66 protein-coding genes and 1 pseudogene are annotated in these 55,147 nt (G+C 65.0%); 60 read left to right on the top strand and 7 right to left on the bottom strand.

The window, feature by feature from the left end; all coding sequences use genetic code 11:
- Positions 1-675 (bottom strand): annotated as a pseudogene (locus ABFX56_RS10040) (hypothetical protein); the annotation flags it as partial.
- A 283-nt stretch (positions 676-958) separates the two neighbouring features.
- Between ABFX56_RS10040 and ABFX56_RS10045 the strand changes: the two are divergent.
- The 14 genes from ABFX56_RS10045 (at position 959) to ABFX56_RS10110 (ending at position 14,517) form a co-directional block, all read left to right on the top strand.
- Entirely contained in the window at positions 959-2,617 is a 1,659-nt protein-coding gene (locus ABFX56_RS10045; RefSeq protein WP_346233191.1) for a GspE/PulE family protein, read from the top strand.
- Positions 2,618-2,675: 58 nt separating this feature from the next.
- Positions 2,676-4,550, top strand: coding sequence for a type IV pilus twitching motility protein PilT (locus ABFX56_RS10050; protein WP_346233192.1), 1,875 nt, complete (start codon positions 2,676-2,678; stop codon positions 4,548-4,550).
- Positions 4,550-5,779 carry a type II secretion system F family protein gene (locus ABFX56_RS10055; protein ID WP_346233193.1) on the top strand — a complete coding sequence of 410 codons (1,230 nt, stop codon included), beginning with the start codon at positions 4,550-4,552 and terminating at the stop codon, positions 5,777-5,779. The genes ABFX56_RS10050 and ABFX56_RS10055 overlap by 1 nt, the downstream gene beginning before the upstream one ends.
- A gap of 149 nt (positions 5,780-5,928) precedes the next feature.
- Positions 5,929-6,408, top strand: coding sequence for a type II secretion system protein (locus ABFX56_RS10060; protein ID WP_346233194.1), 480 nt, complete (start codon positions 5,929-5,931; stop codon positions 6,406-6,408).
- Positions 6,409-6,548: 140 nt separating this feature from the next.
- Positions 6,549-6,968 (top strand): hypothetical protein, encoded by a 420-nt coding sequence (locus tag ABFX56_RS10065; RefSeq protein ID WP_346233195.1) that lies wholly within the window; start codon positions 6,549-6,551, stop codon positions 6,966-6,968.
- A 1-nt stretch (position 6,969) separates the two neighbouring features.
- Positions 6,970-7,566, top strand: coding sequence for a PilW family protein (locus ABFX56_RS10070; RefSeq protein ID WP_346233196.1), 597 nt, complete (start codon positions 6,970-6,972; stop codon positions 7,564-7,566).
- Between the two features lie 467 nt (positions 7,567-8,033).
- The gene (locus ABFX56_RS10075) at positions 8,034-9,029 is read left to right on the top strand and encodes a hypothetical protein (protein ID WP_346233197.1); all 996 of its coding nucleotides are present in this window, start codon (positions 8,034-8,036) and stop codon (positions 9,027-9,029) included.
- Positions 9,029-9,856: a prepilin peptidase gene (locus ABFX56_RS10080; protein ID WP_346233198.1), complete on the top strand. Its 828-nt coding sequence runs from the start codon at positions 9,029-9,031 to the stop codon at positions 9,854-9,856. The genes ABFX56_RS10075 and ABFX56_RS10080 overlap by 1 nt, the downstream gene beginning before the upstream one ends.
- Positions 9,857-9,874: 18 nt before the next feature.
- Positions 9,875-10,921 carry a type IV pilus assembly protein PilM gene (gene pilM / locus ABFX56_RS10085; RefSeq protein ID WP_346233199.1) on the top strand — a complete coding sequence of 349 codons (1,047 nt, stop codon included), beginning with the start codon at positions 9,875-9,877 and terminating at the stop codon, positions 10,919-10,921.
- Complete coding sequence (locus ABFX56_RS10090; protein WP_346233200.1) at positions 10,918-11,661, top strand: hypothetical protein; 744 nt, start codon at positions 10,918-10,920, stop codon at positions 11,659-11,661. The genes pilM and ABFX56_RS10090 overlap by 4 nt, the downstream gene beginning before the upstream one ends.
- 2 nt (positions 11,662-11,663) lie before the next feature.
- Positions 11,664-12,341, top strand: a complete 678-nt coding sequence (locus ABFX56_RS10095) for a hypothetical protein (protein WP_346233201.1) — start codon at positions 11,664-11,666, stop codon at positions 12,339-12,341.
- Between the two features lie 80 nt (positions 12,342-12,421).
- Positions 12,422-13,399 carry a hypothetical protein gene (locus tag ABFX56_RS10100; protein WP_346233202.1) on the top strand — a complete coding sequence of 326 codons (978 nt, stop codon included), beginning with the start codon at positions 12,422-12,424 and terminating at the stop codon, positions 13,397-13,399.
- Positions 13,368-13,832: a DUF6121 family protein gene (locus ABFX56_RS10105; RefSeq protein WP_346233203.1), complete on the top strand. Its 465-nt coding sequence runs from the start codon at positions 13,368-13,370 to the stop codon at positions 13,830-13,832. The genes ABFX56_RS10100 and ABFX56_RS10105 overlap by 32 nt, the downstream gene beginning before the upstream one ends.
- 187 nt (positions 13,833-14,019) lie before the next feature.
- Positions 14,020-14,517, top strand: coding sequence for a hypothetical protein (locus ABFX56_RS10110; protein ID WP_346233204.1), 498 nt, complete (start codon positions 14,020-14,022; stop codon positions 14,515-14,517).
- A 74-nt stretch (positions 14,518-14,591) separates the two neighbouring features.
- Here ABFX56_RS10110 and ABFX56_RS10115 read toward each other — a convergent pair whose 3' ends face one another.
- Positions 14,592-15,248 (bottom strand): response regulator transcription factor, encoded by a 657-nt coding sequence (locus ABFX56_RS10115; RefSeq protein ID WP_346233205.1) that lies wholly within the window; start codon positions 15,246-15,248, stop codon positions 14,592-14,594.
- A complete protein-coding gene (locus tag ABFX56_RS10120) occupies positions 15,245-16,774 on the bottom strand; it encodes a sensor histidine kinase (protein WP_346233206.1) in 1,530 nt (509 codons plus the stop codon). Before ABFX56_RS10120 ends, ABFX56_RS10115 begins: the two co-directional genes overlap by 4 nt.
- Before the next feature lie 440 nt (positions 16,775-17,214).
- Here ABFX56_RS10120 and rpsL point away from each other — a divergent pair, with 440 nt between their 5' ends.
- The 4 genes from rpsL (at position 17,215) to tuf (ending at position 21,599) form a co-directional block, all read left to right on the top strand.
- The gene (gene rpsL / locus ABFX56_RS10125; RefSeq protein ID WP_346233207.1) at positions 17,215-17,589 is read left to right on the top strand and encodes a 30S ribosomal protein S12; all 375 of its coding nucleotides are present in this window, start codon (positions 17,215-17,217) and stop codon (positions 17,587-17,589) included.
- Positions 17,589-18,059, top strand: coding sequence for a 30S ribosomal protein S7 (rpsG, locus tag ABFX56_RS10130; protein WP_346233208.1), 471 nt, complete (start codon positions 17,589-17,591; stop codon positions 18,057-18,059). Before rpsL ends, rpsG begins: the two co-directional genes overlap by 1 nt.
- Before the next feature lie 126 nt (positions 18,060-18,185).
- Entirely contained in the window at positions 18,186-20,300 is a 2,115-nt protein-coding gene (gene fusA, locus ABFX56_RS10135) for an elongation factor G (protein ID WP_346233209.1), read from the top strand.
- A gap of 105 nt (positions 20,301-20,405) precedes the next feature.
- A complete protein-coding gene (gene tuf / locus ABFX56_RS10140; protein WP_346233210.1) occupies positions 20,406-21,599 on the top strand; it encodes an elongation factor Tu in 1,194 nt (397 codons plus the stop codon).
- A gap of 249 nt (positions 21,600-21,848) precedes the next feature.
- On the opposite strand, the gene ABFX56_RS10145 is transcribed toward tuf, so the two are convergent.
- A complete protein-coding gene (locus ABFX56_RS10145) occupies positions 21,849-22,082 on the bottom strand; it encodes a hypothetical protein (protein ID WP_346233211.1) in 234 nt (77 codons plus the stop codon).
- A 63-nt stretch (positions 22,083-22,145) separates the two neighbouring features.
- Between ABFX56_RS10145 and ABFX56_RS10150 the strand changes: the two genes are divergently transcribed.
- From ABFX56_RS10150 to rplQ, 30 genes are all read left to right on the top strand, one after another.
- Positions 22,146-22,784 (top strand): hypothetical protein, encoded by a 639-nt coding sequence (locus ABFX56_RS10150; RefSeq protein WP_346233212.1) that lies wholly within the window; start codon positions 22,146-22,148, stop codon positions 22,782-22,784.
- Positions 22,785-23,312: 528 nt separating this feature from the next.
- Entirely contained in the window at positions 23,313-23,621 is a 309-nt protein-coding gene (gene rpsJ, locus ABFX56_RS10155) for a 30S ribosomal protein S10 (RefSeq protein ID WP_147783478.1), read from the top strand.
- A gap of 25 nt (positions 23,622-23,646) precedes the next feature.
- Positions 23,647-24,309 (top strand): 50S ribosomal protein L3, encoded by a 663-nt coding sequence (gene rplC, locus ABFX56_RS10160; protein WP_346233213.1) that lies wholly within the window; start codon positions 23,647-23,649, stop codon positions 24,307-24,309.
- Between the two features lie 3 nt (positions 24,310-24,312).
- The gene (gene rplD, locus ABFX56_RS10165) at positions 24,313-25,083 is read left to right on the top strand and encodes a 50S ribosomal protein L4 (protein WP_346233214.1); all 771 of its coding nucleotides are present in this window, start codon (positions 24,313-24,315) and stop codon (positions 25,081-25,083) included.
- Entirely contained in the window at positions 25,080-25,379 is a 300-nt protein-coding gene (rplW, locus tag ABFX56_RS10170; RefSeq protein WP_346233215.1) for a 50S ribosomal protein L23, read from the top strand. Before rplD ends, rplW begins: the two co-directional genes overlap by 4 nt.
- A gap of 17 nt (positions 25,380-25,396) precedes the next feature.
- Positions 25,397-26,236: a 50S ribosomal protein L2 gene (rplB, locus tag ABFX56_RS10175; RefSeq protein WP_346233216.1), complete on the top strand. Its 840-nt coding sequence runs from the start codon at positions 25,397-25,399 to the stop codon at positions 26,234-26,236.
- A gap of 15 nt (positions 26,237-26,251) precedes the next feature.
- On the top strand, positions 26,252-26,533 hold the full coding sequence (rpsS, locus tag ABFX56_RS10180) for a 30S ribosomal protein S19 (RefSeq protein WP_346233217.1): 282 nt from the start codon (positions 26,252-26,254) through the stop codon (positions 26,531-26,533).
- Between the two features lie 24 nt (positions 26,534-26,557).
- Complete coding sequence (gene rplV / locus ABFX56_RS10185) at positions 26,558-26,986, top strand: 50S ribosomal protein L22 (RefSeq protein WP_346233218.1); 429 nt, start codon at positions 26,558-26,560, stop codon at positions 26,984-26,986.
- A complete protein-coding gene (rpsC, locus tag ABFX56_RS10190) occupies positions 26,986-27,792 on the top strand; it encodes a 30S ribosomal protein S3 (RefSeq protein WP_346233219.1) in 807 nt (268 codons plus the stop codon). Before rplV ends, rpsC begins: the two co-directional genes overlap by 1 nt.
- A 2-nt stretch (positions 27,793-27,794) precedes the next feature.
- A complete protein-coding gene (gene rplP / locus ABFX56_RS10195; RefSeq protein WP_346233220.1) occupies positions 27,795-28,214 on the top strand; it encodes a 50S ribosomal protein L16 in 420 nt (139 codons plus the stop codon).
- Positions 28,214-28,549: a 50S ribosomal protein L29 gene (gene rpmC, locus ABFX56_RS10200; protein ID WP_346233221.1), complete on the top strand. Its 336-nt coding sequence runs from the start codon at positions 28,214-28,216 to the stop codon at positions 28,547-28,549. The genes rplP and rpmC overlap by 1 nt, the downstream gene beginning before the upstream one ends.
- A complete protein-coding gene (gene rpsQ / locus ABFX56_RS10205; protein WP_346233222.1) occupies positions 28,549-28,902 on the top strand; it encodes a 30S ribosomal protein S17 in 354 nt (117 codons plus the stop codon). The genes rpmC and rpsQ overlap by 1 nt, the downstream gene beginning before the upstream one ends.
- Positions 28,903-28,905: 3 nt before the next feature.
- Positions 28,906-29,274 (top strand): 50S ribosomal protein L14, encoded by a 369-nt coding sequence (gene rplN / locus ABFX56_RS10210; RefSeq protein ID WP_346233223.1) that lies wholly within the window; start codon positions 28,906-28,908, stop codon positions 29,272-29,274.
- 3 nt (positions 29,275-29,277) lie between these two features.
- Entirely contained in the window at positions 29,278-29,628 is a 351-nt protein-coding gene (gene rplX, locus ABFX56_RS10215) for a 50S ribosomal protein L24 (protein ID WP_346233224.1), read from the top strand.
- A complete protein-coding gene (gene rplE, locus ABFX56_RS10220; protein ID WP_346233225.1) occupies positions 29,628-30,215 on the top strand; it encodes a 50S ribosomal protein L5 in 588 nt (195 codons plus the stop codon). The genes rplX and rplE overlap by 1 nt, the downstream gene beginning before the upstream one ends.
- An 82-nt stretch (positions 30,216-30,297) precedes the next feature.
- Positions 30,298-30,696 carry a 30S ribosomal protein S8 gene (gene rpsH / locus ABFX56_RS10225; RefSeq protein ID WP_346233226.1) on the top strand — a complete coding sequence of 133 codons (399 nt, stop codon included), beginning with the start codon at positions 30,298-30,300 and terminating at the stop codon, positions 30,694-30,696.
- Between the two features lie 6 nt (positions 30,697-30,702).
- Positions 30,703-31,239: a 50S ribosomal protein L6 gene (gene rplF / locus ABFX56_RS10230; protein WP_346233227.1), complete on the top strand. Its 537-nt coding sequence runs from the start codon at positions 30,703-30,705 to the stop codon at positions 31,237-31,239.
- Between the two features lie 2 nt (positions 31,240-31,241).
- Entirely contained in the window at positions 31,242-31,613 is a 372-nt protein-coding gene (rplR, locus tag ABFX56_RS10235; protein WP_346233228.1) for a 50S ribosomal protein L18, read from the top strand.
- Positions 31,610-32,308, top strand: coding sequence for a 30S ribosomal protein S5 (gene rpsE, locus ABFX56_RS10240; protein WP_346233229.1), 699 nt, complete (start codon positions 31,610-31,612; stop codon positions 32,306-32,308). The genes rplR and rpsE overlap by 4 nt, the downstream gene beginning before the upstream one ends.
- Positions 32,308-32,493: a 50S ribosomal protein L30 gene (gene rpmD / locus ABFX56_RS10245; RefSeq protein ID WP_346233230.1), complete on the top strand. Its 186-nt coding sequence runs from the start codon at positions 32,308-32,310 to the stop codon at positions 32,491-32,493. Before rpsE ends, rpmD begins: the two co-directional genes overlap by 1 nt.
- Entirely contained in the window at positions 32,493-33,188 is a 696-nt protein-coding gene (gene rplO / locus ABFX56_RS10250; RefSeq protein WP_346233231.1) for a 50S ribosomal protein L15, read from the top strand. The genes rpmD and rplO overlap by 1 nt, the downstream gene beginning before the upstream one ends.
- A gap of 58 nt (positions 33,189-33,246) precedes the next feature.
- Entirely contained in the window at positions 33,247-34,572 is a 1,326-nt protein-coding gene (secY, locus tag ABFX56_RS10255; RefSeq protein ID WP_346233232.1) for a preprotein translocase subunit SecY, read from the top strand.
- Positions 34,569-35,186: an adenylate kinase gene (locus tag ABFX56_RS10260; RefSeq protein ID WP_346233233.1), complete on the top strand. Its 618-nt coding sequence runs from the start codon at positions 34,569-34,571 to the stop codon at positions 35,184-35,186. The genes secY and ABFX56_RS10260 overlap by 4 nt, the downstream gene beginning before the upstream one ends.
- 12 nt (positions 35,187-35,198) lie before the next feature.
- Positions 35,199-36,035, top strand: coding sequence for a type I methionyl aminopeptidase (gene map, locus ABFX56_RS10265; RefSeq protein WP_346233234.1), 837 nt, complete (start codon positions 35,199-35,201; stop codon positions 36,033-36,035).
- A gap of 339 nt (positions 36,036-36,374) precedes the next feature.
- Positions 36,375-36,596, top strand: a complete 222-nt coding sequence (gene infA / locus ABFX56_RS10270; protein WP_055811571.1) for a translation initiation factor IF-1 — start codon at positions 36,375-36,377, stop codon at positions 36,594-36,596.
- 76 nt (positions 36,597-36,672) lie between these two features.
- Positions 36,673-36,786, top strand: coding sequence for a 50S ribosomal protein L36 (rpmJ, locus tag ABFX56_RS10275; protein ID WP_011186712.1), 114 nt, complete (start codon positions 36,673-36,675; stop codon positions 36,784-36,786).
- A gap of 192 nt (positions 36,787-36,978) precedes the next feature.
- A complete protein-coding gene (gene rpsM / locus ABFX56_RS10280; RefSeq protein ID WP_346233235.1) occupies positions 36,979-37,359 on the top strand; it encodes a 30S ribosomal protein S13 in 381 nt (126 codons plus the stop codon).
- Between the two features lie 78 nt (positions 37,360-37,437).
- Positions 37,438-37,836 (top strand): 30S ribosomal protein S11, encoded by a 399-nt coding sequence (gene rpsK / locus ABFX56_RS10285; RefSeq protein WP_346233236.1) that lies wholly within the window; start codon positions 37,438-37,440, stop codon positions 37,834-37,836.
- Positions 37,837-38,086: 250 nt separating this feature from the next.
- Positions 38,087-39,076 (top strand): DNA-directed RNA polymerase subunit alpha, encoded by a 990-nt coding sequence (locus ABFX56_RS10290; protein ID WP_346233237.1) that lies wholly within the window; start codon positions 38,087-38,089, stop codon positions 39,074-39,076.
- A gap of 52 nt (positions 39,077-39,128) precedes the next feature.
- The gene (gene rplQ / locus ABFX56_RS10295) at positions 39,129-39,737 is read left to right on the top strand and encodes a 50S ribosomal protein L17 (RefSeq protein WP_346233238.1); all 609 of its coding nucleotides are present in this window, start codon (positions 39,129-39,131) and stop codon (positions 39,735-39,737) included.
- A 173-nt stretch (positions 39,738-39,910) separates the two neighbouring features.
- Here rplQ and ABFX56_RS10300 read toward each other — a convergent pair whose 3' ends face one another.
- Positions 39,911-41,776, bottom strand: a complete 1,866-nt coding sequence (locus ABFX56_RS10300; RefSeq protein ID WP_346233239.1) for an acyltransferase family protein — start codon at positions 41,774-41,776, stop codon at positions 39,911-39,913.
- 110 nt (positions 41,777-41,886) lie between these two features.
- On the opposite strand from ABFX56_RS10300, the gene truA reads away from it, so the two are divergent.
- The 4 genes from truA to glmM all read left to right on the top strand — a co-directional run bounded on the left by truA (position 41,887) and on the right by glmM (position 45,271).
- Positions 41,887-42,762, top strand: a complete 876-nt coding sequence (truA, locus tag ABFX56_RS10305; protein ID WP_346233240.1) for a tRNA pseudouridine(38-40) synthase TruA — start codon at positions 41,887-41,889, stop codon at positions 42,760-42,762.
- Positions 42,763-42,928: 166 nt separating this feature from the next.
- Positions 42,929-43,375 carry a 50S ribosomal protein L13 gene (gene rplM / locus ABFX56_RS10310; RefSeq protein ID WP_346233241.1) on the top strand — a complete coding sequence of 149 codons (447 nt, stop codon included), beginning with the start codon at positions 42,929-42,931 and terminating at the stop codon, positions 43,373-43,375.
- A 27-nt stretch (positions 43,376-43,402) separates the two neighbouring features.
- On the top strand, positions 43,403-43,888 hold the full coding sequence (gene rpsI / locus ABFX56_RS10315; RefSeq protein WP_346233242.1) for a 30S ribosomal protein S9: 486 nt from the start codon (positions 43,403-43,405) through the stop codon (positions 43,886-43,888).
- A 21-nt stretch (positions 43,889-43,909) separates the two neighbouring features.
- Complete coding sequence (glmM, locus tag ABFX56_RS10320) at positions 43,910-45,271, top strand: phosphoglucosamine mutase (RefSeq protein WP_346233243.1); 1,362 nt, start codon at positions 43,910-43,912, stop codon at positions 45,269-45,271.
- A 191-nt stretch (positions 45,272-45,462) separates the two neighbouring features.
- On the opposite strand, the gene coaA is transcribed toward glmM, so the two are convergent.
- A complete protein-coding gene (gene coaA, locus ABFX56_RS10325) occupies positions 45,463-46,419 on the bottom strand; it encodes a type I pantothenate kinase (RefSeq protein WP_346233244.1) in 957 nt (318 codons plus the stop codon).
- Between the two features lie 69 nt (positions 46,420-46,488).
- On the opposite strand from coaA, the gene glmS reads away from it, so the two are divergent.
- The 7 genes from glmS (at position 46,489) to ABFX56_RS10360 (ending at position 53,356) form a co-directional block, all read left to right on the top strand.
- Positions 46,489-48,342 (top strand): glutamine--fructose-6-phosphate transaminase (isomerizing), encoded by a 1,854-nt coding sequence (gene glmS / locus ABFX56_RS10330; protein ID WP_346233245.1) that lies wholly within the window; start codon positions 46,489-46,491, stop codon positions 48,340-48,342.
- Positions 48,343-48,391: 49 nt separating this feature from the next.
- Positions 48,392-48,766 carry a holo-ACP synthase gene (locus ABFX56_RS10335; RefSeq protein WP_346233246.1) on the top strand — a complete coding sequence of 125 codons (375 nt, stop codon included), beginning with the start codon at positions 48,392-48,394 and terminating at the stop codon, positions 48,764-48,766.
- Between the two features lie 28 nt (positions 48,767-48,794).
- Positions 48,795-49,931 carry an alanine racemase gene (gene alr, locus ABFX56_RS10340; RefSeq protein WP_346233247.1) on the top strand — a complete coding sequence of 379 codons (1,137 nt, stop codon included), beginning with the start codon at positions 48,795-48,797 and terminating at the stop codon, positions 49,929-49,931.
- The gene (tsaE, locus tag ABFX56_RS10345; protein WP_346233248.1) at positions 49,931-50,413 is read left to right on the top strand and encodes a tRNA (adenosine(37)-N6)-threonylcarbamoyltransferase complex ATPase subunit type 1 TsaE; all 483 of its coding nucleotides are present in this window, start codon (positions 49,931-49,933) and stop codon (positions 50,411-50,413) included. The genes alr and tsaE overlap by 1 nt, the downstream gene beginning before the upstream one ends.
- Before the next feature lie 129 nt (positions 50,414-50,542).
- Positions 50,543-51,178 carry a tRNA (adenosine(37)-N6)-threonylcarbamoyltransferase complex dimerization subunit type 1 TsaB gene (gene tsaB / locus ABFX56_RS10350; RefSeq protein ID WP_346233249.1) on the top strand — a complete coding sequence of 212 codons (636 nt, stop codon included), beginning with the start codon at positions 50,543-50,545 and terminating at the stop codon, positions 51,176-51,178.
- Complete coding sequence (tsaD, locus tag ABFX56_RS10355) at positions 51,175-52,734, top strand: tRNA (adenosine(37)-N6)-threonylcarbamoyltransferase complex transferase subunit TsaD (protein WP_346233250.1); 1,560 nt, start codon at positions 51,175-51,177, stop codon at positions 52,732-52,734. Before tsaB ends, tsaD begins: the two co-directional genes overlap by 4 nt.
- A gap of 37 nt (positions 52,735-52,771) precedes the next feature.
- The gene (locus ABFX56_RS10360; RefSeq protein ID WP_346233251.1) at positions 52,772-53,356 is read left to right on the top strand and encodes a hypothetical protein; all 585 of its coding nucleotides are present in this window, start codon (positions 52,772-52,774) and stop codon (positions 53,354-53,356) included.
- Positions 53,357-53,364: 8 nt separating this feature from the next.
- Here the strand turns inward: ABFX56_RS10360 and ABFX56_RS10365 are convergent, their stop codons facing one another.
- Positions 53,365-54,552 (bottom strand): THUMP-like domain-containing protein, encoded by a 1,188-nt coding sequence (locus ABFX56_RS10365; RefSeq protein WP_346233252.1) that lies wholly within the window; start codon positions 54,550-54,552, stop codon positions 53,365-53,367.
- 249 nt (positions 54,553-54,801) lie between these two features.
- Here ABFX56_RS10365 and groES point away from each other — a divergent pair, with 249 nt between their 5' ends.
- Positions 54,802-55,098 (top strand): co-chaperone GroES, encoded by a 297-nt coding sequence (gene groES / locus ABFX56_RS10370; RefSeq protein WP_346233253.1) that lies wholly within the window; start codon positions 54,802-54,804, stop codon positions 55,096-55,098.
- Positions 55,099-55,147: the final 49 nt, after the last annotated feature.

The raw sequence follows: 55,147 nt of genomic DNA on the forward strand, positions 1-55,147 counted from the left end.
CATCCCATTGCCCAGTTTGCGCAGTTTCAGACTGCGCTGCTGGAACAGTTCCGCCTCCCGGGCAGGGATACCCTCCTCATCGATCAGATCCCGACAGATGCGGGCTTCCTTGAACAGTTGATCCGCCGATAAGTGCGCCTGCTGGACGATCAACTGTTCGGCGGTAGCCCGCAGCACTTCGGCACTGACCTGATCGGTGGGGATGCCCAGGCCGCGGCGCACCGCATCGGCCTGCTCGGCCGAGAGCACCCCGGTCGTCAGGGCGGTGCTGATCGGGGCCTCCCAGGGCAGGACCACCGGTTCCCCGCCGATATTCTCGATACCCTCATCTAGTAACGATTGGGCTGCTTCGGCCTCGCTGCTGATCTTCCCCAACGTGACCAGCTGGCTGGCCTCACGTCCGGTCGCGCCAGTGATCGACTGCAGCATCGCCTCCGGGCTGCGGAACCCTTCCCGGGCGGCCAGACCGGCATGACCCAACTCCCGGCGAGACCGACGCGCCAACTCCCCGGCAGCGGCAGTCTTAATCGCATCCAGCTGCCGTTGATGCGCCGACGCGGTCTTCTGCAACTCGACCAACTGGCCGTCGGTGAGGGTCTGGTAGTCGGTACCGCAGGCGCCGAAACCGGCTACCGTGCGGGCGGTAGTCATGAACGGGCCTGCGATGTTTTTCATAACACTAATCTTCGCACCATAGAACACTTGTTTCCATGGTTTGTGAAGATCAGTGGACAACTCGTTCTCCACCAGGCTGTGGAGGAGTGGGCAACCGGGACGTGTGATTTCGACGGGGCTTGCCGTGTACCCCGGCGCGGTACCCCCAACTTGCGGGACTATCGCCCACGCCCTATCGGCGGAAGTATGAAGAGACTCGGTGAGGTATTCATCGTGAACCCGAACAGCCGACGCGTGCCTCCCTAGGGTGCGCCCGGCGAATGTAGTGACAAAGGAGGGTTCTGTGGCGTCGTTAACCGACATCCTGATCCTGCGTGGAGTTTTGCCGATCGAGGCTCTCGATACGGCCGATAAAGAAGGCGACGAGGCATCCGTGCGCCGTCTCGTCGATGAGGGGGTGGTCACGGAACTGCAGTTCGCGGCAGCCCGCGCGGCGCAGTCCGAGGTGCCGTTCGTCGAACTGGTCGACTATCCGATCGATCCGCTGGCCATCGCGCGCGTGCCCGCGGCGATCTGCCGCCGCTATGGCATCCTGCCGGTGGCCATCGCCGACGGCCGCCTGGTGCTGGCCATGGTCGACCCGCGTAACGTGTTCGCTCTGGACGACGTGTCCGCCGCGGCGCGGATGGAGCTTACGCCGGTCGTGGCGGAACGCTCCGACCTGCTCGCCGCGATCGACCGGTACCACCGCGCCGACGGCGAGCTCAACGACCTCACCACGGTGCTGGAGGAGGAGAGCGTCCAGAGCGCCGAGGAGGACACCTCCGAGGCCGCCGACGACGCGGCGCCGATCGTGCGCTTCGTGAACCTGCTGGTCAGCCAGGCCATCCAGGACCGCGCCTCCGACATACACATCGAGCCGGCCGAACACGACGTGCGCGTCCGGTACCGCATCGACGGTGTGCTGCATGAGATGCAGCGCGCGCCGAAGAACATCCAAAACGGCGTCATCTCCCGGCTCAAGATCATGAGCGACATCGACATCGCCGAGCGGCGCAAGCCGCAGGACGGCCGGATGTCGGTCAAGCACGCCGGGCGCAAGATCGACCTGCGCGTGGCCACGCTGCCCACGGTGTGGGGCGAGAAAGTGGTCATGCGCATCCTGGACAACGCCGCGTCCAACATGGAACTCAGCGACCTGCACATGCTCGACCGCAACCTCGCGGCGTTCCGCGGGTCGTTCACCAAGCCGTACGGGATGATCCTGGTCACCGGGCCGACCGGCTCCGGCAAGTCCACCACCCTGTACACCACGCTGCACACGGTAGCCAAGCCCGAGATCAACGTGATCACGGTCGAGGACCCGGTGGAGTACCGGATGCCGGACATCAACCAGGTGCAGGTGAACGTGAAGGCAGGGCTCACCTTCGCCAGCGCGCTGCGATCCATTCTGCGAAGCGACCCGGATGTGGTGCTGCTGGGCGAGATCCGCGACCACGAAACTGCCCAGATCGCCATCGAGGCCTCGCTCACCGGCCACCTCGTGCTCTCCACGCTGCACACCAACGACGCGCCGAGCGCGATCACCCGGCTCACCGAGATGGAGATCGAGCCGTTTCTGGTTGGCTCTGCCCTGGACTGCGTGGTGGCGCAGCGGCTGGCGCGGCGGCTGTGCGACCGGTGCCGCGAGGCGTACCAGCCCGACCCGGAGCACCTGGCGGCACTACATTTTGCCGTTGACCCCCACCTGCCGCTGCCGACGCTGTACCGGCCGGTGGGCTGCTCCACCTGCTCCAAGACCGGCTTCCACGGCCGCATCGCGGTGCACGAGGTGATGCGCGTCACCGAGGAGATCGAGCGCCTCACCGTGGCCCGCGCCTCCAGCGCCGAGATCGGCCGCACCGCCAGGGAGCAGGGGATGCTGACCCTGCGCGAGGACGGCTGGTCGAAGGTGCAGCTCGGGCTCACTTCGATCGACGAGATCTTGCGGGTCGTCGCATGATGGCCTGAGCGCGGGGGCGCACCTTCACCACTTTCCATGCACAACGAGGGGATATCGCATGACTGATCCAAACCACGCCACTCCGCCGGCCACCTACGGCCTGCGCCGCTCGCGCATCCGAGCGATGGCGGATGATGCGGGGGCCGTCGCACCCGAACAGTCTGCGCCCCCGCGCGCCGCCTCGCCGCACGCGGCGGCGTTCGCACCGTACACGATCGCCCCGGAGTATGGCGGACCCTCGCCGGTGCCGCCGGTGGCTGCTCCCTATCCGGTGCCGGTGGTGCCACGGGTCGAGCCGCCGGTCGCTGCACCCTATCCCGCGTCGGTCGCACCGCCGGTCGTCCCGCCAGCAACGCCGCCGGTCGTGCCGGTGCCGACGGTCGCCGCGCCGCAGTACAGCGCGCCTGCGTTCCCGGCCCCGATGTCCTCCCACGCCGCACCGCCACCCGCGGAGCCCCCGGCCCGCAGCAGCGTCCCGATGCCCGAGGCCGGGCAGAGCTGGGAGGCGCTGCTGGCGAGCATGCAGGGTGCCGAATCCGACCGGGATGCACTGCCGCCTGTGGCACCGCCGGCCGCAACGCCAGCACCCGCGCCCACCAGATCCCACTCGACCCCGGTGTTCGACGTGTCGCCGTCCGCGCTCGCGTCGGCCCCGCCGCCTACGGTCGAGCCCGACCTGGAGTGGCTGCACGAGCCGGTGCCCACCGAGACCGGCTCATGGTCTCTGGACGATGTCGCCTTCGACGCCGAGGAGTCCGCTCCGCAGGCCGACCTCGGCTCTGCCGACCGCGACCTGGTTGCTGCGCTGCAGGAGGTGCTGTTCGCGCGCGCCTCCGACCTGCACGTCACTGTCAACGCCGCGCCGACCATCCGGGTCGACGGGGGGCTGCGTCCGATCGCCGGCACCCAGGTCTGGGGCCGCAGCAAGGTCACGTCCGCGCTGCAGAGCATCCTCACCGACACGCAGAAGGAGACCTTCGAGACCGAGCTCGAACTCGACTTCGCCTACACAATCTCCAGCAACGCCCGATTCCGGGTGAACATGTACCAGCAGCGCGGCTCGATCGGCGCCGCGTTCCGACTCATCCCCACCGAAATCAAAACGTTGAAGGAGCTCGGCATCCCCGAGACGGTGTCTCGGTTCGCTACTCTGGCTCGCGGCTTGGTGCTGGTGACCGGCCCGACCGGTTCCGGCAAGTCGACCACGCTGGCCGCCCTGGTGGACCTGGTGAACCGCACCCGTGCCGACCACATCGTCACGGTGGAGGACCCGATCGAGTTCCTGCACCAGAACCACAAGTCGCTGGTGAACCAGCGCGAGGTGGGCCCGGACACGCACAGTTTCGCGGCCGCGCTCAAGCACGTGCTGCGGCAAGACCCGGATGTCATCCTGATCGGCGAGTTGCGGGACCTGGAGACCATCTCGGTCGCCCTGACCGCCGCCGAGACTGGCCACCTCGTCTTCGCCACCTTGCACACGCAGGATGCCGCCCAGACGATCGACCGCGTCATCGACGTGTTTCCGCCGCACCAGCAGGGCCAGATCCGCACCCAGCTGGCGGCGACGCTGCAGGGCGTTGTCTGTCAGACGCTGGTGAAGATGGCGAGTGGCAAGGGCCGCGTGGTGGCCACCGAGGTGCTGGTGACCACCCCCGCGATCGGCAACTTGATCCGCGAGGGCAAGACCTACCAGATCACCTCGGCGCTGCAGGCCGGCCGTGAGTTGGGCATGTACACAATGGACCAGCACCTGGCCGAACTCGTGGACGCTGGCAAGATCACCCACGCCGCCGCAACCGCCAAGGCGCACGACCTCGACAGCCTCAAGCGCCTGATCCACCGTGCCGACCCCGGACTCACGGACGTGTCCCGGCAGATGTCTGTTAGCAGTATCGACTTCGACGGCGACGCGCAGGACCTGGGAGCGTACTGATGCCCCCCACCGTGCAGACCTTCGCCTACAAGGGGCGAGACACCGCCGGCAAGCTCGTTAAGGGGCGCGTGGATGCGGCAACGGAGGGCGCGGTCGCTTCTCGACTGCGCACCATGGGGGTGGCGCCGATCTCCATTGCGGAAGCCAAGGGCACCGGTCTGAATACCGAAATCAATCTCGCCATCCTTAAAAAAAGTGTGAAGCTTAAGGACCTTGCGATCATGAGCCGACAAATGTCGACGATGATCAGCTCGGGGCTATCTTTGTTGCGCACTTTGACTATTCTCACCGACCAGTCAGAGAACAAGACACTTGCCGAGGTGCTTGCCTCACTCACGAAGGACGTCGAGGCAGGCTTGTCTCTCTCTGACGGTATGACGAAACATGCAACGGTATTTCCGCCTATTATGATCAACCTCGTAAGGGCAGGAGAGACTGGAGGCTTCCTCGATGGTGCCCTCGACACCGTGGCGAAGAACTTTGAGTCCGAAGTGAAGCTCCGCGGGACGATCAAGTCGGCGATGGCGTATCCCGTCATCGTACTGATCATGGCGGTAGTCGCAGTGGTCGCCATGCTGTTGTTCATCGTGCCGATCTTCAAGAAAATGTTTGAAGGTTTCGGCGCCGCGCTTCCACTTCCAACGCAACTGCTAGTCTGGCTCTCCAGCATCATGACCTGGCTTGCGCCCCTGCTACTCGTGATAGTTGTCGTCTTTGCATTCTGGTGGAGGAAGAATAAGAACACCGGTCGCGTTCGCAAAGTGGTTGATCCAATCAAGCTGAAGCTGCCCGTGTTCGGCATGTTGTTCAAGAAGATCGCGATCGCTCGGTTCAGTCGGAACTTCTCGAGCATGCTAAGTGCAGGTGTACCAATCCTTCATGTTTTGCAGATCGTTGGCGAGACATCCGGCAACTGGGTGATGGAGCAGGCGCTACAGAAGGTGGCGGATTCGGTGCGCAAAGGTAAGTCAATCGCAGAGCCGCTCTCCGAGGAGCCGGTCTTCCCCTCGATGGTGACTCAGATGATCGCCGTAGGGGAGGATGCTGGGGCGCTCGAAACCATGCTGTCAAAAATAGCGGACTTCTATGACGACGAGGTGCAGTCCACTACCGAGCAACTCACTGCGATGATCGAGCCGCTTATGATTGCTTTCCTCGGTATCGTCATCGGCGGCATGATTGTCGCGCTCTACCTACCAATTTTCAACATCTTCACGCTCATCAAGTAGCGATTGTCCCCCCTTTTGGGGCCACGAAAATCCCTCATGTGCCCCCTTTGTGGGATTACAGCGGAAACGCTTTACCGGGAGCATTACTTCAGGGGGTCAGAGATTTTCTGGGGGCCCTGTCCACAAAACCCGAAGACAGGAAGAATCACATGTTTCTACGTATAAACAAGGCGCTGAACGATAGGCGCGCCGGCCTCGAGCACGAAAAGGGCTTCACCCTCATCGAACTGCTTGTTGTCGTCATCATTATCGGCATCCTGGCCGCGATTGCCATTCCCGTATTTATCGGTGTGCAAAATAGCGCGAAGGACAGCGGAGTCAAGTCCGACGTCGCGAACGCGAAAATCGCGGTTGTCGCTTATCAGACTGACAACAACGGCACCTTGCCCACCGGCCTTACTGGTCTGGATTCGTATGGATACACGGTACCTAGCGATGCAGCGGGCACGGGCGACGCGGCGAACTACAAGACGTTGCCGGTACTTACCCCGGGGGCTACTGCTGGTGCCTTCTGCATCGCTGCGGTTAGCGCCAACGACGTGAATTTCGCAGCTGATGACTCGACCGGAGTAACCGGCGGTACGTGCAGTGCCGCTGGAGTGCTCGTCCCAACTACCCCGGCACCGTAACTCAGCGCTATCGGAGGTGGGGCGTCGCTCATCGTGGCGCCCCACCTCTGTGGCAGTTGGCGTCTGCCGCGCACTGACGTCGCGGCATGCATGCGACGAGAGCTACACCACCCGAAATATCCGAATAAGGGAGGTATGTTATGTTGAGCATTCGGTCTCGGTCGCACCTTGCCTCCAAGACGGATCCTGGCTTCGGCATAATCGAGGTCGTCGTATCGATGTTCCTCCTCGGCCTGCTTGCCGCGGCGTTCTTGCCGCTACTCGTCCAGGGCCTTCAGAAATCCGCGACAAACGCGACTCTCGTTACTGCCACACAACTTGCCAACGACCAGATCGAACTCGCCCGTTCGGCAACGAAATGCACCGAGCTGACCTCGTCTACAACTACGAGCGTCGACCCGAGGAACGTGTCTTTGCTTGTGGTCCGCACCGTTGGCACATCCTGTTCCCCCGTTGCCGAGAACCCGGTCAACGTTCCGGTCGACGTCACTGTAACTCGCACCGACACCGGCGATGTGCTCGCCACCGCGCATACCTTTGTCTTTATCGCGGAGCCGTGACATGAACGACGACATGGGCGAAGATTCCGAAAAGGGCTTCACGCTCATCGAACTTCTCGTTTATATGTTGCTTACAGGTCTGGTCCTAGCGATCGTAGGCGCGATGATGATCAACACGATGAGAACTTCGAATACCGTGAGCAGCGTCACCGACGCTTCCAGCGCGGGCCAGCTGGTCGCACATTCAGTGGAGAAGGGCATCCGCAATTCGTCCGACTTCCTTCTCACTTCGCCCACCGGCAATGATCAATTACTACTGGCACGGACGGCGTTGGGCGGCGATCCGATTCAGTGGATGTGCGCTGCTTGGTATTACTCTCCGGTGGACGGCGGCAGTATTCGTTACAAGGTTTCCACTTCTGCAATCGTCGTCGCAACCGCGTCCGATACGGCAAGCTGGACACTCTTGGACCAAGGAATCGTGCCAAAGATCACTGCTGGTACTCCGCCGGTGCCAGTTGGCATCTTCAAGAAGGCTGCCGACGAGCGGTTAGTTCTATCCTTTAGCGGCCTAGCGGGCGATCACCCGCCGGTAGATGTTACGAGTTCGGCGGTCAGTCGGGCTGGAGCGACAGGAGAACCGATATGTTACCCCTAGTGCGAGTCGCCCGAATTGGGCACAAGGACGAGAGTGGCTCGGCACTGGTGGCCGTCCTCGGTGTCATGGTCGTCGGGCTAATCCTGACAGCACTCATAGCATCATCGGTCGTGAGCGCGTTCGGAGATACGACCGCTGCACGGGCTGGTGTCCAGTCCCACGCATCTTCCGATGCCGGAATCGCTGCGGCCCGTACTGCACTCTTCACTCCTGGCAGCTGCGCTTCCCAACCTGTGCCCGGAGTGTACACATCGACAGTTGAACCGAAGTTTACGGTAAAGGTGGAGTACAACACGGCGTCTGGCTGGCAAGCCGGCTGTCCGCCACTGTCGGCTACCCGGATCCGCCTGACGTCCGTCGGGACTGCTCAGTCCAAGGGCGTCGCCGGTGTCTCGTCACAGGACCAAAGCAAGGTTGAATCAATCTTTCAGTACCTCACACCGGGGCCACCACCCAGCGGTGTTGGCATGTTTCTGTTCGGCGGCGGCGAGTTCGAAGCCAACGCGAACTTGGACCTCTCAGAAGCCGGTGCCACTGGGCTGATCACTAAGAATGGTGACCTCGTGTGCAGCAACAACAACACCGTCTTCAACGCTAGCATCCTGATCAACGGCAACCTCGACTTCGGGTCAAGCAACAAATGCAGTGTCACCGGGGACGCATGGGTTTCTGGGGCTGCGAAGCTCGGATCGAAGGGGACTATCGGAGGCAACCTCACCGCCGCATCCGTCACCGCGAACAACGTTGACACCCAAGTAGGCGGTGACTACACAACCGGTGGCACTCCTCCTGATTCACCTGACTGGGTCAATGTCACATACCAGCCGACCGACTGGAAGGATCAGGACGGTCACGTGTTCGAGGAGAGAACCGCCACCACTCCCGCCGATTGCATATTGCCAAACGGCAATCTGGGCGGCACGATGCTTGGCCAGCCGGTCATCCTCAACATGCTTGCTTGCCCCGGCGGCCCGACGGCGCTCACCCAAAACCCCACCGTGACGCTGACGAGCGACGTGGTGATCTTCGCCAACGCGTTTCTTTGGCCGAGCATCAATGGGATCACGTTCAAGTCGTCGTCCGCTGCAGCGTATCGGCTCTGGCTCATAACCCCTGATGATGGTCCGGCAGGCGACAATAAGCCCACCTGCAACAATCCGGCGAACTCCTACTACGACCCCAGCAAGCCGATACAGGACACCTTCAGCACCAAGAACAACATCACCATTCAGACCCCGATCATGGCGATGGCATATACCCCCTGCTCTTTTGACGGCAAGAACGGGTTCACCTGGAACGGGCAGATCTACGCCGGGGAGCTGAGTTACGCCAAGAACAACCCGACCTTCACTTTCGAACCGGTCGGGATCGCCGGCGTAGACCTGACCACGGGCGATGAGGACCTTGCCGACATCACCAAGCCGCAACCAGGCGCGGTTATCTCCATGCGGGACGTGAACTAGTGCCAGCAATCCTTGCCGGGGGCTTCGGTCTGCTGATCGGTTCCTTCCTCAACGTGGTCGCGTATCGCGTACCGTTGCGGCGGTCGATTGTGTCGCCTCCGAGCGCGTGCCCGACCTGTGGAACCGCGATAAAAGGGTACGACAACATTCCGGTGCTGTCGTGGTTGATGCTGCGCGGCAGGTGCCGGAACTGCGCGTCGCCGATCTCCGTGCGGTACCCGATTGTGGAGTTGGGGACCGGGTTGTTGTTCGCGGCGGTTGCGTTGTGGTTTGGGGTCTCGACAAGCTCGACCACCGCAGCAAGCTCAACTGGCGGGGTGGCCGCCTGGGTGCTCGGTCTGATCGCGTTCCTGTATCTGGCGGCCATTTCCGTGGTACTCGCACTTATCGATCTGGACACGCACACGCTGCCGAACAGGATCGTGCTACCCAGCTACATCGTCGGCGTCGCGCTGCTTGGGATGTCGAGCGTTTTGGCTGGTGACTATGGCCAGCTGCTGCGGGCGGGGATCGGGATGGCGGCATTGTGGCTCGCCTATCTGGCGATGGCGTTCGCGTACCCCGGTGGCATGGGCTTCGGCGACGTGAAACTCGCCGGAGTGCTCGGGCTGTACCTCGCGTGGCTCGGATGGGGGACTCTCATTGTCGGAGCGTTCGCGGCATTCTTATTGGGCGGGCTGTTCGCGGTGGGGTTGCTGATCGCCCGCAAGGCCGGGCGCAAGTCCGGCATCCCGTTCGGGCCCTGGATGCTGCTGGGCTGCTGGGTGGGGACATTTTTCGGCGACAGCATCGCCAGGGGCTATTTGGTCCTCGTGGGACTTGGGTAATGGTAATAGGGGGAAAAGATGAGTGCACAGGTTGTAGTGGGGGTCGACATCGGCGACGACTCGGTGCGCGCCGTCGAGGTAACCGGGCTCGGCAAGGAGCGCCCGACCGTCGAGCGGTATCGGGAGATCTCGCTCCCAGAAGGCGCGGTCAAAGATGGGGAGGTTGCGGAAGTCAACACGGTCGCCGCGGCTCTCAAGCAGCTGTGGTCGGCGGGGGGATTCCGCAGCAAGAAGGTCGTGCTGGGCGTGGGCAACACCAAGGTGCTTGTCCGTGACCTGACCGTGCCCCGTCTTTCGCAGCGAGAGATCCGGCAGTCGCTGCCCTCCCATGTACAAGACATGCTGCCGGTGCCGGTCGGCGATGCCTTGCTTGACTTCTACCCCATTTCCGAGAGTGCATCCGAGGCAGGACCCGTGGTCCACGGTCTTCTCGTCGCGGCCATCAAGGATGCCGTGAAGGCGAACGTCACCGCGGTGCAGCTGGCCGGGCTTTCCCCCGTGGCAGTGGATCTCATCCCGTTCGCGCTCAGTCGGTTGCACGCCCGAGATCGCGCGAAAGCGACACTGGCGTTCATCGACGTCGGTGCCCGCACCAGCCATGTTGTGGTGTCGGTCAACGGTGTACCCCAGTTCGTACGCATCATCGGCATCGGGGGGCAGAACCTCACCCAGGCATTGGCTGACCGACTGGATATCACACCGGAACAGGCGGTTGTGCTTAAATCGTCGCTGGGCCTGATCACCAGCCCGGTTCCTGCGGAGCAGCGCGAAGCGGTCGAGATCATCCACGAAGTCACGGGAGAGCTGCTGAGTAGCCTCCGCAACACCTTGAACTATTTCGCCAACACGCATCCCAGTCTCAAATATGACGAGATCGTGCTGAGCGGCGGAGGAACCCGGCTCCCCGGCTTTGCGGAGGCCCTCGCGGAGATTACCCGGATCGCCGTGTCGCCAGCGGATCCGTTCAACAGCATCGAATTGTCGAGGGATCTCCGCCGTGAAGGTGCCTCGGAGTCCAGCAGCATGGCCGTGGCCCTTGGACTCGCGTTGGGAAGTGTCGCATGAGAATCCTCGGTAATAAAGAGACCAGGCTTGTCCTGGGCGGTGTGCCCCGGGTAGATCTGCTTCCCCCCGAGGTTGGACTTTCCGCCAAAGCACGAGTGCTGCACCGCGGGCTCAGCCTCATGGTCGTCGCTGCGATGGTCGTCGTCGGAGCGGGGTACGCAGCGGCAAGTTTGAATGCTGCGAACAGCAACGCGCAGCTTGCTACGGCGACCGCGCGTACGCAGAGTCTTCTTGCGCAACAGCAGAAATACGTCGAGGTGCGGAAGGTGACCAAGGAGTTGGCCCTCACTACGGCCGGCCGCCAAGTCGGCTCCTCGACCGAGATCAATTGGCAGGAGTATTTCAACTCTGTGCAGGCGAGCCTGCCATCGGGTACGACGATCGTGACGTTCGATTCGTCGTCCAGCACCCCGATGCTCGCGTTGCAGCAGCCCACCGTTCCTCTGCAAGGTGAACGGGTGGCCGAGTTGAGCTTCGAAGCCGAGACAGCGTCGCTGCCAGACGTGCCGGCATGGCTGAACGCCCTGGCGAAGTTGAAGGGATTTGTCGACGCGTCGCCGAACTCCGTGAGTCTCACCGACGGCGTGTACAAGGTCGGCGTGAAGATGCACGTCAACGAGCAGGCACTGGCGAACCGGTACGCGAGCGATGCGGTGAAGTCCCCGGAAAAGAATAACGACAGCGCGAACACGGCGCCCAGTGACACCGCGACCGAAGCGAGCAAGGACGGGGGTAAGTAGCCATGAACGCGAGCGCTAGCAACAGGCTGTGGGTCATCGGCTCGATGGTCCTTGTCGTCGCAATCATCGCCATGGGATGGTTCCTCGGGGTGTCGCCGAAGCTCGCCGAAGCCGCGACGGCAGGCGACCAACGCGTGGCTGCCGAGGCGCAAAACGTCGTGCATCAACGCGAGCTGGAAGCGATCAAGAAGCAGTTCGAAACCCTCCCCGAACTCAAGACCCAGTTGGCGGTGCTGAGGGCAGCTGTGCCCTCCGGGGACGCGATGTCCGCGTTCCTGGATGAATTGCACGCACTGGAGCAGGCGAACGCTGTCACGTTGACGGATTTCAAGGCAAACGACGGTCAGCCTTACACGCCGGTCAAGGATGCCTTGACAACGGTGAGTACGACGAATCCGCTCATTACTGCGGAGAACTTTGTAGCGATACCCGTCACCCTCACCGTGTCGGGCAGCACGTCGAACGTCATGTCCTTCATCAATGGTGTGCAGACCGGGGAGCGGCTCTATCTGGTGCAGGACCTGAAGCTGAAGCAGAGCACCGCCGAGAGCGGATCGCGCACGACGCAGGACTCGGCTGGTGACTTCCAAGCGGACATCAACGGGTTCGTCTACGTGCTGCTCGACAACCCGGCCGCTCCTGCGAAGACGGCCAAGACGGCGGACGCACCGAAGGGATAACGCACACCTCCGACGCCCACGGTAGGGCGATTGCTAGAGTGACCTCCTATACGGATGCACGACCACCGTCAGGAGCGCAGATGAGCGACGAGAACCCCTCGAGAGCCAACACGGCGGACCCCGACAACGAGGGGACGCCGGCCGCAGTGCCCGTCGGCAGCACGCCGGGAAAGGAACGCTCCGCCGAGGTGCCGTTCGAGGAACCCGTCCGGGACGAGTCGCAGCCTGACGATTCGCGCCGGAACGAACCCGCTGCTACCGAGCGTTCTGAGCCGATTCCGGATCTCGTGGAGCCGCCCGCAGCGCCACACACGAGCCCGTTTGCGCCGGACTCCACGCATACCGCTGTGGACGCCGAACCCGAGCATCAGACCGAGGACTTGCCCGCTGCCGAACCCGAAGCGGTTGAGCCTGCCGCCGCGGCGGTGCCGGTGACCGCTATGCCCGACGCCGGAACACCGACACCCGCGGTGAAGACGGTGTACTTGACCGCCCCAACTCCGCCGCGGGCCCGCGGCAACCGCGGCATCGGAACCCTGATGGCCGTGCTCGCCACCGCCGCGTTCGCCATCCTGTTGGCGCTGGTGGCCGCACTGTACCGCGGCCTTGCGGGCACGGAGGGACTGGCCGCGGCGTTCAGCAGCTGGCTGCCCGGTTTCGTGGCGCTGCCGCTGTTTTATGTGCCGGTTGCAGTGTTCCTCGTGCTGTTTGTGGTGTTCGTGCTGCTGGTCAACCGCGCCGGTTGGTGGGTCTACGTGCTCGGTTCGTTCCTGCTGGCCGCGGCGCTCTACTTCGCCTCGATCGGAATCTTGCTGGCCCTCGACGGGATGATGTTCAACTTCACCGGCCACACCAGCTTCGCGAGCCTGGCGGTGAACCCGGCCATTGTGATCGCCACGATCGTGTCCCGCGAGGTGGCCATCTGGTTCGGGGCGGCGATCAGCTCCCGCGGGCGCCGCGTCAAGGCCCGCAACATCGAGGCGGCCGCCGCGTACGAGCGCGATACCGCCGAGAAGAAGGCAGAGTTTGAGCGATCGCAATACGGCACCGTCTCCTGAGGCGCCTCGCCAACGTGCCTCCCCGCTCATCGCGCTGGTTGCCGCCATTGTCTACGTCGCGCTGATGGTCGGGTCGCTGGGGTTTCTGCGCCTGATCAGCGATCGGGATGCCATCGAACCGGATGCCAGTGTGCTGGTCGGTCCGGGGATGGTCGTGGGTGCCGCGGCGGTGGTGTTCCTCCTGGTGCTGCGTGGCACCCGATACCATGCGAGGCGCCTGCCCTTCGCGCGGTCGGTGCTCGCGGCATTCACCGCCTGGATCGCCGGGCCGGCCGTGGGCGGCATCCTCTATGCGGCAGGCCGCACCGAACCGCTGCTGGCGGTCTCCTTCTTCTTCCGCCACCTCGTCGGCCCATTCGCCGCCTGCTTGGTGCTGTCCGCCTTCGTCGTCGTGCTGCTCGCGCCGCTGTTGGATCGGCCGGGCATCCGGTGACGGACAGAGCGGGGTCTCGACAAGCTCGACCGCCGGAAGCGGGGGCCCCGGCACGCGCGACCACCGGAAGGCGCAGTGACAAGATGAGAACTCTCTCATCCGGTTCTCGGGATCACCTCATGGCGCACCACGAGAGTAAGAGCAGCGGTTCCGCACGGGGACCGCTGGAAAGTGAGCGACAAGCGTGATGAAGAAATCCACAAAACTGATCATGACCGGTGCGGCCAGCCTCCTCGGTGTGGCACTCGCTGCCGGCGGGGCATACGCGACGACAGGTCTGTCGGATGCGCCCGGCCAGCTGCTGAAGATCAGCGGCATCGCCCCGGCATCCAGCCACGCCAACCAGAACGCCCTGGCCAACGCCAACGCGAACGCCAAGGGCCTGTTCGACAGCACTCCGAAGGCAGCGGAGACCGACGCGGACGCGGACGCCGACGCCAGCACTGAAGCGGACACCGACACCAGCACCGACACGAGTACGCCCACCGAGGTCACCCCGGTGGCACCGCGGGATGCCGCCGCCAATGCGTCGACGGTGAAGGGCAGCGAAACCGGCCAGAGCGTCAGCGCCTGGGCACACGAGAAGAACAGCGTCGAAGTTGTCGCTCCGCCGGCGGCCGTGTCTCTGGACTCCGGCGCCGCGGTCGGTGCCGACGTCAGCGCCGAAGCGCGGACCAAGCACTAAAAGCTCTGCCCGCGCAACGCGCCGGCAGCTCCCATCGGGGAGCGTCTCTTTCGGGTGAGACGCTCCCCGATTTCTTACTTCAGTCGGTAGCCCATCCCGCGCACGGTCTCGATGCGGTGGGCGCCGATCTTGGCGCGTAAATAGCGCACATACACTTCAACCACGTTCGAACCGGGATCGAAGTCGAGACCCCACACCCGACTCAACAGTTGCTCGCGACTGAGCACCTGGTCCGGGTGCCGGAGAAACTCCTCCGCCAACGCGAACTCCCGCGCCGACAAGTCGAGCTCGGTGCCGTCCACCCTGATCCGACGGGTCTTCACATCGAGCTCCAGACCGTGGGCCTGCAGCGCCTCGGGGGCCTCCGGCCGAGCGTCGTGCAGTCGCAACCGCACTCGTGCCAGCAGCTCATCGAACCGGAACGGCTTGGACATATAGTCGTTGGCCCCGCCTTCCAGCCCGCGCACGGTGTCGGCGCCGGAGTCGCGGGCAGTGAGCACGATCACGGCAATCGGGTTGCCCTCGCCGCGCAGCGTTTCGAGAATGCCGAAGCCGTCGATGCCCGGCAGGCCGATGTCGAGAATGAGCAGCGCAAATTGTCCGGACTGCGCCTCGGCCAGCGCGGTACGACCGTCGGTCACGGCGGTGACCGCGAATCCCGCGGCGCTGAGACCCTTCTCGACGAATGACGCGATGCGGCTCTCGTCTTCGGCGATGAGGATCCTGGTCACTGCTGTGCCGTGCCTTCCTTGAGGTTCTCGTCGTTCTGATTCACGTCGGTCTCCTGAACGTCGTCACGCCACGGGATCCGGATCTCGAACCTCGACCCGGCCCCCGAGGAACTCAGGAGGCCGACACTGCCGCCGTGCGCGCCCGCGATGGCTGCCACGATCGACAGGCCGAGACCGGAACCCTCGGTGCCCCGACTGGACTCGAGCCGACCGAACCGCTCGAAAATCCTCTCATGAGCCTCCTCCGGAATTCCTGGGCCGGCGTCTTGCACACCAAGATGCAGCCAATCCCCGTTACGGCTGGCCACCCGCTCGGTGACGATCACGATCGGAGCTCCCGGCGTGGAGTACTTCACCGCATTCCCGGCAAGTTGAAGCCAGGCCTGGGTGATCCGATGAGGATCGAGCAGCGCGATGCCGCCGGCAGCCGACTCCACCCGCCAGTTGCGGTCCGGGTCGAGCGCAGCGGCCTTGCTGGCGACCGCAGCGGTGAGTGTTTCCACGTCGACTTCCTCCGGATGCACGAACTGCGGCGTTCGCGACTCCGCGAGTAACGAGATCTCCGACACCAGGTCGCTCATCCGGTCCAGTTCGTCGATGGCGAGCTCCCGTGTCGCGTCCACATCGTCGTTGCTGGTGGTGTCGAGAAGCTCGAGGTGACCACGGATGATGGTGAGCGGCGTCTTCAGTTCGTGGCCGACGTCGTTGATGAGGCGTCGCTGACTGACGAAGGCATCCTCGAGTCTGTCGAACATGCCGTTGATCGTCTCGGTGAGTTCCGAGACGTCGTCGTGGCCGGTGACCGGGATGCGCTCGGAGAGGTCCGCGGCAGTGTTGGCGGCGGCCGCCTGACGCAACAGGCGGATCGGCCGCAGCAGCCGGCCGGCGACGAACCAGGCGACGAGCCCGATCAGCGCCAGCGCGATCAAGGCCACGAGCCCATAGATTCGGGAGGCCTGTGCGACATCCTCGAGGGTCTCGTCGAGGTTGTACGCCGCAACATAGAGTCCGCGGCTGGGATCCCCGGCGACGATGACCGGCACGAGCAGGTACCGCAGGGTGCCCAGCTTGCTCTGCGCGGTGCCTCTGACGACGTGGGTCGTGTCGGCTTCTGCCACGAATCGTTTGATCAGCGCGGGATCATCATCCAGCCGGTAGGGCAGCCGGGCGGCGGGCACGAGTGCCGGTGTGCCATCGACGATGCCGAGCACGCTCTCGTTGGTGGCGGGCACGAGTTGTTGCATGGCCGCCCGCAATACCGCGTCGATGGAGGTGAGCGGACCCGCACCGTCTCCGGCGGCCACCGCCTTCAGCTCAGGCACCGTGTGCAGCAACTGCTCATCCACGGCGCTGAGCGCGCGTTCGCGTTGCACGAAATAGGATGCCGCCCCGGATGCTGCAAGACCGAGTGCGGTCACGGCAAGGATCGACACCAGAATCCGCGTCCGCACCGACAGCCGCCGTCGGCCGATGCGGGCGCCAGCATCCTCGATGCGGCGCCGTCGTCGCTCCCGTGCCTCGGCCATTCCCCAATTATCGCGGGCATGACGGCAGGGTTTCGATATGCCGTCCTCGTTCCTCGGGCGGCTACTCAACCCGCTGACGCGGTTTCGATACGCTCGCGCTGGCGCGCTCGCTACTCAACTCGCGGAAGGCGGCATCCGCAATTTGACCGGCGGCTGTGATGCGGCTATTCTCGTTCGAGTGTGCGCTTTGTCGCGTAATCGCAGTGTGCCCAAAAGCATGAAGGCATCCGGCGAGAGGGCGTAAGGCACTATCCGGAATTGGGCTCGACTGCCACGTGTTAAACAAAGCAGCGCCCCCACGGCATACCCACCAGCAGCACGGAATCCCAGCGGTTCCACGGGTGGGTCCACCCGCATCCTTCATATCCGCAGTGGATGTGCGAGTGTGCGGGAAATGCAAGCAGTAACTGTCACCGTGCAGTAAATCCAAGGAGTAATTAGTGCCAACAATTCAGCAGTTGGTCCGTAAGGGCCGCAGCCCCAAGATCACCAAGACCAAGGCTCCGGCGCTCAAGGCCAACCCCCAGCAGCGCGGTGTGTGCACCCGCGTCTACACGACCACCCCCAAGAAGCCGAACTCGGCTCTGCGCAAGGTGGCCCGTGTCAAGCTGAGCAACGGCACCGAGGTCACCGCCTACATCCCCGGCGAAGGCCACAACCTGCAGGAGCACTCGATGGTGCTCGTGCGCGGAGGCCGCGTGAAGGACCTCCCCGGCGTTCGTTACAAGATCGTTCGCGGCGCCCTGGACACCCAGGCCGTCAAGAACCGCAAGCAAGCTCGTAGCCGCTACGGCGCGAAGATGGAGAAGAAGTAATGCCGCGCAAGGGTCCGGCCCCGAAGCGTCCGGTTGTCGCAGATCCGGTCTACGGCGCCCCCGTCGTCAGCCAGCTGGTCAACAAGATCCTGCTCGATGGCAAGAAAGGCCTCGCCGAGCGCATCGTCTACGGTGCTCTCGCGGGTGTTTCGGCCAAGAACGGTGCGGATGCGGTCGTCACCTTGAAGAAGGCCCTCGACAACGTGCGCCCCACCCTCGAGGTGCGTTCCCGCCGCGTCGGCGGTTCGACCTACCAGGTGCCGGTCGAGGTCAAGCCTCACCGCGCGAACACGCTCGCCCTGCGCTGGTTGACCACCTACGCCAAGGCCCGTCGCGAGAAGACCATGACCGAACGACTCACCAACGAGATCCTCGATGCTTCCAACGGCCTGGGTGCCGCGGTCAAGCGTCGCGAGGACACGCACAAGATGGCCGAGGCGAACAAGGCCTTCGCGCACTACCGCTGGTAGGCAATTTTCCCATCGTTGGTCGAGTAGCGAGCGCCAGCGAGCGTATCGGGACCACTCAAGCCGGTCTCGATACGCTCGTGCCTCGCTACTCGACCAGCGGAATCAACAACTTTTCGGAGGACCACCGTGGCACAGGAAGTGCTCACTGACCTAAGCAAGGTCCGCAATATTGGCATCATGGCGCACATTGATGCAGGCAAGACCACCACGACCGAGCGCATCCTTTACTACACCGGCGTCAACCACAAGATCGGTGAGACCCACGACGGCGCCTCGACGACTGACTGGATGGAGCAGGAGCAGGAGCGCGGCATCACCATCACCTCCGCCGCGGTGACCTGTTTCTGGAACAAGAACCAGATCAACATCATTGACACCCCCGGTCACGTCGACTTCACCGTCGAGGTGGAGCGTTCGCTGCGCGTGCTCGACGGTGCCGTTGCCGTGTTCGACGGCAAGGAGGGTGTGGAGCCCCAGTCCGAGACCGTATGGCGGCAGGCCGACAAGTACAACGTGCCGCGCATCTGCTTCGTCAACAAGATGGACAAGCTGGGCGCCGACTTCTTCTACACGGTCGACACCATCGTCAAGCGCCTCGGCGCCAAGCCGCTGGTCATCCAGCTGCCCATCGGCGCCGAGAGCAACTTCGAGGGCGTCGTCGACCTGGTCGAGATGCGGGCACTCACCTGGCGTGGAGACGCCAAGGGTGACGTCCAAATGGGCGCGCACTACGAGACCGAGCCGATCCCGGACGACCTCAAAGACAAGGCGGATGAGTACCACAAGCTGCTCCTCGAAACCGTCGCCGAGACCGACGACGTGTTGCTGGAGAAGTACTTCTCCGGCGAAGAGCTCACCATCGCCGAAGTCAAGGGCGCGATCCGCAAGCTCACCGTGGCCAGCGAGATCTACCCGGTGATGTGCGGCTCCGCGTTCAAGAACCGGGGCGTTCAGCCGATGCTGGATGCTGTCATCGACTACCTGCCGAGCCCGCTCGACGTGCCCGCCATCGAGGGCGCCGACCCGCGCGACGAAGAAAAGGTCATCCTGCGCCACCCGGATGCGAAGGAGCCGTTCGCGGCGCTCGCGTTCAAGGTGGCGGTGCATCCGTTCTTCGGCCGGCTCACCTACATCCGCGTCTACTCTGGGCACCTCGACAGCGGCGGCCAGGTGGCCAACTCCACCAAGGGCAAGAAGGAGCGCATCGGGAAGATCTTCCAGATGTACGCCAACAAGGAGAACCCGGTCCCGTCGGTGACCGCCGGCCACATTTACGCGGTCATCGGCCTCAAGGACACCACCACCGGTGACACGTTGTGTGACCCGGCGAACCAGGTGGTGCTGGAGTCGATGACCTTCCCGGAACCGGTGATCGAGGTCGCCATCGAGCCGAAGACCAAGGCCGACCAGGAGAAGCTCGGCGTGGCCATCCAGAAGCTCGCCGAGGAAGACCCCACGTTCCGCACCGAGCAGAACCAGGACACCGGCCAGACCATCATCAAGGGTATGGGCGAGCTGCACCTGGACATCCTGGTCGACCGGATGCGCCGCGAATTCAACGTCGAGGCGAACGTCGGCAAGCCCCAGGTGGCGTACCGCGAGACGATCCGTAGGATTGTCGAGAAGTTGGACTACACCCACAAGAAGCAGACCGGTGGATCCGGGCAGTTCGCCAAGGTGCAGATCTCACTCGAGCCGCTGGAGATCACGGCGGAGAAGACGTACGAGTTCGTGAACAAGGTCACTGGTGGCCGCGTTCCGCGCGAGTACATCCCCGCGGTGGATGCCGGAATGCACGATGCCATGCAGGTCGGCGTTCTCGCCGGCTACCCCATGGTGGGCGTGAAGGCGATTTTGCTCGATGGCGCGTCCCACGACGTCGACTCCTCGGAGATGGCGTTCAAGATCGCCGGTTCGATGGCGTTCAAGGAGGCGGCCCGCAAGGCGCAGCCTGTGTTGCTTGAGCCGTTGATGGCCGTGGAGGTGCGCACCCCTGAGGAATACATGGGTGACGTCATCGGCGACCTGAACTCGCGGCGTGGCCAGATCCAGTCGATGGAGGACGCCACCGGAGTGAAGGTCATCCGGGCCAATGTTCCACTGTCGGAGATGTTCGGGTATGTTGGCGACCTGAGGTCCAAGACCTCTGGCCGCGCGGTGTACACGATGTCGTTCGACAGCTACTCCGAGGTGCCGCGTGCGGTGGCCGAGGAGATCATCCAGAAAAACAAGGGCGAATAACGCGTCCTGCGCGTCCTAGTAACATATTCACTACCCCATTCGTAGAGCAGCGGTCGAAATCCGTCGATCGTCACGCTTCTACACATAAGTCCTGAGGAGGACCCATTGGCGAAGGCAAAGTTCGAGCGGACTAAGCCGCACGTCAACATCGGTACCATTGGTCACGTCGACCACGGTAAGACCACGTTGACGGCTGCAATTACCAAGGTGCTGCATGACAAGTACCCCACCCTGAACACTGCTTCGGCGTTCGATCAGATCGACAACTCGCCCGAAGAGAAGCAGCGCGGCATCACGATCAACATCTCGCACGTCGAGTACCAGACCGAGAAGCGCCACTACGCGCACGTCGACGCTCCAGGCCACGCCGACTACATCAAGAACATGATCACCGGTGCCGCGCAGATGGACGGCGCGATCCTCGTGGTCGCCGCCACCGACGGCCCGATGCCGCAGACGCGTGAGCACGTGCTGCTCGCCCGCCAGGTTGGCGTGCCGTACATCGTCGTCGCTCTGAACAAGACCGACATGGTGGACGACGAGGAAATCCTCGAGCTCGTCGAGCTGGAGGTGCGTGAGCTGCTCTCCAGCCAGGAGTTCGACGGCGACAACGCGCCGATCGTGCGCGTATCAGCACTCAAGGCCCTCGAGGGTGACGAGAAGTGGGCAGCCACCGTCCTCGACCTCATGGACAAGGTTGACGAGTTCGTTCCCGAGCCCGTGCGTGACATCGAGAAGCCCTTCCTCATGCCCGTTGAAGACGTCTTCACGATCACTGGTCGCGGCACCGTCGTCACCGGTCGTGTCGAGCGCGGCATCCTGAAGCCGAACGACGAGGTTGAGATCGTCGGCATCAAGGACAAGTCGAGCAAGACCACCGTCACCGCGATCGAGATGTTCCGCAAGACCCTGGATGACGCGCGCGCCGGTGAGAACGTCGGCCTGCTGCTGCGTGGCACCAAGCGCGAAGAGGTCGAGCGTGGCCAGGTTGTCTGCAAGCCCGGATCGATCACTCCGCACACCGAGTTCGAGGCGAACGCCTACATCCTCTCCAAGAGCGAGGGTGGGCGTCACAACCCGTTCTACTCGAACTACCGTCCGCAGTTCTACTTCCGCACCACCGACGTCACCGGCGTCATCCAGCTGCCCGAGGGCACCGAGATGGTCATGCCCGGCGACACCACCGAGATGTCCGTCCAGCTGATCCAGCCGGTCGCCATGGAAGAGGGCCTGCGCTTCGCCATCCGTGAAGGTGGCCGCACCGTCGGCGCCGGCACGGTGACCAAGATCAACAAGTAGCACCAGTTCCACAGAAGGGCCGCACCCACCGGGTGTGGCCCTTCTGTCGTCCCCCCCCCCCCGCCACCGCTGCGCATTAGTTCCCGTTCCGGCTAGTTGCGTCCGTTGCGCGGGGCACAGATAGCCGGAACGGGAACAAAAGGCGCGGGCCGGTCTTCTCCTCCCCCAACGGGGCTGAGGCCGCTGTCCGCACAACAGGGCCGTCGCGCGCCCTCAGCACTGCCGGAATGCTCCACTCTCGAGGGCATGCTAGACATTCCTCGACAACCGAACGGACTGATCCTCGTCCACAGCCTTCGTGATGTGAACGTCGACGACCGCCAGCTCCGAGGCGCCCGGGCGCGTGGCGACTTGCACCGGATTCGCCGTGGTGCTTACGCCGGCGCGGAGCTGATGGCATCCGCCGACGACGATGAGCGCTATGACCTTCGGATCGCCGCCGTGCTGGGAACGCGGCGCTCCCCGGTCGTTGCGTCGCATCATTCCGCGGCTCGGCTGTGGAGATTTCCCATTGCGAATCAGTGGCCTCGGGAAGTACATGTCGCGGTGGATCTTGACTCGGCCAAACGCACGAAGAACGGCGTCATCGTGCACCGGCATTCGCTCATGGACGATGAGATCGTTGAGCACGAGGGCGTCTTAGTGACCAGCCGTTTGCGAACGCTCATCGACCTATCTCGGGTTGCGGCCTTCCGGGATGCCGTGGTGGCTTTGGATAACGCTCTGGCGTCGGATGTCGTGCCACTAATCAAGGAGGAACTGCTGGCGGCCCTGGAGGCCCAGGGAACAGCGCGCGGGGCCACCAGGGCGGGAAGGGCCATCGAGTTCGCCACGCCCTTAGCTGCCTCGCCGGGAGAATCTTTCAGTCGGGTGCTGATACACGAGCTTGGATTTCCTGCGCCAGAACTCCAGCATGAGTTTCGGAACCCCATGGGCGGTAGGCGGTTCGCCGACTTCTGGTGGGAATACTTGCGTCTCATTGGCGAGTTCGATGGCCAGGGCAAATATTTCGATCCGCGGTACACCCATGGTCGAACTCCTCAGCAAGTGATGTGGGATGAAAAGCAGCGCGAGAACGAACTCCGAGAACAGGACACCGGGTTAGTGCGGTGGGACTGGTCGCTTCTGCGTGCCCCCACGGCCTTCATCCGGCGGCTGGAAGCGGCGGGGCTGCGTCGTCGCTGAATGGGTGGACTGCAATTGTTGCCGTTCCGGCTGATTGTGCCCGTTGTGCCGGGAACACTTAGCCGGAACGGGAACAATTGCAGACGGGACGCGGCCCTGGGTCACGGGAGCCGGTCGGTACGGGCGACACGCCGAGCCGCGACACGCCCGGGTTGCAGCGAGGCCCGCGCTGTGTCAGACTGTTCCAGTTCAACATTCCGCCGCGTTCTTCGCGAGCGCGTGAGGATCACTGCCAGGCAGTGCATAGGTTTGCAGTTCAACCTAGGCCGCGGGTAGCAGAACTTGTACGACGGAGGGCGTAAGCCGACTCGGCGTACGCAGCTTAATCGACACTCAAGGCCCATGCGGAGACGTGTGTGTCTGAAACGGGCGACACGCCCGAGCGCGGGGGTCGGTGCGCTGCTGGTCACACAGCAGCGTTGAAACCAAAACAGTGGTGCTTTCAGCAGAAGTGCTCAGGCCGCGCGCGCATCCGTCACAGGATGCGGGCAGAACTACAAAATCAGCACTAAAGAGAGAGAGTCAGACATGGCGGGACAGAAGATCCGCATCCGGCTTAAGTCGTATGACCACGAGGTCATCGACAGCTCGGCACGGAAGATCGTCGACACGGTAACCCGTGCGGGCGCGACCGTTGTCGGCCCGGTGCCGCTTCCCACCGAGAAGAACGTGATCGTCGTGATCCGCTCTCCTCACAAGTACAAGGACAGCCGAGAGCACTTCGAGAAGCGCACCCACAAGCGTCTGATCGACATCATTGACCCGACGCCGAAGGCGGTCGACTCGCTCATGCGTCTCGACCTGCCGGCCGACGTCAACATCGAGATCAAGCTCTGAGCCGTTAGAGACGAGAAGGAAATCCATGTCTACTATTAGTGCCGCACAGAAGACCCGTAGAGGTCTACTGGGCACCAAGCTCGGTATGACCCAGGTGTGGGATGCGGCAGGCAAGCTCGTCCCGGTCACGGTCATCGAAGTCTCGCCGAACGTCGTCACCCAGGTGCGTACCCCCGAGATCGACGGATACAGCGCGATCCAGATCGCGTACGGCCAGATCGACCCACGCAAGTCCAACAAGCCAGCCACCGGCCACTTTGAGAAGGCCGGCGTCACGCCGCGCCGCCACCTCGCCGAAGTGCGCACCGCGGATGCCGACACCTACACCCTCGGCCAGGAACTGGCCGCCGACATCTTCGAGGCCGGCAGCAAGGTCGACGTGGTCGGCACCAGCAAGGGCAAGGGCTTCGCCGGTGTCATGAAGCGTCACAACTTCCAGGGCGTCTCCGCCTCGCACGGCGCGCACCGCAACCACCGCAAGCCCGGCTCCATCGGCGCATCCTCCACCCCCAGCCGCGTGTTCAAAGGCTGGCGCATGGCCGGTCGTATGGGCGGCGAGCGGGTCTCGGTGATGAACCTCACCGTGCACGCCGTCGACCTCGAGAAGAACCTCATCCTCGTCAAGGGCGCCGTCCCCGGCTCCAAGGGACAGATCGTCTTCGTCCGCAACGCAGTGAAGGGAGCGTAAGACATGGCATCCGCTACTACGCCCGATACGGCGCAGCTGAACGTGTCGCAGTTGAATGTGATCGACGCGAAGGGCAAGACCGTCGGCACCGTCGACCTGCCCGCCGACACGTTCGATGTGCCGACCAACGTTCCGCTGATCCACCAGGTGGTCGTCGCCCAGCGCGCCGCCGCCCGCCAGGGCACCGCGAACACGCTGCGCCGCGGCGAGGTCTCCGGCGCCGGCCGCAAGCCGTTCAAGCAGAAGGGCACCGGTCGCGCCCGTCAAGGCTCGATCCGCGCCCCCCAGATGACCGGCGGTGGCATCGTTCACGGACCGCACCCCCGCGACTACGCCCAGCGCACCCCCAAGAAGATGATCGCGGCCGCCCTGCGCGGAGCGCTCTCCGATCGGGCCCGCGGCGAACGCATCCACATCGTTGACTCGCTGTCGGTGGGGGATAAGCCATCGACCAAGGCCATCGTCGCGCTGCTGAACGACATCGCCACCAGCAAGCACGTTCTGATCGTGCTCGAGCGCGACGACGAGGTCAGTTACAAGAGCGTGCGCAACGTGCCGAGCGTGCACGTGTTGCCGTACGACCAACTCAACGCGTACGACGTGCTCGTCAGCGATGACATCGTGTTCACCAAGGGCGCGTTTGACGCGTTCGTCGCCGGACCGGTCAAGCAGGTCGACGCGGAGGCCGTTGAGTCGGCTGCACCGCGGTTCGCCAAGAAGCGCGTCTCGCCAGAGCGTGCCGCCGCCAATGATGAGGGGAAGGTCACAGCATGACCGCGACCAACAAGGACCCGCGCGACGTAATCTTGTCGCCGGTCGTCTCCGAGAAGAGCTACGGCCTGATCGACCAGGGCAAGTACACGTTCACCGTGGACCCGCGGGCGAACAAGACCGAGATCAAGCTCGCCATCGAGAAGATCTTCGGCGTGCAGGTCGCATCCATCAACACCCTGAACAAAAAGGGCAAGACGAGCCGCACCAAGTTCGGCACGGGTAAGCGCAAGGACGTCAAGCGCGCCATCGTGACGCTCAAGGCTGGTTCCATCGACATCTTCACGGCTGTCGGCTAGGGACAAGGACAAGGAACATGGCAATTCGCAAATACAAGCCGACGACCCCCGGTCGCCGCGGCTCATCGGTAGCCGACTTCGTGGAGATCACCCGGTCCACCCCGGAGAAGTCCCTGCTGCGTCCGCTGCCCAAGACCGGCGGTCGCAACAACGCCGGCCGCATCACGACCCGCCACATCGGCGGTGGGCACAAGCGCCAGTACCGGGTCATCGACTTCCGTCGCAATGACAAGGACGGCGTGGACGCCAAGGTCGCGCACATCGAGTACGACCCGAACCGCACGGCACGCATCGCGTTGCTGCACTTCGTCGACGGCAGCAAGCGCTACATCATCGCGCCGGAGAAGCTCAAGCAGGGCGACATCGTCGAATCCGGCGCCTCGGCCGACATCAAGCCGGGCAACAACCTGCCACTGAAGAACATCCCGGTCGGTACCGTGATTCACGCGATCGAGCTCAAGCCGGGCGGCGGCGCCAAGTTGGCCCGTTCCGCCGGTTCGTCGGTGCGGCTGGTCGCCAAGGACGGCCCGTACGCGCAGCTTCGCCTGCCATCCGGTGAGATCCGCAACGTGGACGCCCGCTGCCGCGCCACGATCGGCGAGGTCGGCAACGCCGAGCAGTCGAACATCAACTGGGGCAAGGCCGGACGGATGCGCTGGAAGGGCGTCCGCCCCACCGTCCGCGGTGTCGTCATGAACCCGGTCGACCACCCGCACGGTGGTGGTGAGGGCAAGACCTCCGGTGGACGTCACCCGGTCAGCCCGTGGGGTCAGAAAGAGGGCCGCACTCGTCACCCCAACAAAGAGAGCGACCAGCTCATCGTTCGCCGTCGCACCGTCGGCAAGAAGCGCAAGTAGGAGTTGTAAAAAAGGATGCCACGCAGTCTTAAGAAGGGCCCCTTCGTTGACGAGCACCTGCTTCGCAAGGTTGTCACCGCCAACGAGGCCAAGAGCAAGAACGTCATCAAGACCTGGTCGCGTCGCTCGATGATCATCCCGGCGATGCTGGGACACACCATCGCGGTGCACGACGGTCGCAAGCACATTCCGATTTTCATCACGGAGACCATGGTCGGTCACAAGCTCGGGGAATTCTCCCCGACGCGCACCTTCCGCGGTCACGAGAAGGACGACAAGAAGGGGCGTCGCCGCTAACGCGGCGGCGGAAGGAGGATTCAAATGGTGGAGTCGATCGCCCGCGTGCGTCACATCCGCGTCACCCCCATGAAGGCCCGTCGTGTCGTCAACATGATCCGCGGCAAGCAGGCACTGGAGGCGTTGGCCATCCTGAAGTTCGCTGCGCAGGATGCGAGCAACCCGGTCTACAAGCTGGTCGAGTCGGCCATCGCGAACGCCAGGGTCAAGGCCGACAATGCGAACACGTACCTCGACGAGCAAGATTTGTTCATCGCGTCCGCGTATGTCGACGAAGGCAAGACGCTCAAGCGGTTCCAGCCGCGGGCTCAGGGGCGCGCGTTCCAGATTTTGAAGCGCACCAGTCACATCACGGTGGTGCTGGCGACGCCGGACCACTTGGCGGCTGACGACGAGACCGAAGCGGCCCCGTCGAAACAGCGCAAGGCAACTGCGAAGGCAGGAAAGAAGTAATGGGCCAGAAAGTAAATCCGTACGGATTCCGTCTCGGGATCACCACAGACCATGTGTCTCGGTGGTTTTCGGACAGCACCAAGGTGGGCCAGCGGTACAGCGACTACGTGGCGGAGGATGTCAAAATCCGCAACCTGCTGAAGAGCTCGCTCGACCGTGCCGGCGTGGCGCGCATCGAGATCGAGCGCACCCGTGACCGGGTCCGCGTGGACATCCACACCGCCCGCCCGGGTATCGTGATCGGCCGCCGTGGTGCGGAGGCGGAGCGCATCCGCACCGACCTCGAGAAGCTCACCGCCAAGCAGATCCAACTCAACATCCTCGAGGTGAAGAACCCGGAAGCCGAGGCCCAGTTGGTCGCGCAGGGTATCGCCGAGCAGCTCTCCGCCCGCGTCGCATTCCGTCGCGCCATGCGGAAGGGTCTGCAGGGCGCCCAGCGCACCTCGAGCGTCAAGGGTGTTCGCATCCAGGTCTCCGGCCGCCTCGGCGGCGCAGAGATGAGCCGCAGCGAGTTCTATCGCGAGGGCCGCGTTCCGCTGCACACCCTGCGCGCGAACATCGACTACGGATTCTACGAAGCTCGCACCACGTTCGGACGCATCGGCGTGAAGGTGTGGATCTACAAGGGCGACATCACCAACAAGGAACTTGCCCGCGAGCAGGCCAGCGCTAAGTCGTCTCGGCCGGATCGCCGGGACGACCGTCGGGACGACCGTCCGCGCCGCGGATCGGCACCGGCGGTAGCGCCGGCCGCTGCGCCCAAGGCAGAGGCTGCTCCCGTGGCAGCAGTAGGAGCTGAAGGCTAATCATGTTGATTCCCCGCAAGGTCAAGCACCGTAAGCAGCACCACGCCGGCCGTAGTGGCCAGGCGACCGGTGGCACCACGATCAGCTTCGGCGAGTACGGCATCCAGGCGTTGACTCCGGCCTACCTGACGAACCGTCAGATCGAAGCCGCCCGTATCGCCATGACGCGTCACATCAAGCGAGGTGGAAAGGTGTGGATCAACGTCTACCCCGACCGCCCGATCACCAAGAAGCCCGCGGAAACCCGCATGGGCTCCGGCAAGGGTTCACCCGAGTGGTGGGTCGCCAACATCAAGCCGGGTCGCGTGCTCTTTGAGCTCGCCGGTGTCGATGAGACGGTGGCGCGCGAGGCGCTCACCCGTGCCATTCACAAGCTGCCCCTCAAGGCACGCATCATCAAGCGCGAGGAGGGCGACGCATAATGGCGATCGGATCCAAGGAACTCATGCCCGACGAGCTCGACTCCCTCGAGGACGAGCGCCTCGTTGACGAGCTGAAGAAGGCCAAGGAAGAGCTGTTCAACCTGCGCTTCCAGTCCGCAACCGGACAACTGGAGAGCCACGGACGCCTGCGCGCCGTCAAGCGCGACATAGCCCGGATTTACACGATCATCCGCGAACGCGAGCTGGGCATCCGTGCCACGCCCGTTCCGGTCGAGGTACCGGTGAAGGCCGAAAAGAAATCGAAGAAGGCCAAGGCCGATGAGACGGTCGCCGAGGCTCCCGAAGGGGAGTCCGTGACCGAGGAGAAGAAGTAATGGCAGAGAAGAAGACCGCAGAGGCCGGGGTGTCGACGGTCTCGATAGGCTCGACCACCGGTACGACCACCGGTGCTGCAGGGGCCGGGGTCTCGACCACCGACCGCGGACACCGCAAGACGCGCCGCGGCTACGTCACCAGCGACAAGATGGAGAAGACCGTCGTCGTGGAGGTAGAGGACCGCGTCAAGCACCCCCTGTACGGCAAGGTCATCCGCCGCACCTCCAAGGTGAAGGTGCACGACGAGACCAACTCCGCCGGCGTGGGTGACCTCGTGGTGATCAGCGAAACCCGTCCGCTCAGCGCCTCGAAGCGCTGGCGTCTTGTGCAGATTCTAGAGAAGGCGAAGTAACCAATGCTTCAACAGGAATCCCGAGTCAAGGTCGCCGACAACACCGGCGCCAAAGAGCTCCTCACCATTCGCGTGATGGGTGGCTCCGGCCGTCGCTACGCCGGCTTGGGCGACGTCATCGTCGCCACAGTCAAGGATGCGATCCCGGGCGGAAACGTGAAGAAGGGCGAGGTCGTCAAGGCCGTCATCGTCCGTACCAAGAAGGAGACCCGTCGTGCCGACGGCTCCTATATCAAGTTCGACGAGAACGCGGCAGTGCTGCTGAAGGCGGATGGCGACCCTCGGGGCACCCGCATCTTCGGGCCGGTCGGTCGCGAGCTTCGTGACAAGAAGTTCATGAAGATCATCTCGTTGGCACCGGAGGTTATCTAAGTCATGGCGAACATCAAGAAGGGTGACCTCGTTCAGGTCATCAGCGGACCCACGCCGGCCCGCGGCGGAGACCGCGGCAAGCAAGGCCGTGTGATCGAGGTGCTCGACGACAAGGACCGTGTCATCGTCGAGGGCATCAACTTCGTCACGAAGCATTCCCGCGTTGGGCAGTCCCAGGGCGGCACCAAGACCGGCGGCATCGAAACCGTCGAGGCGTCGATTCACGTGTCGAACGTCGCCCTGGTCGACCCGGAAACCAAGAAACCCACCCGCGTGGGCTTCCGCGTGGAGAAGAACGAGGACGGCAGAAACGTTCGCGTGCGCTACGCCAAGAAGTCAGGTAAGGACCTGTAATGAGTGACACCACTACTGCTGCGGCGACGAAGATTCAGCCGCGCCTGAAGCAGAAGTACCGCACCGAGATCGCGGCGCAGTTGAAGAAGGACTTCGGGTTCACGAACGTGCACCAGGTGCCCGGGCTCGTGAAGATCGTGGTCAACACCGGTGTCGGCGAGGCTGCCCGCGACGGCAAGATCATGGATGGTGCGGTTCGGGACCTGGCCGCCATCACCGGTCAGAAGCCGCAGGTCACTTCTGCTCGCAAGTCGATCGCGCAGTTCAAGCTGCGCGAGGGCCAGCCGATCGGGGCCCACGTGACCCTGCGCGGAGACCGTGCCTGGGAGTTCCTGGACCGCCTGCTGTCCCTGGCGCTGCCACGCATCCGTGACTTCCGCGGGCTGTCCGATAGGCAGTTCGATGGCCACGGCAACTACACGTTCGGCCTCACCGAGCAGTCGGTGTTCCACGAGATCGACCAGGACAAGATCGACCGCGTGCGTGGTTTCGACATCACCGTCGTCACCACGGCCAAGACAGACGACGAGGGTCGCGCGCTGCTGAAGGCGCTCGGGTTCCCGTTCCGCACAGAAGAAGCCAAGTAACAGGCTCAATCACCGTAATGATCGGAAAGGTCGTCATCCGTGTAACGGATGCCGAAACCGTCTGAGATAAGGAAACAAACACATGACAATGACAGATCCGGTCGCAGACATGCTGACCAGACTGCGGAACGCGAATTCGGCGTACCACGACACCGTGTCGATGCCGCATAGCAAGCTGAAGTCCAACATCGCCGACATCCTGAAGGCGGAGGGCTACATCTCCGGGTGGAGCGTCGAGGACGCCAGGGTCGGCCAGACGCTCACCCTGAGCCTTAAGTTCGGCCCCAACCGGGAGCGCTCCATCGCGGGCATCAAGCGGGTATCAAAGCCGGGGCTGCGCGTTTATGCGAAGTCCACCGAGATCCCGCGGGTGCTCGGCGGACTCGGCGTCGCGATCCTGTCGACCTCCTCCGGCCTCCTCACGGACCGCCAGGCGTCACAGAAGGGCGTGGGTGGGGAAGTCCTCGCCTACGTGTGGTAATCAGCCATGTCACGAATCGGAAGACTTCCCATTGAGATTCCTTCGGGAGTCGACGTCACGGTGGACGGCAGCGCCGTCACCGTCAAGGGCCCCAAGGGCTCGCTCCAGCTTGCCGTGGCAAGCCCGATCGAGGTCAAACTTGAGGACGGCCACGTGCTGGTCACCCGCCCGGACGACGAGCGCGAGTCGCGCTCGCTGCACGGCCTGACCCGCACGCTGATCGCCAATCAGATCATCGGGGTCACCCAGGGCTACTCCAAGGGGCTTGAGATCGTCGGCACCGGTTACCGCGTGCAGGCGAAAGGCTCCTCGTTGGAGTTTGCGCTCGGTTTCTCCCACCCAGTGGTCGTGGATCCGCCGGAGGGTATTTCCTTCACGGTGGAGGGGAACACCAAGCTTGCCGTTCACGGCATCGACAAGCAGGCCGTCGGAGAAGTGGCCGCCAACATCCGCAAGATTCGCAAGCCGGAGCCCTATAAGGGCAAGGGCATCCGCTACGCAGGCGAGATCGTCCGCCGCAAGGCCGGAAAGAGTGGAAAGTAATCGTGGGACTAGGAACTAGAGGCAAGAGCAGGTCGGCCGCCAAGGGCCGCAGGCACGCACGGCTTCGCAAGAAGGTCGTCGGTACGGCGCTGCGTCCCCGCCTGGTGGTCACCAGGTCGGCACGCCACGTCTTCGTGCAGGTGGTCGATGACGCGAAGGGTTTCACCCTGGCGTCCGCATCGACCATGGAGACGGACTTGCGCAGCTTCGACGGCGACAAGACCGCCAAGGCACACAAGGTGGGCGAACTCGTCGCTCAGCGGGCCAAGGAGGCCGGTATCGATGCCGTTGTATTTGACCGTGGTGGAAGCCGCTATGCGGGTCGCGTCGCGGCCATCGCCGATGGCGCGCGAGAGGCGGGACTGAGCCTATGAGTGATGTAACGAACAAGGAGCAGGCAGTGACTTCAACCGAAGCCGAGCCGGCCGTCGCCCAGCCGGTCGAGACCGCTGCGTCGACGGAGCCAGCCAAGGAGCCTCGCGAGGCTCGCCGTGGCGGCCGCGAGCGCAATCCGAACCAGCAGCGCGGAAGCCGTGACTCCGACAAGAGCCAATTCCTCGAGCGAGTTGTCACCATCAACCGCGTCTCCAAGGTCGTCAAGGGTGGTCGTCGCTTCAGCTTCACCGCCCTGGTGATTGTCGGAGACGGGAACGGACTCGTCGGCGTCGGATACGGCAAGGCCCGCGAGGTGCCCACCGCGATCTCTAAGGGCGTAGAGGAAGCCAAGAAGAACTTCTTCCGCGTACCGCGCGTCGGCAAGACCATCCCGCATCCGGTGCAGGGTGAAGCCGCCGCCGGCGTTGTGCTGTTGCGCCCCGCTGCCGCTGGTACCGGTGTTATCGCCGGTGGCCCGGTGCGCGCGGTTCTGGAGTGTGCCGGGATCCATGACGTGCTGAGTAAGTCGCTCGGCTCGTCGAACACCATCAACATCGTGCACGCGACGGTGGATGCGCTCAAGCAGCTCGAAGAGCCTGCTGCCGTCGCCGCCCGCCGTGGCCTGCCGATAGAAGACGTCGTACCCGCCCAGATCCTGAGGATCCAGGCAGAGTCAGCGAAGGTAGGTGCCTGATGGCCGGCCGTTTGAAAGTAACCCAGATCAAGTCCAAGATCAGTGAGAAACAAGACCAACGCGATACGCTGCGCAGCCTCGGGCTGCACCGTATCGGCGACATGGTGGTGCGCGAGGACAACTCCCAGAACCGGGGCTATGTCCGTCACGTCGCACACCTGGTGAAAGTCGAGGAGATTGACTAATGGCTGACGAAGAAAAGCCGCGCCGTACTGAGCCTGCCGAAGTGAAGGCTAAAGCCTCGGCACCCAAGGCCGCTGCCACGAAGGCTGCTGCACCCAAGGCCGCCGCTGCCAAGGATGCCGCGCCAAAAGCCGCCGCCAAGTCCGACGCAACGAAGGACGCCGCCCCCAAGGCCGCTGCGAGCAAGACCGCTGCGAGCAAGACCGCCAAGGCTCCGGCCAAGGCCGCCACAACGCCGGCCGCCGACGTCGTGGCGCGCCCTCAGGTGCTCAAGATGCACCACCTGCGTCCCGCACCCGGTGCCAAGAAGGACCGCACCAGGGTCGGCCGTGGTGAAGGCTCCAAGGGCAAGACCGCCGGCCGCGGCACCAAGGGCACCAAAGCCCGGTACCAAATGCGTCCGGGCTTCGAAGCCGGGAACATCGGCTTCGTGATGCGGGCCCCGAAGCTGCGGGGGTTCAAGAACCCGTTCCGCGTCGAGTACCAGGTCGTGAATGTGGAGAAGCTCGCCGCGCTGTACCCCAATGGCGGCGACGTGACCACGGCCGACTTGGTCGCCAAGGGTGCCGTTCGGAAGAACGAGAAGGTCAAAGTTCTTGGGGACGGTGAGATAGCGGTTAAGCTGAACGTTGCAGTAGATAAGGTCTCTGGCGTAGCTTCGCAAAAGATCATCGCAGCGGGTGGCTCGGTAAACTAAGTCGCTCGGGGCGGCCCGTCAGGGCCGCCACGGCTCTACCAGCTAGCCAGGAGGCCTTGTGTTCAGTGCTATCGCGCGGATATTCCGCACGCCCGATCTTCGCAAGAAGATCGGCTTCACGATTGCGCTCATCGCCCTGTTCCGACTGGGGTCGTTCATTCCCACCCCGTTCGTGGACTACGCGAACGTGCAGAAGTGTCTCGCCGCGGGCTCCGGAACCACGGGGCTGTACGACCTGGTCAACCTGTTCAGCGGCGGCGCGCTGCTGCAACTGTCCGTCTTCGCGCTCGGCATCATGCCGTACATCACCGCGTCGATCATCGTGCAGTTGTTGCGCGTGGTCATCCCGCACTTCGACGACTTGTACAAGGAAGGGCAGGCCGGTCAGGCCACCCTCACCCAGTACACGCGGTACCTGACCATCGGCCTGGGCATCCTTCAGTCCACGACTTTGGTCACCGTCGCTCGAAGCGGTGCGTTGTTCCCGACCTCGACCGGAACGCCGGAGTGCAGCCAGCTGCTCACGAATGACCAGTGGTACGCGATCCTGCTCATGGTCATCACCATGACCGCAGGCAACGGCCTGATCATGTGGATGGGCGAGCTGATCACCGAGCGCGGTGTCGGCAACGGCATGTCGCTGCTGATCTTCATCTCGATCGCGGCAACCTTCCCGAGCGCCCTGTGGGGCATCGCGGTGGCCAAGAGCTTCGAGGTCTTCCTAATGGTGATCATCCTCGGCTTGGTCATCACCGGACTCGTGGTCTACGTCGAACAGTCGCAACGCCGCGTGCCGGTGCAATACGCCAAACGGATGGTCGGCCGACGAACATTCGGTGGCAACAACACCTACATCCCGATCAAGGTCAACATGGCCGGGGTCATCCCGATCATCTTCGCGTCGTCGCTGCTGTACCTGCCCGCGTTGATCGCGCAGTTCAACCAGCCGAAGGGCGGCGGGCTGCCAGCGCCATGGGTGATCTGGATCACCGACAACCTCCGCTCCGGCGACAGCGCGCTGTACATGCTGGTGTACTTCCTGCTCAACATCGGCTTCACATACTTCTACGTCGCCATCACGTTCAACCCAGAAGAAGTCGCCGACAACATGAAGAAGTACGGCGGATTCATTCCTGGCATCCGTGCCGGCCGGCCCACCGCCGAATACCTCGACTATGTGCTGTCCCGGATCACGCTGCCCGGTTCGCTGTACCTGGCGCTGGTCGCGCTGATCCCGTTGTTCGCCCTGTCCACGGTGGGGGCGAACCAGAACTTCCCGTTCGGCGGTGCGAGTCTGCTCATTATCGTCGGCGTGGGGTTGGAGACTGTGAAGCAAATCGACGCGCAACTGCAACAGCGGCACTACGAGGGTCTGCTCCGATGACGCACCTGTTGATCCTCGGTCCGCCCGGAGCGGGCAAGGGAACGCAATCGGCGCGCCTGGCTACGCTGTTCGGGATCCCCGCGATCGCGACCGGAGACATTTTCCGTTTGAACATCAAGAACGGTACCCCGCTCGGGCAGCAGGTGAAGAGCATTGTCGACGCCGGCGATTACGTGCCCGACTCGCTCACCAACGAGTTGGTGCGCACTCGACTGCTCGAAGCTGATGCCGCGGATGGTTTCCTCCTCGACGGATATCCCCGCACCATCGAGCAGGTCGGCTACCTCGACAGCACGCTGGCTGCACGCAAGCAAAGCCTCGACGCGGTGATCCGGCTCGAGGCGGATACCGAGGCCGTGGTCGCCCGGCTGCGCAAGCGCGCCGTCGAACAGGGCAGGGTGGACGACTCCGAAGAGGCCATCCGCCACCGTCAGGACGTGTTCCGCCGCGAGACGGCTCCGTTGGTGGAGGTCTACCGTCAGCGCGGCCTGCTGGTGGCAGTGGATGGGCTCGGCCAGATCGATTCGGTCACGCTGCGCATCGTGACCGCGCTGGCGCAGCGGGGGATCGTACCGCCGGCATCCGATGCTCAGCCTGCTGCTGCGGTCGGATAGGGCACCCTCGCAGTGCGTGTCCGTCCCAATATCTACAAATCGCCCGATGAAATGCGCCGGATGCTCCGGCCCGGCTTGGCCACTGCCGCGTCGTTGACCGCGGCGCGAGACGCCATTGCTCCAGGAGCCACGACCAGGGAACTCGACCTGCTCGCGGAAGCCGCGATCCGTTCGCGCGGTGGTGTGTCCAACTTCAAGAAGGAGCCCGGCTATCGCCACACGATTTGCGCCTCGATCAACGAGGACATCGTGCACGGCATCCCGGGCGAACGGGTCCTGGCCGCCGGCGATATCGTCTCGATCGACAGCGGCGCGGAAGTCGGCGGCTGGAACGGTGACGCGGCCATCACGGTCGTGCTGCCCGACCCGGAACGCCCCGACCGTATCGCGGAGTTGACCGAGTTGTCGGATGTGACCGAGCAGTCGCTGTGGTGCGGCATCGCCGCGCTGGCGTCCGCATCCCATCTCGGTGAGGTGGGCGCGGCGATCGAGGACTACATCGACAGCCGAGGCAGTTACGGCATTCTGGAGGACTACACCGGCCATGGCATCGGGCGTTCGATGCACGAAGAGCCGCCGGTGTTCAACTATCGCGTCCCGGACCGCGGCCCGCGGGTACGTCCCGGCCTGGTGGTGGCGATCGAACCGATGGTGACACTCGGCGGAATCGAGACGTTCGTGCGCCGAGACGGCTGGACGGTGGCCACCTCCGACGGCACGGCGTCCGCGCACTGGGAGCATTCCATCGCAGTGCACGACGACGGTATCTGGGTACTCACCGCCGAGGACGGCGGTGCGGCCGGTCTCGCTCCCTTTGGTGTGACCCCGGTCCCGCTGCCGCAGCCCTAATCCGTTCAGCCTTAATCCCTTCAGCCTTAACCCGTTTCAAGGAGATTTTGTCTAACCCCGGCCGGACCATCGGCATCCGGGACCCACGCGGACAGATTTTCCTTGAGATGGGACTAGGGATGCCGAGGCGCGGATGCGGATGCGGGGCGGGGGCGGATGCGGGGAGCCGAGCTGGAGTAAAGACCCGAAGACGACCACGGTCCCGATTGTTCGATTGGCGCATCCGCGTCTTTTACCATACGATTGATCCTTGGTGCCTGCAGTCGGCTTTGCCGTGCCCATCTCACCACAACCCATCCGCACGACCAGTATTTGTATTTTCTAGCGACAAGTGAGGCTATGGCCAAAAAAGACGGTGTCATCGAGATCGAGGGCGCAGTGGTCGAGGCTCTGCCCAACGCGATGTTTCGCGTTGAGCTCACCAACGGACACAGAGTGCTTGCCCATATCTCGGGCAAGATGCGTCAGCACTACATCCGCATCCTCCCCGAGGACCGCGTGATCGTGGAGTTGAGCCCTTACGACCTGACCCGCGGCCGGATCGTCTACCGCTACAAGTAACAAATGCTGGATAAGTAACGGCCTCGCCTCGGCTGAATCCGGGAACAGGCACGACGACAGCGAAGAGAGAAACAACATGAAGGTCAACCCCAGCGTCAAGAAGATCTGCGACAAGTGCAAGGTAATCCGTCGTAACGGTCGGGTCATGGTCATCTGCGAGAACCCGCGGCACAAGCAGCGCCAGGGCTAGGCGCCGCCCCTTCGAGTTCTTCGAGCCCTTCGAGACGGTCGCTAGAGCGACCTCCCCGGGGACCGGAAGTTACATAACTGAATAGAAGTACACGGCAAGATCGGATCCCGCACAGCGGGGGACACCTCGGGTGGAGGCCCGAGCACAGACCTTGTCCCACACCTCCACTGAAACAATCAGGAGAAAGCCACCATGGCTCGTCTAGCAGGCGTAGACATCCCACGCGACAAGCGTGTGGAAGTCGCACTGACCTACATTTACGGTGTCGGCCGCACGAGGGCGCTCAAGACCCTCGCCGACACGGCGATCAGCGGTGAGATTCGCGTCAAGGATCTCACCGACGATCAACTCATCGCCCTCCGCGACTACATTGAAGGCAACTTCAAGGTAGAAGGTGACCTCCGCCGCGAGGTCGCCGCCGACATCCGCCGCAAGGTCGAGATCGGCAGCTACCAGGGCATCCGCCATCGCCGCGGCCTGCCCGTTCACGGACAGCGCACCAAGACCAATGCGCGCACCCGCAAGGGACCGAAGCGCACCGTAGCCGGCAAGAAGAAGGCCGGCCGCAAGTAGCCGATTTCCGCCCAGATGACGATGTGCCAGCGCACGCGTTGATCCGGGCCGGAGCCATACAGGATTCAGGAGAAACAGATGGCAACACCCAAGTCGGCTACTCGCAAGCCGCGCCGCAAGGAAAAGAAGAATATCGCCGTGGGCCAGGCCCACATCAAGAGCACGTTCAACAACACCATCGTGTCGATCACCGACCCGACCGGTGCGGTCATCAGCTGGGCATCGTCCGGCGGAGTGGGCTTCAAGGGATCGCGCAAGTCGACCCCGTACGCCGCCCAGTTGGCCGCGGAGTCCGCCGCCCGCCAGGCGCAAGAGCACGGCATGAAGAAGGTGGATGTCTTCGTCAAGGGACCCGGCTCAGGCCGCGAGACCGCGATCCGCTCCCTGCAGGCCGCTGGCCTCGAGGTCGGCTCGATCAACGATGTGACACCGCAGGCGCACAACGGATGCCGTCCGCCGAAGCGCAGGCGCGTCTAATTCCTTGATTGAGCGGGTAGAGAGTCCATTCGGGTCTCGACCAGCTCGACCACCGGAGGGTCCGGATGCACGCTCGGCGCGGAGGATTTCGGCCGGGAGTATCTCGACAACTCGCCTAGCGGAAGTTCGATCAGCGGAAGCTCGATCACCGGAATACAAGTTCTTACATAACTCAATAAATACCGACCGGCCCGCCACCGGTCGGACCCCAAGTGTCATATAGCGGACACTTCGCCGAAAGGAAACAACAGTGCTCATCGCACAACGTCCCACCCTGGCCGAGGAGAATATCTCGGAGTTCCGTTCGCGGTTCGTCATTGAACCACTGGAGCCCGGCTTCGGGTACACCCTCGGAAACTCCCTTCGCCGGACCTTGCTCTCCTCCATCCCGGGCGCCGCCGTCACCAGCATCCGCATTGACGGTGTGCTGCACGAGTTCAGCACCGTCGCCGGGGTGAAGGAGGACGTCACCGAGATCATCCTCAACATCAAGGGTCTCGTCGTCTCCAGCGAACACGACGAGCCGATCACCGCTTACTTGCGCAAGCAGGGCGCGGGCCAGGTGACGGCAGCCGACATTTCGGCACCGGCCGGCGTCGAGATCCACAACCCCGAGTTGCTCATCGCGACCCTCAACGACAAAGCCAAGTTCGAACTCGAACTGACCATCGAGCGTGGCCGCGGCTACGTCTCCGGATCGCAGAACCGCAACGAGTTCAGCGAGGCCGGCCAGATTCCGGTCGACTCGATCTACTCTCCGGTGCTCAAGGTCACCTACCGCGTCGAGGCCACCCGCGCCGGTGAGCGCACCGACTTCGACCGCCTCGTGGTGGATGTCGAGACCAAGCCGGCGATCACCCCACGGGATGCCATCGCCTCCGCTGGACGCACGCTCACGGAACTGTTCGGTCTGGCTCGCGAGTTGAACACCGCAGCGGAAGGCATTGAAATCGGCCCGGCGCCGGTGGATGCCGTACTGTCCAGCGAGCTCAGCATGCCGATCGAGGATCTCGACCTGTCCGTGCGCAGCTACAACTGCCTCAAGCGTGAGGGCATCAACAGCGTGAGCGAATTGGTCGCGCTGTCCGAGACGCAGCTGATGAACATCCGCAACTTCGGTCAGAAGTCGGTGGACGAGGTCAAGGACAAGCTCGTCGAGCTCGGCCTGTCGCTGAAGGATGCTGTTCCCGGATTCGACGGAGCCCATTTCTACAGCGGCTACGAGGACGAGACCAACTAGCTTCCGCGCGGAGCTGTCCACCACCATTTGACGAGTACGGAGAAAACTGATCATGCCAACGCCAACCAAGGGTCCACGCCTGGGCGGCGGTCCGGCTCACGAGCGCCTGATGCTCGCGAACCTCGCTGCCGCGCTGTTCACCCATAAATCCATCAAGACGACCGAGACGAAGGCCAAGCGCCTGCGTCCGGTCGCCGAGCGCCTCATCACGTTCGCCAAGCGCGGCGACATGCACTCGCGTCGCCGGGTGCTGGCCACCATCGGCGACAAGACCGTCGTTCACGAGTTGTTCACGCAGATCGCGCCCCAGGTCGCGGAGCGGGAAGGCGGTTACACCCGCATCACCAAGCTCGGCTTCCGCAAGGGCGACAACGCGCCCATGGTGCAGATCGAGCTGGTGCTTGAGCCGCTGAGGTCCGCCCCGGCTGCCAAGGTGTCCACCAAGGCGCCGAAGGCGGCCAAGGAGCCGGTTGCCGAAGAGGCAACCGCCGAGCCCGCCGCAGAGGCAGCCGAGGACGTCACCGCCGAGGTGCCGGCCACCGAGGTTCCCGTCGAGGACACCGCCGAGCCCGCGGACGCCGCCGCCACCGAGGCGACATCCGACGCCGCCGACGTCGCAGTCGACAGCGCCGACGGTGCAGACACCGGCCGCAACCAGTAGCACAACCTCCGAAGGCCCCGTTCCACGTCGGAACGGGGCCTTCGCCGTGCAGCCGCGGCCACCGGCATCCGCTCGGCTGCGCCGGACACGATCGAGGGCGGATTGCAACACGCCGCATGAAACTGGCCAGAATCGCGGTGTGTCGCCCGGATCCCCGCGGTTGGGTACCGCCGCTAGACCGGGGCCGGCGCCAACCCGTACTCTTTCGGCGCCAGCACCGGTGGAAGCTCCGCGAGCCGCTGCAGCGCATCCCGCACCGCCGCCACGTAAATCAAGCCGCCGCGGGCGCCGGGGTGGATCTGGTCCCTGGCCAGTAGACCCAGATGCCCGGCGATCGCGTCCCGCCAATTCGCCAGTTCCACGTCCCGGTACTGTTGCGCGAAGCGGGTCAGCGCCTCGTTCACTCCGGCGGTCCAGCCCCGTGGCGCCTGCACGTTGACGACCACGATGTGCCGCGCCGGGGTGGCGATCGCGCGGATGCGGTCGAGCATCGCTTCGTCGATCGGACCGTTGGTGCCCAGCCCGAGCAGCACGGTGTCCCGCAGCAGTCCCTGGTCACGCAGCGCGGTCAACACCGCGGGCGCCTCGGCGAGTTGGCGGGAGACGACCGCGTCGATCTGGATGCCGGGGAACGCGCTTTGCAACTCCGGTGCGGAGGCGAGCATCACCGAGTCGCCGATCGCGGTGATCCTCGACCCCTCGGGCAGAGCGACCGGAGCTTTCTGCGTCGGAGACGGGCTGGGCTGGGGCGCGGTGATCGCGGCCTGACCCTGTTCGATCGTCACCTGCGCCTGGCTGACGCCCGGGTCGGCGGCGATGGCGGCTCCGGTACTGACGCCGCCGCCGACGACGAGCAGCGCGACCGCGCCCGCACCTGCGAGTTTCGATCTCGAGGCGCGCACTCCTGCGGCCATCGACCGGACCGCCCGCCGGAATCCACCGCGCCGGATCGGCTGCTCCACATACCGGTAGGACAACGCGGCGGCCACCACGGTGAGAACCAAGACGATGCCGCCCAGCGCCCAGCCCGGCGCACCGGACCGGGGCCAGGTCGCCAGCGCCGCAGCCAGCAGCACATACGCCGGCCAGTGCCACAGGTACAACCCGTACGACCGCTCGCCGATCCAGCGCATCGGTGCCACATCCAAAGCGCGGCCGAGGATCGAGCCAGGGACTACCGACCCGGCGATGGCCAGTGCACTGAGCACGGCGACCAGCGGGAGTCCACCACGATAGGCGAGTACCGAGTCGTCGGGCATGAGGGCGGCGACGACAAGCAGGCCGCCAACGGACAGCGCGCCGAGCACCTGCAGGGCCGCGCGCATCCGCGCCGACAGGCGTTCGAGCGCGAACGACCAGTCATGGTGCAGGATGGCGAGCACCGCACCCAGGGCCAGCCCGAAGCTGTGCGTGTCGGTGCCGAAGTACACCCTGGTGGCGTCGCCGCCGGGAAGGTAGACCAGTGCCATGGCCAGGCCGGAGCCGATCGCGCAGGCGGCGACGATGGCGACCCGGATGTGCCGGTTCGTCAGCAGCAGCGCTAGCACAGCCAGCGGCCAGAGCAGGTAGAACTGCTCTTCAACGGCCAGCGACCAGAGGTTGCGGAACAATTCGGGTGTGGTTTCGTCGAAGTAGCTGGTTCCGTCGGCGATGGCCAGCCAGTTGCTGCTGAAGCTGACGGCGCCCAGCACCTGCCTGCCCAGGCCGATGAGCACGTCGCCACCGACCGCCCAGGCGGCGCTGCCGCAGACCAGCAGCAACAACCCGAGCGCCGGGAGCAGTCGCCGGGCCCGCCGGCGCCAGAAATTGGCCAAGGCGATCCGGCCGGTCTTCGTTTTCTCGCGCAGCAGCAGCGCCGTGATCAGGAAGCCGCTGATGACGAAGAACACGTCGACGCCCAGGTAGCCACCCGGTACGAATCCGGGGCTGAGGTGGAACACCATGACCAGCACGACAGCGATGGCGCGCAGTCCGTCGAGTCCTGCGAAACGTGAGGCTCCGGATGCGGCGATCGGCGGAGCAGCGGGGGATTTCGTCATGGGTTCTTCTTCGATGCTTCCGGACCTCCGCCGTCAGGTCAACTTCGACCAGGGCTCGCACAATGCCCGCCGCCGTGGGTACCGCGATGCTGCGCCCCTAGACTCGTGGGGTGGACCTGCCGACAACGCGCATCCGATTGGATATCGCCTACGACGGCGGCGCGTTCAACGGTTGGGCGCGTCAACCGGCGCTGCGCACCGTGCAGGGCGAACTCGAGCAGCGGCTCGCCACGATCTTCCACCGGCATCCCCCGGCGCCCACTCTGACCGTCGCCGGCCGTACCGACGCCGGGGTGCACGCCCTCGGTCAGGTGGCGCACCTCGACCTCACCGAGGAGCAACTCTCCTCCCTCACCCGGCGCGGGCCCTCCGCAACCGCAGGCGCCACGGCGCTGGCAACCCGTCTCAACGGGATCGCCGGGCTCCACTCCGATGTGGTGATCACCGCGTCTGCGATCGCTCCGCCAGGCTTCGATGCCCGCTTCTCCGCCCTGTCCCGGAGCTATCGCTACCGGGTGGCGGCCGCGGCGGCCCCGCGAAATCCTCTCGAGCGCGGCTTCACCCTCTGGTATCCGCGCACCCTCGACGGCGAGCTGATGGACACCGCCGCCCGCTCGCTGACCGGGCTGCACGACTGGGCCGCGTACTGCAAGGCCCGCGACGGCGCCACGACCATCCGCACCCTGCAGCAGTTCTCCTGGGCGAGGCAGGGCGACGGGGTGCTGGTCGCCGATGTCACCGCGGATGCCTTTTGCCACGGCATGGTGCGCGCCCTGGTGGGGGCCTGCCTGGCCGTGGGGGAGGGCAAACTGGACGGCCGTGATCTCGTGGCGCTGCGCACCGAGGCGACGCGCACCAGCGCGTTCAAGGTGGCGCCGGCACGCGGCCTCACCCTCACCGAGGTGCGGTACCCGGATGCCGCGCAACTGCACATCCGGGCGCTGCAGACCCGCGCCCGCCGCGAACCGATCGGGTCGGCAGAGTGATCGGTTTGCACGGTGACCGCGCCATAGTCTAATGTTGATCCTTGGTGCCTGCGCTTGTTCAGCCGGACATCCGAACTTGAGCCCTCCACCGGTTGCGTTACCCACGTGAACGCACCACGGAGCGGGATTCACGAACACCTCATTTCGATCAGAGAGCAGCACTACTGTGACGCGCACCTATTCCCCCAAGCCCGACGACATCCAGCGTGACTGGTTGATCATCGACGCAACAGACGTCGTGCTCGGTCGGCTCGCCAGCCAGGCAGCCGTACTGCTGCGCGGCAAGCACAAGCCGACCTTCGCCCCCCACATGGACACCGGCGACTTCGTCATCATCATCAATGCCGAGAAGGTGGCCCTGACCGGCTCCAAGCTCGTCAAGAAGCTGGCTTACCGCCACTCGGGATACCCGGGCGGCTTGACCTCGAGCAACTACGCCGAGATGCTCGAGCGGCACCCCACCCGGGCCGTGGAGAAAGCCATCCGCGGGATGCTCCCGAAGAACTCGATCGGCCGCGGCCAGTTCGCCAAGCTGAAGGTGTACGCGGGGCCAGAGCACCCGCACGCCGCACAGCAGCCCAAAATCTTCACCATCAACCAGGTCGCGCAGTAGCGCCGACCGACCAGCTTAAGGATTCCCATGGCGACAATCGCAGACTCCATCGAACAGGCTCCTGAGAGCTATTCGACGCAAACGCCGGCCGAGGCCGCACCCAAGGCCGCGCGCGCGGTGCTCAACGTTCCCGGCGCAGCAGTCGGCCGCCGCAAGCAGGCAATCGCCCGCGTGCGCATCAAGCCCGGGACCGGCGTCATCACGGTCAACGGCCGCGAGCTGGCCGACTACTTCCCCAACAAGCTGCACCAGCAGCTGATCAACGACCCGTTCAAGGTGCTGGACCTGCTCGGCAGCTACGACGTGATCGCCCGCATCACCGGCGGCGGCCCCTCGGGTCAAGCCGGCGCGTTGCGGCTGGGCATCGCCCGGGCGCTCAACGAGATCGATCGCGAAAACAACCGTCCCGCACTCAAGAAGGTCGGCTTCCTCAGCCGGGACCCGCGAGTGAAGGAACGCAAGAAGGCTGGACTCAAGAAGGCCCGTAAGGCTCCGCAGTTCTCGAAGCGCTAGTCTGCTCGTAGCTGAGCGACTATGCCTCGCATTTTTGGTACCGACGGTGTCCGCGGGCTCGCCAACGACACCCTGACGGTCGAACTCGCCCTGAGTCTTGCTCAGGGTGCGGCGTCCGTGTTCGACAAGGGACACCGCGCCGACGCACGCCGCGCATCCGGCCGAAGGCCCGTGGCCGTCGTCGCGCGCGACCCGCGGATTTCTGGCGAGTTCATCGCGGCAGCGGTGTCCGCCGGCCTGGCGAGTTCCGGCGTTGACGTGCTTGACGCCGGGGTGATTCCGACCCCGGCGACGGCGTTCTTGATCGCCGACATCGACGCCGACTTCGGGGTGATGGTCTCCGCCTCGCACAATCCGGCACCGGACAACGGCATCAAGTTTTTCGCCGCCGGTGGAACCAAACTCCCCGATGAGGTCGAGGACCGCATCGAGGCGGCCATGGCCGGCCGCAAACTGGCTCCGACCGGTGGCGGCGTCGGCCGCATCAGCCGGTTCGCGGATGCCGAAGACCGCTACGTAGTGCACCTGCTCGCGTCGTTGCCGAACCGACTCGACGGCATCCATGTCGTACTCGACTGCGCCAACGGGGCCGCTGCAGGACCGTCGCCGGACGCGTTCGTGAACGCCGGCGCGAAGGTCACGGTGATCGGCGCAGACCCCGACGGCATCAACATCAATGACGGCGTCGGGTCGACCCACCTCGATAACCTCGCCAAGGCGGTGCTCGAGTACGGCGCAGACGTCGGCATCGCCCACGACGGCGACGCGGACCGCTGCCTGGCCATCGATCACTTGGGACGCGTGGTCGACGGTGACCAGATCATGGCCATCCTGGCGGTGTCGATGAAGGAGCGGGGCCTGCTGCGCCAGGACACCCTCGTCGCCACGGTGATGAGCAACCTGGGGCTGCGTTTTGCCATGGAGGCGCACGGCATTTCGATGCTGCAGACCAAGGTCGGCGACCGTTACGTGCTGGAAACCCTCAACAGCGGCGGCTTCAGCTTGGGGGGCGAGCAGTCCGGGCACGTCATCATGACCGACTACGCGACGACCGGCGACGGGATCCTCACCGGGTTGCACCTGCTCGCCGAGATGGCGCGTACCGGAAAATCACTTGCAGAGCTCGCTCAGGTGATGACCGTGTACCCCCAGGTGATGGTCAACGTGAAGGGCGTTGCCCACCACCGGCTCAACGGGGATGAGACGATCGCGGCCGCCGTCGGGCTGGCAGAGGGACGGCTTGGCGCTGACGGGCGGGTCGTGCTGCGCCCCTCGGGGACTGAGCCGCTCGTGCGCGTGATGGTCGAGGCATCCGACCGCAGCTTGGCGGACGAGATCGCGCAGGCGCTGGCCGACGTGGTGCGCAAGCAACTCGCCCTGTAGCTCCCGGAACTTCCCTAAACCCGGATCTTCCCTAAACCCGACACAAGACTTAATCCCCTCTCAAGGAAATTCTGTCCGGAGGGGGCCCGGATCCCAATACGCCGGCTCTCGGAAGACAGAAACTCCTTGAGACGGGGTGTGAACGGGGGGGTGAGGGACGGGTTGAGGCGGGGTGTCGCCCGGGGCGGGGGTCAGATCTTGCGGAGCAGGATGCTCTTGACGGCGTGACTGGCGTTCTTGCGCAGCACCAGGGTGGCCCGCGAGCGGGTGGGCAGGATGTTCCGGGTCAGGTTCGGCTCGTTGATACGGTTCCAGATGTCCCTAGCCTTCGCACGCGCCTGCTCCGGGCTCAGCGTCGAGTATCGATGGAAGTACGACTTGGGGTTCGCGAACGCGCCGCGCTGCAGTTTGAGGAAGCGCTCCTCGTACCAGGTGGCGATGTCCGACGTCCTGGCATCCACGTAGACGGTGAAGTCGAACAGGTCGCTGATCGCCAAGCCGTGCCCGCTGGTAGGCGGTTGCAGCACGTTGAGCCCCTCGACGATGAGGATGTCCGGTTGCCGCACCACGATCTCGGCGCCGGGCGAGATGTCGTAGCTCAAATGCGAGTAGAACGGCGCGCGCACCTCGGCGGCACCGCTTTTCACCTTGCTCACGAACCGCAGCAACGCGCGACGGTCGTACGACTCCGGGAATCCCTTCCGGTCCATCAGCCCGCGCCGCTCCAACTCTGCGTTCGGCAGCAGGAACCCGTCGGTGGTGAGCAGCTCCACCCGCGGCGTGTCCTCCCACCGGGAGAGCAGCTCCCGCAGCAGCCGCGAAATCGTCGACTTGCCGACCGCCACCGACCCGGCCACTCCAATCACGAACGGGGTCCGCTCACTCGGCCGCCTCAGGAAGCTGCTGGTTGACTGATGCAGCCGCTGCGCGCCCACCGCGTACAGGGTGAGCAGCTTGCTCAGCGGCAGGTAGACCTCGGCCACCTCTTCGAGCGAGAGCCGGTCGCCCAGTCCGCTCAATTCGACGATTTCGGTGGGGCTCAGCGGCAGCGTCGTGGACGGCGCAAGCTCGGCCCAATAGCTGCGCGGGATCTCCACGAAGGGAGTGGAGTGCTCGCTGTTCGCGCCGTGCGATCCCGACTCAGGCATAGGTGACCAGACTAGCCCGACGGATGCCCGACGACGATGCGCGGTACAGGTACCGTAAAATCGTGTTCCATGTGTGGAATCGTGGGCTACGTCGGCACCGACCGCAGTGTTGAGGTGCTCCTCGGGGGCCTGCGGCGCCTGGAATACCGCGGTTACGACTCCGCCGGCATCGCGGTGATCGACGCATCCGGCATCCTGAACACGCGCAAACGCGCCGGCAAACTGCAGATGCTCGTCGGCGATCTGGACGCCGATCCGATGAACGACGGTGCCACCGGCATCGGTCACACGCGTTGGGCCACGCACGGCGGTCCCACCGACGCCAACGCGCACCCGCACCTCGGCGACGACGGCAAACTCGCCCTGATCCACAACGGCATCATCGAGAACTTCGACGAGCTCAAGGCCGAGCTGCTCGCGGAACATCCTGACACGGTGTTCACCAGCGAAACCGACAGCGAGGTGGCCGCGCTGCTCGTCGGCAACGCCTACCGCGACACCGGCGACGTCACCGAGGCCCTGCGCCGGGTCGTTGCCCGGCTGCACGGCGCCTTCACGCTGCTCGCGGTGCACCAGGACCAGCCCGGCGTCGTAGTCGGCGCGCGGCGCAACTCCCCGCTGGTGATCGGTTTGGGTGACGGCGAGAACTTCCTCGGCTCCGACGTCGCCGCGTTCGTGGAACACACCCAACGGGCCGTGGCGATCGGCCAAGATCAGATCGTCACCATCACCGCGCAACAGGTCACCGTCACCGACTTCGACGGCACGCCGGTGGACACCGAGGAGTTCACCGTCGCCTGGGACGCCTCCGCCGCCGAAAAGGGCGGTTGGTCCAGCTTCATGGCCAAGGAAATCAGCGAAGAGCCGGAGGCGATCGCGAACACCCTGCTCGGCCGCAGCAGTGACGGTACCTTGCAGCTCGCCGAACTCGACGGGTTGGCCGAGGTGCTGCGAGACATCGACCGCATCGTCATCATCGGCTGCGGCACCGCGTCCTATGCGGGAATGCTGGGCAAATACGCGATCGAGAAATGGGCGCGCATCCCGGTCGAGGTCGACCTCTCGCACGAATTCCGGTACCGCGACCCAATCCTCGACCCGCGAACGCTGGTCGTCTCAATCAGCCAATCCGGGGAAACGATGGACACCCTGATGGCGGTCAAGTTCGCCATCCAGGCCGGCGCGCATACCCTGTCGATCTGCAACACCCAGGGCGCCACCATTGCCCGCGAATCGGATGCGGTGCTCTACACACACGCCGGCCCCGAAGTCGCCGTCGCCTCCACCAAGGCGTTCGTCGCCCAGGTCACCGCCCTGTACCTGTTCGGCCTGCACCTGGCCGCCCTCCGCGGCACCCTCTCATCCGGCGAGGTCGCTGCGCAGCTGGAGGAACTCCACGCCGTCCCTGCCCAGCTCGCCGTCGTGCTGGAGCAGCACGAGGAGATCCGCCAGCTGGCCCGCTGGATGTCCGACACCCGCGCGGTGCTCTTCCTCGGCCGCCACGTCGGGTTCCCGGTCGCGCTGGAGGGTGCCCTGAAACTGAAGGAACTCGCCTACATCCACGCCGAGGGGTTTGCCGCCGGGGAACTCAAACACGGGCCCATCGCGCTCATCGAACCGGGCCAGCCGGTCTTCGTGATCGTGCCGAGCCCCCGCGAGGACGGCTCGTTGCATCCGAAGGTCATCTCGAACATCCAGGAGATCCGGGCGCGCGGCGCCAGAGTCCTCGCGATCGCAGAAAAAGGCGACGCGGCCGTGCTGCCGTATGCTGACGTCGTGTTCGCCGTTCCCGTCGCCTCCACCCTGTTCCAACCGCTGCTGTCGGTGGTACCGCTGCAGATCTTCGCCATGGAACTGGCGGCGGCCAAGGGGCTGGACGTGGACCAGCCCCGCAACCTGGCCAAATCGGTGACGGTGGAGTGACCTCGTGCCAGCGCCGTGCTAAAACTAGGGCCGTGGTGGGAGTAGCGCCGTGATCGTCGGCATCGGCGTGGACCTGGTGGACCTCGCCAGGTTCGACCGCGCCGCCTCACGCACCCCGGCGCTGCTGAACCGGCTGTTCACCAAGCAGGAAACGGTCACCGCCGCCGGCCGGCCGCTGCCGTTGCGCTCCCTGGCCGGTCGGTTCGCGGCCAAGGAGGCCCTGATCAAGGCGGTAGGCGACTCGACCGGGATGCGCTGGCACGACATGCGGGTCGTCTCGGATCCGTTGGGCAACCCATCGTTCGCGGTGTACGGCGCCATGGCCGGCATCCTTCAACGCTGCGGCGTCAGCCGGCTGCACCTGTCCTTGAGTCATGACGGCGGACTGGCCATCGCCTATGTGATCGCCGAGGGTCCGGCGTGAGTATGCCGCGCGCGACCCGGGGCCCACGGTGAGCGTACGACCCCTGCGCGAAGCGCACATCGATCTTTCGGCGATCTCGCACAACGTTCGAGTATTGCGTCAGGCGATCGGGACCGCCCACTTCATGGCCGTCGTGAAGGCGGACGGTTTCGGCCACGGCGCTGTCGAGTCGGCGCGCGCGGCCGTGCGCGGCGGCGCCGACTGGCTCGGCGTGCTCGACATTCCCGAGGCTCTCGAACTGCGTGCCGCCGGGATCCGCGAACCCATCCTGACCTGGATGCACGCTCCGGAGCAGGATTTCGGCCCCGCGGTGGCCGCAGGCATCGACATCGGCGTCAGCACCCTCGAGCAGGTGGAGGCACTGGCGCAGCTGCACGCGCTCGGCCCGGACGTGCCCAGGATGCAGATCAAGGTCGACACCGGACTCAGCCGCAACGGCGCGATGCCGCAGCTTTGGGAGCGCCTCTTCGCCGCGGCGGCCGACTACGAACGCCGCGGCGCCCTCACCATTACCGGCATTTTCAGCCACCTCGCCAACGCGGGAGCCGAGGCGGATGCCACCCAGCTGGATGCGTTCCGGGAGGCCCTCAACCTCGCACGGGCGGCGGGACTGAATCCGCCGCTCACCCATCTCGCGGCCACCGCCGGAGCGCTGGAGTGGCCGCAGTGTCGATTCGATCTGGTGCGTGTCGGGCTCGGCATTTACGGGCTGCTGCCGTTCGAGGACGACACGATGCGCGCTGGTGAGCTCGGGCGGTCACTGCGCCCAGCTCTGGAACTGAGCGCCGCCGTCGTGTCGGTCAAGCGGGTGCCAGCCGGCAGCGGCGTGTCCTACGGGCACACCTTCCACACCGGCCGGGACAGCACCCTGGCGCTCGTGCCGCTCGGTTACGGCGACGGCGTGCCCCGGCACGCCTCCGGCCGCGGCCCGGTCTGGATCAACGGCAGAACCTACTGCATCGCCGGCCGGGTCGCCATGGACCAGATCATCGTCGACCTCGGCGACGACACCGCCGAGGTGGGCGATCGAGCGATCCTGTTCGGCGACCCGCGCACGGGCGTGCCGTCCGCCGATGACTGGGCGCGCAGCGCCGACACCATCAACTACGAGATTGTGACACGCCTGGGCGGTCGCATCCAGCGCACCTACAGCGGAGGCGAGTGATGCGGCTCACCATCGACACCCCCGAGCAGATGGAAGAGCTGGGTGGCCGGATCGCCGGGCAGTTGGCCGCAGGCGACATCGTGGCCCTCACCGGCGAGCTGGGGGCGGGCAAGACCACCCTGACCCGCGGCCTCGGCCACGCCCTCGGCGTACGCGGCGCGGTAGCCAGCCCCACCTTCGTGCTCGCCAGGACGCATCCGCGGCCCGGCGGCGTGCCGCTCGTCCACGTGGACGCCTACCGGCTCGCCGGCGCCGACGAGCTGGAAGACCTCGACATCGACTTCGAAGGATCCATCGTCGTGGTGGAATGGGCAGAGGGGATGCTGGACGGCCTCGCCGATTCCTGGCTTGCCGTGCGGATCGACCGGCCGAAGGGCGGCGCGGGCGCTGACGGGCCAGGAACCGTTTTCGAGGACGCCGCCGAACCGCGCGAAGTCACCATCACCGGGCACGGGCCGCGCTGGGCCGGCGTCGTGCTGTAACCCACCGATACCATTCCGGACCATTGAGCCCGCCGCGGCGGGCGGTCTGGTCCGGAACAGCATCGCTCGGTGCATGCGGCGGCCAGGCGGCGGCCGGATGCGAGCGGCCGGGCAAATTAGACTGGCGGGGTGCTTCTCGCCATCGATACCTCCGCAGGCACCAGCGTCGCGGTGGTCGACCCGGACCGGGGCACTCTCGCCCTGCGACACGAATCCGGCACCCGCTCGCACGCCGAAGTGATCGGGACGCTGATTGCCGAAAGCCTCACACAGTCACAGGTTACGGCCGCGACGCTCTCCGCAGTCGCCGTGGGGATGGGACCGGGTCCATTCACCGGCCTGCGCGTGGGCATCGCGGCCGCGCAGGCGTTCGCGCTGGGAGCCGGGAAGTCACTGCTGCGGGTGGTCAGCCACGACGCGGTAGCGTTCGGCCGCTACGCCGAGGGTTTCACCGGCCCGCTGCTGGTGGTCACCGACGCACGCCGCCGCGAGGTGTACTGGTCCGCCTACAGCGGCGTCGACGCCACCGGAATCCCCCAGCGGGTCGACGACCCCGGACTGTCCCGACCCGGCGATCTCGCGGAGGCCGTCACCGATTACCCGCGCTACGAACGGCTGGATGCCACCGAGGTGTCCGCGGCATCCGTCGGCCTGCTCGCCGAGGCACTGCACCGGCACGGCAGAGCGTTCGCCGGTCCGGCTCCGCTCTATCTGCGCTCGCCGGATGTGACGGTGCCGACCTCGATGAAGCGGGTCAGCCAGTGACCTGGCAGCTGCGCCGGGCCAGACCTGCGGACCTCGCGACGATCATGGTGCTGGAGAAGTCGATCTTCACCGCGGATGCCTGGTCGACAGCCACCATGAAGCGCGACCTGCTGAATCCACAGTGCTACTACCTCGTGGCCTTCGACCCGGAAACCCCGGAGACGATCGACGGCTACGCCGGACTGTTCGCCCCGTCGGGCGCCGGCGATGCCGACATCCAGACCATCGCGGTCGCTGAGGCCTCCCGCCGCGCCGGACTGGGACGCGTGCTGATGCTCTCGCTGATCACCGAGGCGCGTCATCGCGGTGCGCGGCAGGTGTTCCTCGAGGTGCGGGCGGACAACCCCGCGGCACAGAACCTGTACCGCACCCTGGGATTCGAGCAGATCGGCGTGCGCGTGGCGTACTACCAGCCGGACGGCGTCGACGCGCTGACCATGCGCCTGACCGTGCCGGAACCCCGGATCGCCCCGGCGGTGGGTGTCCCGGCCGGGAACAGCCCGCTCGTGCTCGGCATCGAGACCAGTTGCGACGAGACCGGAATCGGCATCGTGCGCGGCGACACCCTGCTCGCCAACGTGATCGCGTCGTCCATGGACGAGCATGCCCGCTACGGCGGCGTGGTCCCCGAGATCGCGGCGCGCGCCCACCTCGAAGCGCTCACCCCGAGCCTGACGGCCGCGCTCGACCGGGCCGGCGTCACCCTCCGGGAACTGGACGCGATCGCCGTCACCAGCGGCCCAGGGCTCGCCGGCGCGCTCATGGTAGGGGTGGGGGCGGCGAAGGCGCTCGCCATCGCCCTGGACACGCCGCTCTACGCCGTCAACCACCTGGTCGGTCACGTCGGCGCTGACGTGCTGCGCCACGGTGACTCCTCCCAGGTGTCCGGACCGCTGGAATACCCCACCATCGCCCTGCTGGTCTCCGGCGGGCACACCTCGCTGCTGCTGGTGCGCGACCTCGTCTCGGACGTGGAACTGCTCGGCGAGACCATCGACGACGCGGCCGGCGAGGCGTTCGACAAGGTGGCCAGGTTGCTCGGCCTGCCCTATCCCGGCGGACCGCACATCGACCGGGTCGCTGCGGGCGGCAACCCGGATGCCATCCGTTTCCCCCGAGGGCTCAGCCGCCCCAAGGACCTCGAGAAGCACCGCTACGACTTCTCATTCTCGGGACTCAAGACGGCGGTCGCCAGGTGGGTGGAACAGCGAACGGATGCCGGTGAGCCGGTACCGATGGCCGACACCGCTGCCAGCTTCCGCGAGGCCGTCGTCGACGTGCTCACCGCGAAGGCTGTCGCCGCCTGCCTGGACTTCGGCATCCCGCGCCTCCTGCTCGGCGGCGGCGTCATCGCCAACGCCCGACTGCGCGAGGTGGCCGCCGAACGCTGCGCCGCCCACGGGATCGAACTGCGGGTGCCGCCGCTGTCGCTGTGCACCGACAACGGCGCGATGATCGCGGCGCTCGGCGCGCAGTTGGTGATGGCCGGACGGGGGCCGTCCGGGCTCGGTTTCGGCGCGGACTCCACCCTCCCGGTGACCACCATTCAGGCCTGAAAGCGACCCATTGACACGCGCAGTTCAGGGTGTCAGCATGGCCCGCAACACTAACGTGTCTACCCCGAACGGAGACGTCATGACCGACCCGGATCTCCCACCCAGCACCCCGCCGCCGACGGTACCGCCGCCGACTCCGCCCACCACCCCACCGACGAATCCTCCACCGGGACCCGGTGCGCCGCCGGAAGAGCCACCGCTCCTCGACGACGTACGCGGTGACTATCGCGGTGACCATCGTGATGACCATCGCGGTGGCGCGCCAGGCGCCACCGCCTACGGCGCGGGCCCTGCTGCTGCCCCATACGGGACGCAAACCGCGTACGGCACGCGCGATCCCGCCCCGAAACAAACTCTGAGTCTCACCTCGTTCATCGTCGGGCTTGCCAGCCTCGTCTTCTGCTGGGTCCCGGTGCTCGGCTTCCTTGGCGCGATCGCCGCCGTGATCATCGGCTTCATCGCCAAGAACCGGGAGCCACAGGCGCCCAAGTGGATGTGGCTGGTCGGCATCATCTCCGGATTCGCGGCCATCCTGCTCAGCCTGCTCATCCTCATCCCGCTCATCTTGCTGTTCGCGTTCGGAGCGGCAGTCAGCACCGGCGTTCCGGTTCCGACTCCCTGAGCGTCGGGCTACCGAATTTCACCGTCGCGCTCGACGATGAGCACGCAGTGGCGTCCGGCCACCCGGGTAATCACCACCGTCGCGCTGCCCTTGCCCTTCAATCCGAGTCTTTTCCGCAGCGTCGCCGGGTCGACATCCGCCCCCCGCTTCTTGATCTCCACGGCACCGATACCGCGCTGCGTCAGGGTCTTCTTCAGCGTCCGCTCGTCCCACGGCAGCCGGTCGAGGATGCGGAACCGCGTGGCGAACGGCGTGTCGACCCGCGTGTCTGAGCTCAGATAGGCGATCCCGTCGCTGATCATGGATGCGCCCAAATCCCGCGCCAGGTCGCCGATCAGCCGGGCGCGGATCACCGCGCCATCCGGCTCATAAAGGTACTGCCCGAGCGCACCGACCGGCGCGTCCGTGCTGTCCTCACCCGCCGCCAGTTCGGCGCTGCCGTGTTTTCCGAGCAGCAGCGCGCTGCGACGGATGCCGGGCCTGGCCAGAGCGCCGAACCACAGCGACACCTCGACCACCTCCCGGTCCACGGAAACCCACTGTGCTTCGGCCTGGGCTGGGATCAGTGCGCGGTCCATGCCGGGAGCCAGTTTCACCCCGGTGGGCAGTTGGTCGGCGAAGGCGAACGCCGTCTCCAGCGACGGTGACCAGTCGGCTGGATCGGACAGGCGGCGGGACGAGGTGCGCCGGGCGGGGTCCAGGTAGACGCCGTCGGCCTCTGTCGGCACGAACGAGGCGGCGTCTCCGTGCACCACGGTGGCGTGCGGCCACGGCGCGAGGTTGTATGCGGCGATCGCGGCGGTGACTTCGTCCCGTTCGACCGCAGTCACCCGAATGTCCAGCGCCGCCAGCGCCAGCGCGTCACCACCGATTCCGCAGCCCAGGTCGGCGACGCGGTTCAGCCCCGCCGAGCGGAACCGGCCGGCGTGCACGGCGGCGACCGACAGTCTGGTCGCCTGTTCCAGTCCGGCCGGAGTGAACAGCATCCGGTCGGCGAACTCGCCGAACTTGAGGGTCGCGTGCCGCCGAAGCTTCGACTGGGTCAGTACCGCCGAGACGAGCGCGGGGGAGTGCCCCGCCTCGCGCAGCGCGCTGACCATGCGCACCACATCCGCCGTCGAGTCGTAGGGCGGCAGGTCGTCGAGCAGGCTCAGCCCCTCGGTCGACAGCACTTCGAGCAACTCGGCAGTTTCCATCCGCCCATTCTGATCCGAAATGACGGAGATCTGGTCATCGGGATGCCCGCACCGCGCGATCCCGGGTCCTCTGGTAGCAAAACTCCGTCATTTCGCCAAGGGCGGGAGTGGCTAGGAGGCGGGCGGGGCAGGGGCCTGAATTGGCACTCGGATTGACCGAGTGCCAACCGAGGCCGTACAGTAGTTCTGGCACACTCACAGTGAGAGTGCTAACCAGAGATTTCTAAGTTCTTCAGAAAGAGGTCAGCCGTGTCGGTGTCAATCAAGCCGCTCGAGGATCGCATTGTAGTAAAGCAGGTCGATGCAGAGGAGACCACCGCATCCGGTCTCGTCATCCCTGACACCGCGAAGGAGAAGCCCCAGGAGGGTGAAGTTCTCGCCGTGGGTCCAGGGCGCATCGACGACAACGGCAACCGCGTCCCGCTCGATATCGCCGTGGGCGACAAGGTCATCTACTCCAAGTACGGCGGAACCGAGGTCAAGTACAGCGGCGAAGACCTGCTCGTGCTCTCGGCCCGCGACGTGCTCGCGGTCGTGGTGCGCTAGAGGCACGCTCAGCTGAAGCGCCGATAGATTCAGCGCTCGTATGGCCCGT

This window comes from Parafrigoribacterium mesophilum, from assembly GCF_039652555.1.
GTDB classification, from domain to species: Bacteria; Actinomycetota; Actinomycetes; order Actinomycetales; family Microbacteriaceae; genus Parafrigoribacterium; species Parafrigoribacterium mesophilum.

Bases quoted from the DNA above. Each gene is read 5' to 3' on its own strand.
- rplE (WP_346233225.1), top strand. From the start codon at position 29,628: ATGAGTGACACCACTACTGCTGCGGCGACGAAGATTCAGCCGCGCCTG.
- rplX (WP_346233224.1), top strand. From the start codon at position 29,278: ATGGCGAACATCAAGAAGGGTGACCTCGTTCAGGTCATCAGCGGACCC.
- rpmC (WP_346233221.1), top strand. From the start codon at position 28,214: ATGGCGATCGGATCCAAGGAACTCATGCCCGACGAGCTCGACTCCCTC.
- ABFX56_RS10145 (WP_346233211.1), bottom strand. From the start codon at position 22,082: ATGATGCGACGCAACGACCGGGGAGCGCCGCGTTCCCAGCACGGCGGC.
- ABFX56_RS10120 (WP_346233206.1), bottom strand. From the start codon at position 16,774: ATGGCCGAGGCACGGGAGCGACGACGGCGCCGCATCGAGGATGCTGGC.
- ABFX56_RS10260 (WP_346233233.1), top strand. From the start codon at position 34,569: ATGACGCACCTGTTGATCCTCGGTCCGCCCGGAGCGGGCAAGGGAACG.
- ABFX56_RS10100 (WP_346233202.1), top strand. From the start codon at position 12,422: ATGAGCGACGAGAACCCCTCGAGAGCCAACACGGCGGACCCCGACAAC.
- ABFX56_RS10110 (WP_346233204.1), top strand. From the start codon at position 14,020: ATGAAGAAATCCACAAAACTGATCATGACCGGTGCGGCCAGCCTCCTC.
- ABFX56_RS10360 (WP_346233251.1), top strand. From the start codon at position 52,772: ATGGCCCGCAACACTAACGTGTCTACCCCGAACGGAGACGTCATGACC.
- rpsE (WP_346233229.1), top strand. From the start codon at position 31,610: ATGAGTGATGTAACGAACAAGGAGCAGGCAGTGACTTCAACCGAAGCC.
- rpsS (WP_346233217.1), top strand. From the start codon at position 26,252: ATGCCACGCAGTCTTAAGAAGGGCCCCTTCGTTGACGAGCACCTGCTT.
- infA (WP_055811571.1), top strand. From the start codon at position 36,375: ATGGCCAAAAAAGACGGTGTCATCGAGATCGAGGGCGCAGTGGTCGAG.
- ABFX56_RS10090 (WP_346233200.1), top strand. From the start codon at position 10,918: ATGAGAATCCTCGGTAATAAAGAGACCAGGCTTGTCCTGGGCGGTGTG.
- rplD (WP_346233214.1), top strand. From the start codon at position 24,313: ATGGCATCCGCTACTACGCCCGATACGGCGCAGCTGAACGTGTCGCAG.
- rplC (WP_346233213.1), top strand. From the start codon at position 23,647: ATGTCTACTATTAGTGCCGCACAGAAGACCCGTAGAGGTCTACTGGGC.
- rplW (WP_346233215.1), top strand. From the start codon at position 25,080: ATGACCGCGACCAACAAGGACCCGCGCGACGTAATCTTGTCGCCGGTC.
- rplN (WP_346233223.1), top strand. From the start codon at position 28,906: ATGCTTCAACAGGAATCCCGAGTCAAGGTCGCCGACAACACCGGCGCC.
- rplO (WP_346233231.1), top strand. From the start codon at position 32,493: ATGGCTGACGAAGAAAAGCCGCGCCGTACTGAGCCTGCCGAAGTGAAG.
- rpsM (WP_346233235.1), top strand. From the start codon at position 36,979: ATGGCTCGTCTAGCAGGCGTAGACATCCCACGCGACAAGCGTGTGGAA.
- rpmJ (WP_011186712.1), top strand. From the start codon at position 36,673: ATGAAGGTCAACCCCAGCGTCAAGAAGATCTGCGACAAGTGCAAGGTA.
- glmS (WP_346233245.1), top strand. From the start codon at position 46,489: ATGTGTGGAATCGTGGGCTACGTCGGCACCGACCGCAGTGTTGAGGTG.
- rpsH (WP_346233226.1), top strand. From the start codon at position 30,298: ATGACAATGACAGATCCGGTCGCAGACATGCTGACCAGACTGCGGAAC.
- ABFX56_RS10050 (WP_346233192.1), top strand. From the start codon at position 2,676: ATGACTGATCCAAACCACGCCACTCCGCCGGCCACCTACGGCCTGCGC.
- ABFX56_RS10095 (WP_346233201.1), top strand. From the start codon at position 11,664: ATGAACGCGAGCGCTAGCAACAGGCTGTGGGTCATCGGCTCGATGGTC.
- rplF (WP_346233227.1), top strand. From the start codon at position 30,703: ATGTCACGAATCGGAAGACTTCCCATTGAGATTCCTTCGGGAGTCGAC.
- pilM (WP_346233199.1), top strand. From the start codon at position 9,875: ATGAGTGCACAGGTTGTAGTGGGGGTCGACATCGGCGACGACTCGGTG.
- tsaE (WP_346233248.1), top strand. From the start codon at position 49,931: ATGCGGCTCACCATCGACACCCCCGAGCAGATGGAAGAGCTGGGTGGC.
- rpsK (WP_346233236.1), top strand. From the start codon at position 37,438: ATGGCAACACCCAAGTCGGCTACTCGCAAGCCGCGCCGCAAGGAAAAG.
- rpsQ (WP_346233222.1), top strand. From the start codon at position 28,549: ATGGCAGAGAAGAAGACCGCAGAGGCCGGGGTGTCGACGGTCTCGATA.
- rplV (WP_346233218.1), top strand. From the start codon at position 26,558: ATGGTGGAGTCGATCGCCCGCGTGCGTCACATCCGCGTCACCCCCATG.
- glmM (WP_346233243.1), top strand. From the start codon at position 43,910: ATGCCTCGCATTTTTGGTACCGACGGTGTCCGCGGGCTCGCCAACGAC.
- rpsG (WP_346233208.1), top strand. From the start codon at position 17,589: ATGCCGCGCAAGGGTCCGGCCCCGAAGCGTCCGGTTGTCGCAGATCCG.
- ABFX56_RS10300 (WP_346233239.1), bottom strand. From the start codon at position 41,776: ATGACGAAATCCCCCGCTGCTCCGCCGATCGCCGCATCCGGAGCCTCA.
- ABFX56_RS10365 (WP_346233252.1), bottom strand. From the start codon at position 54,552: ATGGAAACTGCCGAGTTGCTCGAAGTGCTGTCGACCGAGGGGCTGAGC.
- rplP (WP_346233220.1), top strand. From the start codon at position 27,795: ATGTTGATTCCCCGCAAGGTCAAGCACCGTAAGCAGCACCACGCCGGC.
- ABFX56_RS10070 (WP_346233196.1), top strand. From the start codon at position 6,970: ATGAACGACGACATGGGCGAAGATTCCGAAAAGGGCTTCACGCTCATC.
- ABFX56_RS10065 (WP_346233195.1), top strand. From the start codon at position 6,549: ATGTTGAGCATTCGGTCTCGGTCGCACCTTGCCTCCAAGACGGATCCT.
- ABFX56_RS10075 (WP_346233197.1), top strand. From the start codon at position 8,034: ATGTTTCTGTTCGGCGGCGGCGAGTTCGAAGCCAACGCGAACTTGGAC.
- ABFX56_RS10060 (WP_346233194.1), top strand. From the start codon at position 5,929: ATGTTTCTACGTATAAACAAGGCGCTGAACGATAGGCGCGCCGGCCTC.
- rplQ (WP_346233238.1), top strand. From the start codon at position 39,129: ATGCCAACGCCAACCAAGGGTCCACGCCTGGGCGGCGGTCCGGCTCAC.
- coaA (WP_346233244.1), bottom strand. From the start codon at position 46,419: ATGCCTGAGTCGGGATCGCACGGCGCGAACAGCGAGCACTCCACTCCC.
- rplB (WP_346233216.1), top strand. From the start codon at position 25,397: ATGGCAATTCGCAAATACAAGCCGACGACCCCCGGTCGCCGCGGCTCA.
- rpmD (WP_346233230.1), top strand. From the start codon at position 32,308: ATGGCCGGCCGTTTGAAAGTAACCCAGATCAAGTCCAAGATCAGTGAG.
- rpsI (WP_346233242.1), top strand. From the start codon at position 43,403: ATGGCGACAATCGCAGACTCCATCGAACAGGCTCCTGAGAGCTATTCG.
- rpsC (WP_346233219.1), top strand. From the start codon at position 26,986: ATGGGCCAGAAAGTAAATCCGTACGGATTCCGTCTCGGGATCACCACA.
- ABFX56_RS10055 (WP_346233193.1), top strand. From the start codon at position 4,550: ATGCCCCCCACCGTGCAGACCTTCGCCTACAAGGGGCGAGACACCGCC.
- rpsJ (WP_147783478.1), top strand. From the start codon at position 23,313: ATGGCGGGACAGAAGATCCGCATCCGGCTTAAGTCGTATGACCACGAG.